Origin of the sequence: Pseudomonas rhizoryzae, from assembly GCF_005250615.1 — a bacterium.
GTDB classification, from domain to species: Bacteria; Pseudomonadota; Gammaproteobacteria; order Pseudomonadales; family Pseudomonadaceae; genus Chryseomonas; species Chryseomonas rhizoryzae.
Map to the genome: position 1 here is coordinate 1 of NZ_SULM01000020.1, position 50103 is coordinate 50103.

Here is a 50103-nt window from a genome sequence, read left to right on the forward strand (position 1 = left end):
GTGGAGCGTGGCCAGGTTCTGGCCAAGCCGGGCACCATCAAGCCGCACACCAAGTTCGAGTGCGAAGTGTACGTGCTGTCCAAGGAAGAAGGTGGTCGTCACACCCCGTTCTTCAAGGGCTACCGTCCGCAGTTCTACTTCCGGACCACTGACGTGACCGGTAACTGCGAACTGCCGGAAGGCGTCGAGATGGTGATGCCGGGCGACAACATCAAAATGGTTGTCACCCTGATCGCTCCGATCGCCATGGAAGACGGTCTGCGTTTCGCCATCCGTGAAGGCGGTCGTACCGTCGGCGCCGGCGTGGTTGCCAAGATCATCGAGTAATCGATTGATCTGAAACGGAAAAAAGGCCCTTCGGGGCCTTTTTTCTTGCCTCGTGAAATTGACAGATGGCAAAAGAGCCGTTCTTGACAGTCGTGAGCGACATCCTTAGAATTGCGCCTCCTTTAATCGGGCACCTTTTTGCCCGAGGGGAAAGCTTGGAGTCTGAGGTCAAATGCAAAATCAACAAATCCGTATTCGGTTGAAGGCTTTTGATCATCGCCTGATCGATCAATCCACCCAGGAAATCGTGGAAACCGCGAAACGTACTGGTGCTCAGGTGCGTGGTCCGATTCCTCTGCCTACCCGCAAGGAACGTTACACTGTGCTGATTTCTCCGCACGTCAACAAGGACGCTCGTGACCAGTACGAAATTCGTACCCACAAGCGTGTGCTCGACATCGTTCAGCCCACCGACAAGACCGTCGATGCGCTGATGAAGCTCGATCTCGCCGCTGGCGTTGAAGTGCAAATCAGCCTCGGCTGAAACCTTTCGGTTTCAGTCGTGTAACGCTCTGAAATGGGCGGCCATAGCGGGTGAAAGCCCCGTACACTCAAGAGGTTCTCAACATGACGATTGGTGTAGTCGGTCGTAAATGCGGCATGACCCGCGTTTTCACCGAAGAAGGCGTTTCCGTTCCGGTTACGGTCATCGAGATCGAGCCGAATCGCGTAACCCAATTCAAAAGCGAAGAAACCGATGGCTATCGCGCCATTCAGGTAACCGTGGGTGAGCGTCGTGCCTCCCGCGTGACCAAGGCGCAAGCCGGTCACTTCGCCAAGGCCAGCGTAGCTGCTGGTCGTAGCGTCCTCGAATTCCGCCTGGAAGACGGTGAGTACAAGGCCGGTGACGAAGTCACTGTGGCCCTGTTCGAAGCCGGCCAGATGGTTGATGTCACTGGCCAGTCCAAAGGTAAGGGCTACGCCGGTACCATCAAGCGCTGGAACTTCCGTGGTCAGGACAACACCCACGGCAACTCCGTTTCCCACCGTGCACCTGGTTCCATCGGCCAGTGCCAGACTCCTGGTCGAGTGTTCAAGGGCAAGAAAATGTCCGGTCACCTGGGTGCGGAGCGTGTAACCGTTCAGTCGCTGGAAGTCGTGCGTGTAGACGCCGAGCGCAACCTGCTGCTGGTCAAGGGTGCCGTCCCCGGCGCGCCGGGTGGTGACGTGATCGTGCGTCCCGCTGTCAAGGCCCGTGGTTGAGAGGAGAGAGAACATGCAACTCAATGTGAATGGCTCTCAAGCTATCGAAGTCTCCGAGCACACCTTCGGCGGTGAATTCAACGAGACCCTGGTTCACCAGGCAGTCGTTGCCTACATGGCTGGCGGTCGTCAGGGCACCCGTGCCCAGAAGACCCGTTCCGAAGTCAGTGGTGGCGGCAAGAAGCCCTGGCGTCAGAAGGGCAGCGGTCGTGCCCGTGCCGGTACCATCCGCAGCCCCATCTGGCGTTCCGGTGGCGTGGCTTTCGCAGCCAAGCCCCAGGATCACAGCCAGAAGCTGAACAAGAAGATGTACCGCGCTGCACTGCGCTCCATCCTCGCCGAGCTGGTCCGTCTGGACCGTCTGGTCGTGGTTGACGACTTCGCCGTCGACGCGCCCAAGACCAAGACCCTGGTCAGCAAGCTGGACGGCCTGGGCCTGAGCGACGTGCTGATCGTGACCGACGCTGTCGACCAGAATCTGTATCTGGCCGCCCGCAACCTGCCTTTCGTCGACGTGCGTGATGTCCAGGGTTCCGACCCGGTCAGCCTGATCGCCTACGACAAGGTGCTGGTCACTGTGTCCGCCGTGAAGAAATTCGAGGAGCTGCTGGCATGAACCAGGAACGCGTATTCAAAGTGCTGCTTGGCCCGCACATCTCCGAGAAGGCCACCATGCTGGCGGACAGCCAGAAGCAGTTCGTATTCAAGGTTGCCACCGATGCAACCAAGCTGGAAATCAAGAAGGCCGTCGAGCAACTGTTCGAGGTCAAGGTTCGCAGCGTCAGCACCCTGAACGTCCAGGGCAAGACCAAGCGCACCGCTCGTGGTCTGGGCAAGCGTAACGACTGGAAAAAAGCGTACATCGCTCTCCAGCCGGGCCAGGATCTCGACTTTTCCAGCAGCGCCGAGTAATCAGGGGGCATCATGGCAATCGTAAAATGCAAGCCGACCTCCGCTGGCCGCCGCTTTGTGGTCAAGGTGGTCAACGCTGATCTGCACAAGGGCGCGCCTTACGCTCCGTTGCTGGAGAAGAAGAGCAAGTCCGGCGGCCGTAACAACAACGGTCGTATCACCACTCGCCACATCGGCGGTGGTCACAAGCAGCACTATCGTCTGGTCGATTTTCGTCGCAACAAGGATGGCATCCCTGCCGTCGTCGAGCGTATCGAATACGATCCGAACCGTACTGCACACATCGCTCTGCTGAAGTACGCCGATGGCGAGCGTCGCTACATCATCGCCCCCAAGGGCGTTGCTGCTGGTGATCAGCTCATGTCCGGCGCTGGCGCTCCCATCAAGGCCGGCAACAACCTGCCGCTGCGCAACGTCCCGGTCGGTAGCACCGTTCACGGTATCGAGCTGAAGCCTGGCAAAGGCGCTCAGATCGCTCGCTCCGCGGGTACCTCCGCTCAGCTGGTCGCCCGCGAAGGCGCCTACGTCACCGTGCGTCTGCGCAGCGGTGAAATGCGTAAGGTGCTGTCCGAGTGCCGTGCCACTCTGGGCGAAGTGTCCAACGGTGAGCACAGCCTGCGTTCGCTGGGTAAGGCCGGTGCCACCCGCTGGCGTGGCGTGCGTCCGACCGTTCGTGGTGTTGCCATGAACCCGGTCGATCACCCGCACGGTGGTGGTGAGGGTCGTACTTCCGGTGGCCGTCATCCGGTTTCGCCGTGGGGCGTCAAGACCAAGGGTCTCAAGACGCGCTCCAACAAGCGTACCGACAAGATGATTGTCCGTCGCGGCAAGTAATCAGTAGAGGATTCGACTGTGCCCCGTTCTCTGAAGAAAGGTCCTTTTATCGATCTTCACCTGTTGAAGAAGATCGAAGTCGCGGTGGAAAAAAACGAGCGCAAGCCGATCAAGACCTGGTCGCGTCGTTCGATGATCCTGCCGCAAATGGTCGGCCTGACCATCGCTGTGCACAACGGTCGTCAACATGTCCCCGTTCTGGTGAACGAAGACATGGTCGGCCACAAACTCGGCGAGTTCGCTGCTACCCGCACCTATCGCGGTCATGCGGCTGACAAGAAAGCCAAGCGTTAAGGGGTAAGGAAGATGGAAGTAGCCGCTAAGCTGTCGGGCGCTCGTATCTCCGCCCAGAAAGCCCGCTTGGTCGCCGACCAGATTCGCGGGAAGAAGGTGGGCGAAGCGCTCAACCTGTTGACTTTCAGCAGCAAGAAAGCCGCTGAAATCATGAAGAAAGTGCTGGAGTCGGCCGTGGCCAACGCCGAGCACAATGAAGGCGCCGACGTGGATGACCTGAAGGTTTCCACCGTCTTCGTAAACGAAGGTCGTTCGCTCAAGCGCATCATGCCGCGTGCCAAAGGTCGTGCTGATCGCATCGTGAAGCGGTCTTGCCATATCACGGTCAAGGTTGCGGACAAGTAACGGAGTCGATCAGATGGGTCAGAAAGTACATCCCAATGGCATTCGCCTGGGTATCGTCAAGGAGCACACTTCGGTCTGGTACGCGGATAAGCGCACTTATGCGGACTATCTGCTGGCCGACCTGAAGGTTCGTGAGTACCTCCAGGACAAACTAAAAAGCGCGTCCGTAAGCCGTATCGATATTCATCGTCCGGCTCAAACCGCACGCATCACCATCCACACCGCTCGTCCCGGTATCGTGATCGGCAAGAAAGGTGAGGATGTCGAGAAGCTGCGTCAGGACCTGACCGCAAGAATGGGTGTGCCCGTGCACATCAACATCGAAGAGATCCGCAAGCCGGAGCTCGACGGTGCCCTGGTTGCGCAGAGCGTTGCGCAGCAGCTTGAGCGTCGTGTGATGTTCCGTCGCGCCATGAAGCGCGCCGTGCAGAATGCGATCCGCATTGGTGCCAAAGGCATCAAGATTCAGGTGAGCGGTCGTTTGGGCGGTGCTGAAATCGCCCGTACCGAGTGGTATCGGGAAGGTCGTGTGCCCCTGCACACCCTGCGTGCCGATATCGACTACGCCACTGCGGAAGCTCACACCACCTACGGTGTGATCGGTGTGAAGGTCTGGATCTTCAAAGGCGAGGTCATTGGTGGCCGCCAGGAAGAACTGAAGCCCGTCGCCCCGGCTCCGCGCAAAAAAGCTGCTGCTAAGTAAGGAGTACGCAACATGCTGCAACCCAAGCGTACAAAATTCCGCAAGCAGATGACCGGCCACAACCGTGGTCTGGCTCATCGCGGTAGCAAGGTCAGCTTCGGCGAGTACGCGCTGAAGGCTGTCGGCCGTGGCCGTCTGACCGCTCGCCAGATCGAATCCGCACGTCGTGCGCTGACCCGTCACGTGAAGCGTGGCGGCAAGATCTGGATCCGCGTCTTCCCTGACAAGCCTGTCACCAAGAAGCCTCTCGAAGTGCGGATGGGTAAAGGTAAGGGTAGTGTCGAGTACTGGGTAGCCCAGATCCAGCCGGGCAAGGTCCTGTACGAGATCGAGGGTGTTTCCGAGGATCTGGCTCGTCAGGCATTCGCCCTGGCCGCTGCCAAGCTTCCGCTCGAAACCTCCTTTGTTAAGCGGACGGTGATGTGATGAAAGCGAAAGATTTGCGTGAGAAATCCGTAGAGGAGCTGAACGAGCAGCTTCTCAACCTGCTGCGTGACCAGTTCAATCTGCGTATGCAGAAGGCAACTGGCCAGTTGGGTCAGTCTCACATGCTCTCGCAAGTGAAGCGCGACATCGCTCGCGTCAAGACTGTGCTGAACCAGCAAGCAGGTAAGTGATCATGGCTGAAGCTGAAAAAACTGTCCGTACGCTGACCGGCCGAGTGGTCAGCGACAAGATGGACAAAACCGTGACCGTACTGATCGAGCGTCGCGTCAAGCACCCGATCTACGGTAAATACGTGAAGCGTTCCACCAAGCTGCACGCTCACGACGAAACCAATCAGTGCCGCATTGGTGACCTGGTCACCATTCGCGAAACCCGCCCGCTGGCCAAGACCAAGGCGTGGACCCTGGTTGACGTCGTCGAGCGCGCCGTTCAGGTATAAGGGTAGAGAGCCATGATCCAGACTCAATCCATGCTTGACGTCGCCGACAACAGCGGCGCTCGTCGCGTGATGTGCATCAAGGTGCTTGGCGGTTCCCACCGCCGCTACGCCGGTATCGGCGACATCATCAAGGTCACCGTCAAGGAAGCAATTCCGCGCGGCAAGGTGAAGAAAGGTCAGGTGATGACTGCTGTCGTCGTGCGTACCAAGCACGGCGTCCGTCGCACCGACGGTTCCATCATCCGCTTCGACGGTAACGCCGCGGTTCTGCTGAACAACAAGCAAGAGCCGATTGGCACCCGTATCTTTGGGCCGGTGACCCGTGAACTTCGCTCCGAGAAGTTCATGAAGATCGTCTCCCTTGCCCCCGAAGTGCTGTAAGGAGTAGCCGACATGCAAAAGATTCGTCGTGACGACGAGGTAATCGTCATTGCCGGCAAGGACAAGGGCAAGCGTGGCAAGGTGCTGAAGGTGCTCGCCGATGACCGTCTGGTCGTTGGTGGGGTCAACCTGATCAAGCGCCACACCAAGCCCAACCCCATGCTGGGCGTTCAGGGTGGCATCGTAGAGAAAGAAGCCCCTCTGCATGTCTCCAACGTTGCCATTTTCAACTCCGAGACCAACAAGGCTGACCGCGTTGGTTTCAAAGTCGAAGACGGCAAGAAGATTCGTATCTTCAAGTCGACCCAAAAAGCGGTCCAGGCCTGAAGCTGCTAGGTAGATCACCATGGCTCGATTGAAAGAGATTTATCGGAAGGAAATCGCGCCCAAGCTGAAAGAGCAGCTTCAGCTGGGTAACGTGATGGAAGTTCCGCGCATCACCAAGATCACCTTGAACATGGGTCTGGGCGAAGCGGTCGGTGACAAGAAGATCATCGACAACGCTGTAGCTGACCTGGAAAAGATCGCTGGTCAAAAGCCGGTCGTGACTTATGCCCGCAATTCCATTGCTGGCTTCAAGATTCGCGAAGGCTGGCCGATCGGCGTCAAGGTGACCCTGCGTAGCGATCGCATGTACGAATTCCTGGATCGTCTGCTGTCCATCTCCCTGCCGCGCGTACGTGACTTCCGCGGCCTGAATGCCAAGTCCTTCGATGGTCGTGGCAACTACAGCATGGGCGTGAAAGAGCAGATCATCTTCCCGGAAATCGATTACGACAAGATCGATGCGCTGCGTGGTATGGACATCACACTGACCACCACCGCTCGTACCGACGAGGAAGGCCGTGCGCTGCTGCGTGCGTTCAACTTCCCGTTCCGTAACTGATTGAGGTCTTCAGATGGCTAAGCAAAGCATGATTAACCGCGAGCTGAAGCGTCAGCAGACGGTTGCCAAGTACGCCAAGAAGCGCGCCGAGCTGAAGGCGACCATCGGTAACGTCAATGCCTCCCCCGAGGAGCGTTGGAATGCCCAGGTCGCCCTGCAGAAGCAGCCCCGTGACGCCAGCGCCAGCCGCCTGCGTAACCGCTGCCGCCTGACCGGTCGTCCGCACGGCGTCTACCGCAAGTTCGGTCTGTCCCGCATCAAGCTGCGTGAAGCAGCCATGCGCGGTGACGTGCCCGGCCTGGTGAAGGCCAGCTGGTAACAGCTAGCGCCTTTCATCGCGGTAATTGAATCAAGCCCCTTTTGGGGCTTGATTCGTTTCTGGCCGATCTCTAGAATGCTCGGCTCGCCCGAATCGGCCTATTGCCGAGGGGTGATTTTGAGAGCCGGAAGGCTCGTTTCTGTATTAGGAGCTAATAGCCCATGAGTATGCAGGACCCGTTAGCAGACATGCTAACTCGTATCCGTAATGCCCAGATGGCTGAAAAGACCGTCGTGAGCATGCCTTCTTCCAAGCTGAAGGCAGCCGTTGCCAAAGTCCTCAAGGATGAAGGTTACATTGCGGATTTTCAGGTCAGCGCGGAAGCCAAGCCGTTGCTGTCCATCGAGCTGAAGTATTTCGAAGGCAAGCCTGTCATCGAAGAACTCAAGCGTAGCAGCCGTCCCGGTCTGCGCCAGTACAAAGCCGTTGATCAGCTGCCGAAAGTGCGTGGCGGTCTGGGCGTGTCGATCGTTTCCACCAACAAAGGTGTGATGACTGATCGCGCAGCCCGTGCTGCTGGTGTTGGCGGCGAAGTGCTCTGCACAGTCTTCTAAGGGGAATCAGCATGTCTCGCGTTGCTAAAAACCCCGTAAGACTGCCTGCGGGCGTCGAAGTGAATCTGGCCGGTCAGGCTCTTTCGATCAAGGGTGCCAAGGGCGCTCTGGAGCTGAAGGTCCATCCGTCCGTAGAAGTTACCCAAGAGTCCGGTGAGCTGCGTTTCGCTGCTCGCAATGGCGATCAGCAGACCCGTGCGATGGCCGGCACCACCCGTGCCCTGGTCAACAACATGGTGATCGGCGTTAGCCAGGGCTTCGAGCGCAAGCTGCAACTGGTCGGTGTGGGCTACAAGGCCCAGGCCAAAGGTCAGGTGCTGAACCTCGCTCTGGGCTTCTCTCACCCTGTGGACTACGAACTGCCGCAAGGCATCACCGCAGAAACCCCCAACCAGACCGACATCCTGATCAAGGGTATCGACAAGCAGCTGGTAGGTCAGGTTGCGGCTGAGATTCGTGGTTTCCGTCCGCCGGAGCCTTACAAGGGCAAAGGTGTACGGTACGCCGACGAAGTCGTCCACCGTAAAGAAGCCAAGAAAAAGTAGGGCATAGCAAATGACCGTCAAGAAAGAAACCCGACTGCGTCGCGCTCGCAAGGCTCGCCTGAAGATGCGCGAACTGGAAGCGGTCCGTCTGTGCGTGTACCGCTCTTCCCAGCACATCTATGCCCAGGTCATCGCGGCCGACGGCAGCAAGGTCCTGGCCAGCGCTTCTACGCTGGACAAAGAACTGCGCGAGAGCGCTACCAGCAACGTCGAGGCGGCCAAGAAAGTTGGTCTGCTGGTCGCCGAGCGTGCCAAGGCCGCTGGTGTTACCCAGGTAGCCTTTGATCGTTCTGGCTTCAAGTACCATGGTCGCGTCAAGGCGCTGGCCGACGCTGCTCGTGAAGGCGGGCTGGAGTTCTAAGTCATGGCAAATAACGATCAAAAGCGCGACGAAGGCTACATCGAGAAGCTGGTTCAAGTTAACCGCGTAGCCAAAACCGTGAAAGGCGGCCGTATCTTCGCCTTCACCGCTCTGACCGTGGTTGGCGATGGCAAAGGCCGCGTTGGCTTCGGCCGTGGCAAGGCCCGCGAAGTGCCTGCTGCCATCCAGAAAGCGATGGAAGCTGCTCGCCGCAACATGATCCAGGTGGATCTGAACGGCACCACCCTGCAGTACCCGGTCAAGGCCGCCCATGGCGCCTCCAAGGTGTACATGCAGCCCGCTTCCGAAGGTACCGGCATCATCGCCGGCGGTGCCATGCGCGCCGTGCTGGAGGTGGCAGGTGTCCAGAACGTCCTGGCCAAGTGCTACGGCTCCACCAACCCGGTAAACGTAGTGTACGCGACCTTCGAAGGTCTCAAGCACATGCAGGCGCCGGAAGCTGTTGCTGCCAAGCGTGGCAAGAGCGTCGAGGAGATTCTCTGATCATGGCTAATGCAACCGTCAAGGTCACGCTGATCAAGAGCGTCCACGGCCGTCTGGCCAATCACAAGGCTTGCGTCAAGGGTCTCGGCCTGCGTCGCATCGGTCACACCGTCGAAGTTCAGGACACCCCTGAAAATCGCGGCATGATCAACAAGGCCTACTACCTTCTGCGTGTGGAGGGTTAAGTCATGAAATTGAACGATCTGCGTTCCGCTCCCGGCGCTCGCCGTGAAAAGCTGCGTCCCGGTCGTGGTATCGGTAGCGGCCTGGGTAAGACCGGTGGTCGCGGCCACAAGGGTCTGACCTCCCGCTCCGGCGGTAAGGTCGCTCCCGGCTTCGAGGGCGGTCAGCAGCCGCTGCACCGTCGTCTGCCCAAGTTCGGCTTCGTTTCGCTGAAGGCCCTGGACCGTGCCGAGGTTCGTACCTCCGAGCTGGCCAAGGTCGATGTCGACGTGGTCGATCTGCAGGCGCTGAAAGACGCCAACGTGATCAGCCGTGACATCAAGCGTGTCAAGGTCGTGCTGTCCGGCGACGTCACTCGTGCCGTCACCCTGAAGGGCATTGGTGCCACCAAGGGCGCACGTGCAGCCATCGAAGCAGCTGGCGGCAAGATCGAGGAATAAATGGCTAAGCAAGGTGCTCTCTCTGCGCTCAGCAAGAGCGGTGGTATGTCCGAGCTGTGGACCCGCCTCCGATTCCTGTTTCTGGCGATCATCGTCTACAGGATCGGTGCGCACATCCCTGTTCCGGGTATCAATCCCGATCAGCTGGCCGCACTGTTCAGGCAGAACGAGGGGACCATTCTTAGCCTCTTCAACATGTTCTCCGGCGGTGCGCTGGAGCGGATGAGCATCTTTGCCCTGGGGATCATGCCGTACATCTCGGCATCGATCATCATGCAGCTGCTTACCGCGATCAGCCCACAGCTGGAGCAATTGAAGAAAGAGGGTGAGTCTGGTCGTCGCAAGATCAGCCAGTACACCCGTTACGGCACGCTGGTTCTGGCGCTCGTTCAGGCCACCGGGATGTCGGTAGGGCTCGCCAGTCAGGGCGTGGCGTTCAGTGTGGGTTTCAGCTTCTACTTCGTCGCTGTCACCACCTTTGTCGCCGGTGCTCTGTTCATGATGTGGCTCGGTGAGCAGATCACCGAGCGCGGTATCGGCAACGGCATCTCGATGCTGATCTTCGCTGGTATCGTCGCGGGCTTGCCTCGCGCCATCGGTCAGTCCTTCGAATCGGCACGTCAAGGCGACATCAATATCTTCGCGCTGATCATCGTTGGTGTGGTGGCTGTGGCCATCATCGCCTTCGTGGTGTTCATCGAGCGCGGGCAGCGTCGTATTGCCGTGCACTACGCCAAGCGTCAGCAGGGCCGCAAGGTCTTCGCTGCGCAGAACAGCCACCTGCCGCTCAAGGTGAACATGGCTGGGGTCATCCCAGCGATCTTCGCCAGTAGCATCCTGCTGTTCCCGGCGTCGCTCGGTTCGTGGTTCGGTCAGTCCCAGGGGCTTGGTTGGTTGCAGGACGTGGCTCAGGCCATCGCGCCCGGCCAACCGCTGAATATCTTGCTGTTTAGTGCAGGGATCATCTTCTTCTGCTTCTTCTATACAGCGCTGATGTTCAACCCCAAGGACGTAGCCGAGAACCTGAAGAAATCCGGGGCGTTCATTCCGGGCATTCGTCCAGGTGAGCAGTCCGCGCGCTACATCGACGGCGTGCTGACCCGGCTGACCATGTTTGGTGCCCTGTACATGACGGCGGTGTGCTTGTTGCCCCAGTTTCTGGTGGTCGCGGCGAACGTGCCGTTCTATCTCGGTGGGACCTCGTTGCTGATCGTGGTGGTTGTGGTCATGGACTTCATGTCCCAGGTCCAGTCCCATCTCGTATCTCATCAATACGAGTCCCTGATGAAGAAAGCCAACCTGAAGGGCTATGGCAGCGGCATGATGCGCTGATCCGTTACCCGTAAGGTTAGAGGAGTTGTCATGAAAGTTCGTGCATCGGTCAAGAAGCTGTGCCGTAACTGCAAGATCATTCGCCGCGAAGGTGTCGTGCGCGTGATCTGCAGCGCTGAACCGCGTCACAAGCAGCGCCAAGGCTGAGTGTGAATCACGCGTCTAACCCGGCAGCTAGTGTGCTGCCGGGTTGATCATTTGTTCCTACAGCGTTAATATCGCGCGCCCTTTTCTTGGCTTCCGGGGCGTCGGTAGCTGTCAATTGGAGTTTTTCTGAATGGCCCGTATTGCAGGCGTCAACATTCCAGATAACAAGCACACTGTTATCTCGCTGACCTACATCTATGGTGTCGGTCGCACCACCTCTCAGAAGATCTGCGCGGCCACCGGCATCGAGCCGACCGCCAAGATCAAAGAACTGAGCGACGAGCAGGTCGATCAGCTGCGTAACGAGGTCGCCAAAATCCTCACCGAGGGTGACCTGCGCCGCGAAATCAACATGAACATCAAGCGCCTGATGGATCTGGGTTGCTACCGCGGTCTGCGTCACCGCCGTGGTCTGCCGGTCCGTGGTCAGCGCACCAAGACCAATGCCCGTACCCGTAAGGGCCCGCGCAAGCCGATCCGCAAGTAATCGCATCCGCGAATCGACAGGAATCTAGTCATGGCAAAACCTGCTGCTCGTCCTCGTAAGAAAGTCAAAAAGACAGTGGTTGATGGCATCGCCCATATCCACGCCTCTTTCAACAACACCATCGTGACCATCACCGATCGTCAGGGCAACGCTTTGTCCTGGGCGACCTCCGGTGGCTCCGGCTTCCGTGGCTCCCGTAAGAGCACCCCGTTCGCTGCCCAGATTGCAGCCGAACGTGCCGGCCAAGCCGCTCTGGAATATGGTCTGAAGAATCTGGACGTGAACGTCAAAGGTCCCGGCCCCGGCCGTGAGTCCGCTGTTCGCGCCCTGAACGCCTGTGGTTACAAAATCGCCAGCATCACCGACGTGACGCCCATCCCGCACAACGGGTGCCGTCCGCCGAAGAAGCGTCGCGTGTAATAGGAGACAGTGAGAAATGGCTCGTTACATTGGTCCCAAGTGCAAACTGTCCCGCCGCGAAGGCACTGATCTCTTCTTGAAGAGCGGCGCTCGTGCCCTCGACTCGAAGTGCAAGCTGGAAACCGTTCCTGGTCAACACGGCCAGCGTCGCGGTCGTCTGTCCGACTACGGTCTGCAGCTGCGTGAAAAGCAGAAAGTCCGCCGTATCTATGGCGTGCTCGAGCGTCAGTTCGCTGGTTACTATCAGGAAGCTGCCCGTCGTAAGGGCGCTACCGGTGAAAACCTGCTGCAACTGCTCGAGTGCCGTCTGGACAACGTGGTGTATCGCATGGGCTTCGGCGCCACTCGCGCCGAATCGCGCCAGCTGGTCTCCCACAAGTCGATCACCGTTAACGGTCAGACCGTCAACATTCCCTCCTATCAGGTCAAGGTCGGTGACGTCGTCGCTGTCCGTGAAAAGGCCAAAAACCAGCTGCGTATCGCTCAAGCTCTCGAGCTGTGCGGCCAGCGTGGCCGTGTTGAGTGGGTCGAAGTGAGCACCGAGAAAAAGGAAGGCACCTTCAAGAGCGTGCCGGCCCGTGGTGATCTCTCCGCCGACATCAACGAAAACCTGATTGTCGAGCTCTACTCCAAGTAAGGGCTAGAAAGTAGGTGCATCCATGCAGAGTTCGGTAAATGAGTTCCTGACCCCCCGCCATATCGATGTGCAGGCGGTTAGTCAGACCCGTGCCAAGATCACCCTCGAGCCTCTCGAGCGTGGTTTCGGCCATACCTTGGGCAACGCGCTGCGGCGTATCCTGTTGTCCTCCATGCCTGGCTGCGCGGTAGTCGAAGCAGAGATCGACGGTGTTCTGCACGAATACAGCGCCATCGAAGGCGTGCAGGAAGACGTGATCGAGATCCTGCTCAACCTCAAGGGTCTGGCCATCAAGTTGCACGGTCGTGACGAAGTCACCCTGAGCCTGAGCAAGAAAGGTCAGGGGCCGGTTCTGGCCTCCGACATTCAGGTCGATCACGATGTCGAGATCGTCAACGGCGATCACGTCATCGCTCACCTGGCGGACAACGGTTCGCTGAACATGAAGCTGAAAATCGCGCGCGGTCGTGGCTATGAGCCCGCCGATGCACGTCAGAGCGAAGAAGACGAAACCCGTGCCATCGGTCGTCTGCAGCTCGACGCTTCGTTCAGCCCGGTGCGTCGTGTGGCGTACGTGGTGGAAAACGCTCGGGTCGAGCAGCGTACCAACCTGGACAAGCTCGTGCTTGACCTGGAAACCAACGGTACTCTGGATCCGGAAGAAGCCATCCGTCGTGCTGCCACCATCCTGCAACAGCAGCTGGCTGCGTTCGTCGACCTCAAGGGCGACAGCGAGCCGGTCGTGGTTGAACAGGAAGACGAGATCGATCCGATCCTGTTGCGTCCGGTAGACGATCTGGAACTGACCGTTCGTTCGGCTAACTGCCTCAAGGCGGAGAACATCTACTACATCGGTGACCTGATTCAGCGTACCGAAGTGGAGCTGCTCAAGACCCCGAACCTGGGTAAGAAGTCCCTGACCGAAATCAAGGACGTCTTGGCCTCCCGTGGTCTGTCGCTCGGTATGCGCCTGGACAACTGGCCCCCTGCAAGCCTTAAGAAGGACGACAAGGCTACTGCCTGATCGTCATTGTTCACCGAACGTTAGTTTGGGAAGGAATTTCAATCATGCGTCATCGTAAAAGTGGTCGTCATCTGAGCCGCACGAGCGCACACCGCAAGGCCATGTTCCAGAACATGGCTGTGTCGCTGTTCGAGCACGAGCTGATCAAAACTACCCTGCCGAAAGCCAAGGAACTGCGCCGCGTTGCCGAGCCGCTGATCACCTTGGCCAAGGAAGACAGCGTCGCCAACCGTCGCCTGGCTTTCGACCGTACTCGTTCGAAAGCTGCCGTTGGCAAGCTGTTCAACGACCTGGGTAAGCGCTACGCCAACCGTCCGGGTGGCTACCTGCGTATCCTGAAGTGCGGTTTCCGCGCTGGCGACAACGCCCCCATGGCGTACGTCGAGCTGATCGACCGTCCGGTCGGCGGTACCGTGGAACAGGCTGCTGAGTAAGTAGCCGCGTTCTGGAAAAAGCCGGGCTTCTGCCCGGCTTTTTCATGCCCGGCGTTTGGCCAAGGCTTGGATACCGTAGTGAAAGCGTTTCGTTTATTTTCTATTAGGTCGCTAGGATCAATAAATTAGTCCTAAAGTATTGCCTTGGCGATACTTCTCCCAGGCGCGATTAGCCAACGCTATCCAGAGGGAGACAGCCTGTGACCGATACCAAGATCCTTACCACCGCCAGCGGCATTCCGGTGGCCGATAACCAGAATTCCCGTACTGCCGGCCCCCGTGGCCCGCTGATGCTCGACGATTTCCATCTGGTCGAGAAGCTGGCGCACTTCAACCGTGAAGTCATTCCCGAGCGCCGCGTTCATGCCAAGGGCTCCGCTGCCTATGGCACCTTTACTGTGACCCAGGACATCACGCACCTGACCAGTGCCAAGCTGTTCGCCAGCGTGGGTAAGCGGACCGAAACCATCCTGCGTTTTTCCACCGTGGGTGGTGAGCGGGGATCGGCGGATACCGAGCGCGATCCCCGGGGGTTCGCCTTGAAGTTCTATACCGAAGAAGGCAACTGGGACATCGTCGGCAACAACACCCCGGTGTTCTTCATCCGCGATCCGCTCAAGTTCCCCGACTTCATCCATACCCAGAAGCGCGATCCCTGGAGCAACCTGAAGAGTCCGCAGATGATGTGGGATTTCTGGTCGCTGTCGCCGGAGTCGCTGCACCAGGTCACCATCCTGTTCTCGGATCGCGGCATTCCGGATGGCTATCGCTTCATGCATGGCTTCGGTAGCCACACCTTCAGCCTGATCAATGCCCAGGGTGAGCGGCACTTCGTGAAGTTCCACTTCAAGAGCCAGCAGGGTATCAAGAACCTGGCGCCGGCCGAGGCGGCCCGTCTGGCCGGTACCGATCCGGATTACAGCCAGCGCGACCTGTTCCAGGCCATCGAGCGCGGCGAATTCCCACGCTGGACGATGTGCATCCAGGTGATGAGCGAGCAGGAAGCGGCCGGCCGCGCCGAGAACCCCTTCGACGTGACCAAGGTGTGGTCGCAGAAGGATTATCCGCTGCAGGAAGTCGGCGTACTGGAGCTCAACCGCAATCCGCAGAACTACTTCGCCGAAGTGGAGCAGGCCTCCTTTGCGCCGAGCAACGTGGTGCCGGGCGTAGGCCTGTCGCCGGATCGCATGTTGCAAGGCCGGGTGTTCGCCTATGCCGATGCCCAGCGCTATCGGGTCGGGACCAACTACCAGCAACTGCCGGTCAACGCGCCGCGCTGCCCCTATGCCAACAACCAGCGTGACGGCGCCATGCGTTTCGATGGCAATGGCGGCTCCCTGCCCAACTACGAGCCGAACAGCTATGGCCATACGCCCAAGCAGGCGCCGCAATACCGCAAGCCGGCGCTGAACTTCGCCGGTCCGGCCGATCGCTACGACCACCGCGTCGATGAGGACTACTTCAGCCAGGCCGGTGCCCTGTTCCGCCTGATGAACTCTGACCAGCAGGCCTTGCTGATCGGCAATATCGTCGGCGCCCTGGGTTCGGTGACCCGTGACGTCCAGCTGCGCCAGATCGGTCATTTCCTCAAGGCCGATCCCGCCTACGGCCTGGGTGTGGCCAAGGGCTTGGGGATAGATCCCAGCGAAGTAGCCTGATACAGGCTTGGAAAAGGCCCGGCCGATGCCGGGCTTTTTTTCGTCCGTTAAAAAAATCGTGGAAAGGCTGTCTCGGACGCCTCGGGCGACGTCGCAATGCTAAGGTTCGCATCAAGCGCGAAAACTCGAGGCTAGCTCTGCCGTCATGACTCTGTTCGGAGTGTCTTTGCGCCAATTGTGGGCGCATGAAAAAGCCAGCTATGGCGTGCGCGTCTTTGTCGCCCTGAGTGGCGCCATGGCCGTCTGCTGGTCGCTGGGCGATCTGCGTGCGCTGTCGCCGGTATTCCTGGGCATCATCGCCAGTGCTTTGGCGGAGACCGACGACAGCTGGCTGGGCCGGCTCAAGTCGCTGGTGGTGACGCTGCTGTGTTTTGCCGTAGCGGCCTTCTCGGTGGAGTTGCTGTTTCCCTATCCCTGGATCTTCGTGGTGGGATTGGGACTCGCCACCTTCAGCCTGACCATGCTCGGCGCCATCGGCGAGCGCTATGCCTCGGTCGCGCAAGCCACGGTGATCCTGTCGATCTACGCCATGATCGGGGTGGATCAGCGGCTGGGTACCCAGATGCCGCTGTGGTACGAGCCGGCACACCTCTTGGCTGGTGCGCTGTGGTATGGCTTTCTATCGGTACTATGGTGCGCGTTGTTCGCCCATCAGCCCGTTCGCCAGAATCTGTTCGCGCTCTATGGCGAGCTGGGCATCTTCCTGAAGCTCAAGGCCGAGATGCTCGAGCCGGTACGGGGTGTCGACCTGCATCAGCGGCGCGTGCTGCTGGCGCAGCAGAATGGCAAGGTGGTGCAGGCGCTGAACCAGGCCAAGGCGACCATTCTCAATCGCTTCGGCCGTTCGGGGCGGCCCGGTGCGCGCTCGGGCCGCTATTTCCGGCTGTATTTCATGGCCCAGGACATCCACGAGCGTGCCAGCTCGTCGCACTATCCCTACAGCGCGCTCACCGAGGCCTTCTTCCATAGCGACATCCTGTTTCGCTGCCAGCGTCTGCTCAAGTTGCAGGCCAGTGCCTGCTTCAACCTGGGCGAGGCGATCAGGCTCGGTCAGCCCTTCGAGTATGGGCAGCAAAGCCAGCAAGGCCTGACCGATCTGCAGGCCTCTCTGGAATATCTCAAGCAGCAACAGAATCCACGCTGGCGCAGTCTGCTGCGCTCGCTGGATCTGCTCGGCCACAACCTTTCGACCCTGGAGCGGCAGTTTTCCGAAGCGGGCACCAGCGATTCGGGGGCGACGGATCTCGATACCAGTCTGCTCGATCCTTCCGCGCGCTCGCTGCGGGAAGTCTTCCGGCGCATCCGTCTGCAGCTCACGCCGACCTCGCTGCTGTTCCGTCATGGCCTGCGCATGGCCCTGGCGCTGATGATCGGCTATGGCGTGTTGCACCTGATCCATCCGGTGAACGGCTATTGGATCCTGCTCACCACGGTGTTCGTGTGCCGGCCACAGTACGGGGCGACCCGAGTACGGCTGGTGCAGCGGATCGTCGGCACGGTGATCGGGCTGCTGCTGGGCAGTGCCCTGCTGGAGTTGTTCACCCAGCCGGAGATCCAGCTGCTGCTGGCGCTGGTCGGTGGGCTGGTGTTCTTCATCACCCGTACGGATCGCTACACCATCGCCACTGCGGCCATCACCCTGATGGTGCTGTTCTGCTTCAACCAGGTGGGTAACGGTTTCATGCTGATCTGGCCACGCCTGCTGGACACCCTCATGGGTTGTCTGATCGCGGTACTGGCGGTGTTCTTCATCCTGCCGGACTGGCAGGGGCGACGGCTGCATCAGGTGATGGCCAATACGCTGCGCACCAATGCCCTATACCTGCGCCGTCTGCACGAGCAGTACCGCACCGGCAAGCGCGACGACCTCGACTATCGCGTGGCGCGCCGTAATGCCCATAACGCCGATGCGACGCTGTCCGCCGCCTTGGCCAACATGCTGCGGGATCCCGGGCATTTCCGCCGTAATCTGGAAGCCGGTTTTCGCTATCTGGCGCTATCCAACACGCTGCTGGGTTATCTGTCGGCCCTGGGTGCGCATCGGCGTCAGCTGGAGGCGACCGAGCACGATGCCCTGGTGGAGCGCGCCGTGACCCGGATCGCCGAGGGCATGGAGGCTATCGCCACCGCAGTGGCGGAGCGGCGCAGCCTGCCGCCGACGGCCGAGGAAGAAAGTACCCTGGCCGATGAGCTGGAAGCCGCGGCAGACGGCAATGACGATGGCTATCGGCTGGTCTGCACCCAACTGGCCTTGATCTGCCGCTTGCTACCCAATCTCAAGAGCGCCGCCAACCATACCTTGCGCGAACAAACCCGTGAACAGCCCGCCGCGAGTACGGTCGATGCTTGAGCAAGGCTGGCGCGACGCGCTATGTTGGCCGATGTGCGTCGAATCCCTCGACGTCTGTTTCTGCTGGTTTGAAGGCTGTTCCGACTCATGCGTATGCGTCTTCTAGTAGTGGGCGGGGAAAGCGCCCTGGGCAAGGCGCTGCTGAGCGCGGGTGCCGAAGCGGGCATCGACTTCATCGCTCCCGATATGCCAACGGAAGGCTGGTATGCCGCTGGCTTGACCGAGGCGCTTGACCGCGTGCGTCCGGGCGCGGTGATCAATCTCGCCTATTACCACGACTGGTTGCAGGCGGCGGATTTCGATCCGGCCGCGATGCAACGTCAGGCGCTGGCGGTGCAACGGCTGGCCGGCCTCTGCCAGCACTACCAGATTCCACTGATCCAACCGTCCAGTTATCGGCTTTTCGATGGCTCGCGCGTAGCCGGCTATAGTGAAAAAGACCTTCCGCGGCCTCCAGGCGCGCGCGGCGAGGCGCTCTGGCGGGTCGAGCAATTGGTGCGGGCACTCTGCCCGATGCACATCCTGCTGCGCCTGGGCTGGGTGCTGGATGAGTCGGTAGACGGCCGCCTGGGGCGCCTGCTGCGGCAGATGAATGACGAGCAGGTCGTTGCGCAGTCGGGCGATCGGCGTGGCAATCCGACCACCGTGAGCGATGTCGCCCGGGTGCTGTTGGCCATCGTCAAGCAGCTCGATTGCGGAGCGCCGCTGTGGGGGACCTATCACTACGGGGCCCAGGAAGCGGTCTCGGAGTTGGGCCTGGCCGAGACCCTCGCCACGCTCTGGCAGGAGTTCGACCGGCCGGTGCATTGCGAATGGCAGGACGTGCCGCATCAAGAGCGCGCGGATGCCGTGGAGGAGCCACAACATGGGGTGTTGATCAGCCGCAAGCTGCTCAACACCTTCGGGATCAAGGCGCGACGCTGGCAGCAGGAGTTGCCGGCGCTATTGCAGGGCTTTCGGCAGGACGAGGTAGGTTTCGATGAGTAATGCGCCCATTCTGATCACTGGCGGTGCCGGTTTCATCGGCTCGCACCTGGCAGATGCGCTGCTGGCCCGCGGCCAGCACGTGCGGATATTGGACGATCTGAGTACCGGCAAGCGCGAGAATCTGCGCCTGGACGATGAGCGACTCGAGCTGCGAGTGGGCGACGTGGCCGATGCCGCGACGCTGGAAGCCGCAGTAGCGGGCTGCGCGGCGGTGGTACATCTGGCGGCGGTAGCCTCGGTGCAGGCCTCGGTGGAGGACCCGGTGGGCACCCACAGAGCCAACTTCATTGGCACCCTGAATCTGTGCGAAGCCATGCGCAAGGCCGGGATCAAGCGGGTGGTCTATGCCTCCAGCGCAGCGGTCTACGGCGCCAACGGCCAGGGCCAGGCCATCGACGAGGAGCTGCCCAAGGCGCCGCTGACGCCCTATGCGGCGGACAAGCTGGCTGGGGAGTACTACTTCGATTTCTATCGTCGCGAGCACGGTCTGGAGCCCGCGATCTTTCGCTTCTTCAACATCTACGGACCGCGGCAGGATCCGTCTTCGCCCTATTCGGGGGTGATCAGCATCTTCACCGAGCGCGCCCGGCGGAAGACGCCGATCACGGTGTTCGGCGACGGCGAACAGACCCGTGATTTCGTCTACGTGGCCGATCTGGTGGACATCCTGGTGCAGGCGCTGGAAGCCTCCGCGGTGACAGCCGGGGCGGTGAATGTGGGGCGGGGTGAGACCATCAGCCTGAACGGTCTGCTGACCGAGATTGGCCAGGTGCTCGGTGGCCTGCCAGAGGTGACCCATGGCGCGGCGCGCGCGGGGGACATCCGTCATTCGAAGGCGGATAACAGCCGCCTGCGCGAGCGCTTCGATTTCAGTCGGCCCACGGCCATGGGGGCGGGGCTAGCGGCGTTGTTGCGCGACTAGCAACTGGGGCCAGGGGCGCACCCTGGCCCGTTGGGCTTCGACGGTGGAGCTGTCTCAGCGCCAACCTACGAAGTGGGCCTAGAAGCGATAACCCAGGCCGACCATGTACACCCAGGGATCCACGTCCAGATCGACCTTGGCACGGGCGCCGAGGGCGGTGTTATCGACGTGGGCGGTGGTCGAGATGTCGAGGTAGCGGATCTGGGCGTTGAGCATCACCCGATCGGTGAGCATGACATCGGCGCCGACCTGGGCGGCCCAGCCCCAGGAATTGTCGGCGCGGAAATTGTCGAAGCCGGCCGCGCTGGCCTCGCTGCCGACGTGCTCGTCATAGATCCAGGTGTAGTTGAGACCGGCGCCGACATAGGGTTGGAATCTCGCCTTGGCGTCCAGCGGGTAGTAGACCAGGCTCAGGGTGGGAGGCAGGTGCTTGAGGCTGCCCAGCTTGCCGTTGGCGGCGTCCAGCCCGGTGCCCTTGATGTTGACCTGGTGCTCGAAGGGGGTGGCGGCCAGCAGCTCGATGCCCAGGTGGTCGGTGAGCATGTAGGCGACGTTGAGGCCCAGTTGGGTGTCGCTGTCCATGGTCGCCTTGCCGCCGAGGTTGGCGCCGCTCAGGGCGCCCCGGTCGATCTTGACGTCGGAGCTACGCTCGTGGGGATCCACGGTGATGGCGCCGGCGCGCAGGATGATATCGCCCGCCTGGTGGGCCTGGGCGAGGGGGGTGACCAGGGCGAGGGCGAGCAGGCTGAGACGGAAGAGAGGACGCATGGCAGGGCTCCGAAGACGCTGAGAAAAGCTCGGAGCAGCCTAGCGAAGGCGGGGCGGTGGACTCTTGATCTCGCTCAAGGGAGATGACGTCCCCCTCAGGAGCCGTCCCCTTTCATGACGTAGGGAAGGATGCGCTGCGCCTGCATCCAATAGCCGGCGACGGCCACCTCGCTGCGCTGGGTGCCTACGCCCAGGCGGCCCTCCACCCAGTAGGGCAGGTGCAGCTTGGACAGCCAGAGGTCGTGACTGCCCTTGACGTAGACGATCTGGTTGCCCGGCGGGGGCGGGACATGGATGCAGGCGCCGTAGTAGGGCACCAGCAGGAATTCGGTGACTTCGCCCTCTTCGGTGACCATCAGCGGCACCACGTAGCCGGGCAGGCGGACGTCCTGGCCGTCCAGCGCGGCTACCGTGGGGGCGTCCGGCCAGGGCTGGCTGGCGGCCGGGCCGTCTTCGCCGAGGCCGTGGTCGATGCTGCCTGGATTGAAGCGCGGCGCATCGGCCGGCACCAGTTCGCGCCAGGCGAGTTGGCGGGGTTCGGCCTGCGCCCAGGACAGCCAGCACAGCAACAACAGGAGCGCCAGGCGCATGGTGGAGCCTCGTTCTACAGTCGCACGGACAACCCGTCCGTGAGGGCCTGGCGACAACCACGCCAAGCCGGGATGCAGCCGAGCACCAGGGCCGCGAGCAGGATGCCGCCGAGCAGTTGCCAATCGTAGAGCGAAGGCCAGTCCAGCGGCAATGCCAGGCCGTATTCCGCCAGCAGCCAGGGCCGGCCCAGGGCGATGGCGCCGTAGAGCAAAGCCAGGCCGCCCAGGCAGCCAGCCAGGGTCAGGCCGAGCGCTTCGGCCAGTAGCAGAGCGAACAGATGACGTGGCTGGGCGCCCACCGAGCGCAGGATGGCCATCTCCCGGCGCCGCTCGTTGAGGCTGGCGAGCAGGGCGGTAAGCATGCCCACCAGGCCGGTGAGCACCACGCAGAGCGACATCACCAGCAGCGCCTGTTCCGCCGTGCCGAGCAGGCCCCAGAGTTCCTGCAGGGCCACGCCGGGCAGGATGGCCATCAGGGGTTCGCCGCTGTAGTTGTTGATCGCGCGCTGGAGGGCGAAGGTGGCCACTCGGCTCTTGAGGCCGACCAGGGCGGCGGTGAGATCCTTGGGCGTGAGATCGCGCTGGCGCACCTCGGCGTCGCTCAGCGAGGGACCGGGCATGCCGCCGCGCCAGTCCAGGTGTAGGGCGGTCATGCCGGTGAGGGGGATATGCAGGGTGCGGTCGACCGGGGTGCCGGTGGGGGCCAGGATGCCGACCACGGTGAAGGGGTGGTCGCTGTGCTCGGTCAGGGCGATGGTGGCGACGCCATGGGCCAGCACGAGCTTGTCGCCCAGCCGATAGTGCAGCGCCTTGGCCACCTCGGCGCCCAGCACCACCTCGAAGACATCCGCGAAAGGCCGGCCCTGGGCCAGGCGCAGGGGCTGGTTGCGGCCATAGTGATAGTGGGCGAAGTAGTTGCCGTCGGTGCCCAGTACCCGGTAGCCGCGGTGGGAGTCGCCCAGGGACAGCGGGATGGTCCAGGCGACGCGCGGGTCGGCGGCGAGTTTCTCGTAGCTTTCCCAGCGGATGTTGTTGGTGGCGTTGCCGATGCGGAACACCGAATAGAGCAGCAGGTTGACCGCGCCGGAACGTGCGCCCACCACCAGGTCGGTGCCGGCGATGGTGCTGGCGAAGCTGGCCTTGGCCTCGGTGCGCAGGCGTTCGACGCCCAGCAGCAAGGCTACCGAGACGGCGATGGTGAAGACGGTGAGCAGGGCGGTGGCGCGGCGATTGCGCAAGCTGGCCCAGGCCAGTGTGAGGAGGGGCATCCTAGGTCTCCGGCCGGGCGGCGTTGAGCTGGGCCAGGGTCAGGTGGCGATCGAAGCGACCGGCCAGGCTGCGGTCGTGGCTGACGAACAGCAGGCCGGCCCCGGCGGCGGCACATTCGGCGAACAACAGGTCCAGGAAGGCGTCGCGGTGATCGGTGTCCAGCGCCGAGGTGGGCTCGTCGGCGATCACCAGTTCCGGCTGGCCGATCAGGGCGCGGGCGGCGGCGACGCGCTGCTGCTGGCCGATGGACAGTTCGCGGGCCGGCCGCTTGGGCAGACTGGGATCATTCAGGCCCAGGGTGTGCAGCAGGGTGAGCGCGGCGCTTTGGGGATCGCCGTGGCGCGCGCGGGCGCGTTCGCGGCGTAGGGCCGAGAACTGGCAGGGCAGCAGGACGTTGTCCAACACCGAGAGAAAGGGCAGCAGATTGAACTGCTGGAAGAGAAAGCCGCTGTGGTCGACGCGAAAGCGGTCGCGCCGGGCGGTGGCGAGTTGACCGAGATTCTGGCCGAGCAGTCGCACCTGGCCGCGGCTGGGGCGTTGCACCCCGCCGAGCAGGGCGAGCAGGGTGGTCTTGCCGCTGCCCGAAGGGCCTTCGAGGAACAGCGTCTCGCCCGGCGCCAGGCTGAAATGCCGGATGTCCAAGCACTCTGCCTGACCGGGCCAGGCGAAGCCGAGATCCTGGATCTCGACCAGGGAGGCGGTAGTCACGAGCGCCTTACCATTTCAGCTGCGGTTGCTTGGCCGTCAGTTCGGCACCTTTTTGGCCGCTGGCGAGGATGGCCTGGACTTCGACGCTGTGGCTGTTGGGGAAGCGGGCGAACCAGCCGGAGAGATCCAGGCTGTCGAGGGCGGCAGGCTTGCTGCAGGTAAAGCTCATGCTGGCGTCCACGTCCAGATGGCCGCTGGCCTTGGTGCCCTTGGCGAACAGCGGGCTCTCGGCGCTGGCCTTGGCCAGTTGGCAACCCGCAGCGGCTGGCAGCTTCACCAACGCCTGGGGTTGTGCCAGGGTCTGCTGGAGGGCGGCGACGGCGTCCTTTTCCGCCTGGCTGTGCGGCGCATGTTCGAAGCCCAGCAGGTCGACGGCCGGACTGCTCCACTGCAGCTCCAGGCCGGTGTCGGTCTGGGCCAGGTCGAGATGGGACTCGCCATGCACGTGGGCACCGAGGGCGCCATGTTCGTGCTCGTCGTGGTCATCCTGGGTGCCGTGGGCGAACACCGGTTGCACGATGAGGGTGGCCAGACAGAGAGACAGCAGAGGCAGGCGCATGGGTGGCTTCCAAAAAATGGTGAGGCGCTATGTTATGTTGTTGCTTTTCTGGGCTGCAACCTTGGTTTGGCGCCGGTCGATGGCTGTGGGAGCATGGGACTCTGCAAGACGAGGAGAACACCATGGTACGCATCCGCGGAACCATCGGCAGCCAGCCCGTGGATCTCACGGTCGAGCTGGAAGAGGCCGACTGGCAGCGCCTGGCCGCTGCGCTCCGGCCGACGGAAGCAGCAACGGTCGCCGCGGCTCCAACGAGTGCGCCCAAGTCGGGCGGCGATATGCTGTGGGATCAGGTGGTGAAGCTGCTCAGCTCTGCCGGGCGGCTCAGCGGGCCGGACATCCTCGTGGCCCTGGAGAAGCTGACCGGCAATCTGGGCGTGGCCAAGCAACTGCTGGTACGGCTGAGGCATAGCCCCCAGGTGCGCATGGAGCGGGTGGGGGAGGCGCAGTTCTATATCTGGCAGGGCTGAGGCTGTGGCTGAGACTGTGGCGGGGAAGTGGAAAACGCTGCGCGGTTTTCCACGCTACGGTTGATCCACAGGGTGGCCGGCGCGCGGACTGTGGATAAGGCTGCGTCTGGAACGACGCAGCCGTCATCACTGAGCGCTTAGTACAGGGCCTGATAGAGGCGGCGGCGATAGGTGGCGACCAAGGGGTGGTCGTTACCCAGTAGGTCGAAGACTTGCACCAGGGTCTTGCGCGGTAGGTCGTCGCCATAGCCGCGATTGCGGCGGAACAATTCCAAGAGACCATCCAGTGCCGGCTCGTATTGCTGGCGGGCGAGTTGCTGCACGGCCAGTTGGTAGGCGGCTTCGTCGTCGCCGGCATCGCGGGCCAGGCGGCTCTTGAGGTCGGCGACCTCGGGCAGGCTTTCGGCCTGGCGCAGGAAGGTCAACTGAGCACGCGCGCCGGCCAGGGCCTGTTTGTGTTCGTCGCCCTTGACCGCCTCCAGCACCGCCTGGGCGTCATCCAGTTCATTGCGCTCGGCCAGACAGCGGGCATAGAGGATCAGCGCCAGGGCGTTGCTGTTGTCCTGCTCCAGCAGGGCCTTGAGCAGCGCCTCGGCCTCGGCGAAACGACCCTCGGCGAACAGCGCCTGGGCGGCCTCCAGCGGATCTTCTTCGGCCGGCGGCAGGGCCTGGACATGGGGTTCGAGCAGGGCGCGAATGGCCGATTCAGGCTGGGCGCCGGCGAAGCCATCCACCGGCTGGCCGTCCTTGAACAGCACCACGGTGGGCAGGCTGCGGATGCCGAATCTCATCACCAGCTCTTGCTCGATGTCGCAATTGACCTTGGCGAGGTGCAGGGCGCCGCCGTAGGACTCGGTGATCTTGGCCAGCAGCGGCATCAGCACCTTGCAGGGCGCGCACCACTCGGCCCAGAAGTCCACCAGCACCGGGGTCGTGAAGGAGGCATCGATGACCTGTTGCTGGAAGTTATCGAGGGTGGCGTCGAAAATGTAGGGGACCTGGCTCATGGCGGACTCGGCAAACGAAAGATGCACTATAGGTGGGGGCGCCGGCCTTGGAAACAAGGTGACCCGGTTCAGCCCTGATAGAGCGCCACGCGGCGGAATTCGTCCGGCTCGGCGAGATCCGGCAGGGTGCAGGCCTGCAGTTCGGTGAGACGGGTGAAACCGGGGTGGTCGAGGTCGCGGACGCGCGAGTCGGCCAGCAGTACCCGCTCGGCACGCTGCTGCAAAAGCGCCAGCAAGGGGAGGTTGGCGCGGTCGTAGAGGACGTCGGCGGCGAGGATCAGCTCGAAGGGCTCGGTACTGGCGTTGAGGTCTTCTAGCGTCTCGACGTGCAGGTCGTTGGCGGCGGCATTGGCGCGGCAGGCCGCCAGGGCTAGGGGATCGAGGTCGCAGCAGACCACCCGCGCGGCACCTGCCTGCGCGGCGGCCAGACCGGCGATGCCCGAGCCGCTGCCGAAATCCAGTACCTGGCGTCCGGCGACTGCCTGGGGATGGGCCGCGATCCACTGGGCCAGGGCCAGGCCGCTGGCCCAGCAGAAGCACCAGTAGGGTGGCGCCTCTAGCAGTCGCTGGGTTTCCGAGGGGGAAAAGGCCCGGGTCATGTTGGTGGGGTCGATCAGCCATAGCGACAGGTCGCTGCTAGGCAGCGCCTGCAGCCTGAGGCGGGCGTCGCCGAGCAGTGCCGCCAGGGCAGCGGTAAGGCTGGCGGGCGGCGTCACGGGGTCTGGTTCAGCACCAGCTCGCCCAGGTTCTGGCTGGTCGGTCCGTCCAGGTTCACCGGCGGCAGGTAGCTGGCCAGTTGACCTGCCTGGATCAGGCGGGCGTGGAATTCCACCTTGAGGTCCGGGCGAGTGGGGAAGAGACCGGGATTGAAGGGCAGGCGAAAGGCCAGGGGCGCGCCCTTGCCGATCACCGTCTCGCTGGCCAGCAGCCGCTGTGGCAGGCCCTTGGCGTTGACTGCCAGCAGGGCGATCTCCACCTGGGCGCCAGCCGGGACCAGCCCTTGGCTATTGCGCAGCACGCCGGAGACTTCGCGCATATTGGCCGGCGTTGGCGCCTCGGCTACCGGGTTCGGAACCACGGCTGGGGCCGTCGGTTGTGCCGGCGGGGTGTCGGATGGGCTGGAGCAGGCCGCGAGCAGGGCGGTGAGCAGCAGCGGCAGGAGCAGGCGTGGGGGCATGGCAGGATTCCGTAGGTCGCGGCCGGCGCGGGCCGCACGGGAGGCTGGGGTGTCCGGGTGGGAGGCCAGCGGATATAGCGCGCTCTTATAGCCCAGCGGCCCCTGGCTGTCGATTCGTCCGGCACCCGGAGGTTCCCGCTCCGGGGTGATGGGTTACCATGACGGTTTTCCCTGCCAGCGATCGTCCTTCCCATGCATTGTCCCTTCTGCGGCGCCCACGACACCAAGGTCACGGATTCCCGGCTGGTTGCGGCCGGCGAGCAGGTGCGCCGGCGACGTGAATGTCTGGCCTGCCAGGAACGCTTCACCACCTTCGAGACCGCCGAGCTGGTGCTGCCGCGGCTGATCAAGCAGGACGGCACCCGTCAGCCCTTCGACGAGGACAAGTTGCGCGCCGGCATGCAGCGCGCCCTGGAGAAGCGACCGGTGAGCGTGGAGCGGCTGGAAGAGGCCATCGCCCTGATCAAGCACAAGTTGCGCGCCACCGGCGAGCGGGAGATCCGTTCGCGGGTGGTGGGCGAGTTGGTGATGGACGAGCTGCGCAAGCTGGATCAGGTGGCCTATATCCGTTTCGCCTCGGTCTATCGGCAATTCCAGGATCTGGCCGAATTCCGCGACGAGATCGAGCGGCTGGCCCAGGATCCGGGCAAGCAACCGGTATGAGCGGCCCGACTGCGGTAAACGACGAACAGTGGATGGCCCGCGCCCTGGCGCTGGCCGCGCTCGGCCGCTACAGCACGGCGCCCAATCCGCGGGTGGGTTGCGTCATCGTTCGTGATGGGCTGGTGGTGGGCGAGGGCTGGCATCGCCAGGCTGGCGGGCCCCATGCCGAGGTGCATGCCCTGCGCCAGGCGGGGGAGGCCGCGCGCGGCGCCACCGCCTATGTCACCCTGGAACCCTGCAGCCACCATGGCCGCACCCCGCCTTGTGCCGATGCCCTGGTAGCCGCCGGGGTGGCCGAAGTGGTGGCGGCCATGACCGATCCCAATCCGCTGGTGGCTGGGCGGGGCCTAGCGCGGCTTACCGCCGCCGGCATCGTCACCCGCGCCGGCGTGCTGGAACACGAGGCGCGAGCGCTCAATGCCGGCTTCATCCAGCGCATGCTGACCGGCCGACCCTTCGTGCGGGTCAAGCTGGCGCTGAGTCTGGATGGCCGTACCGCCATGGCCAATGGCGAAAGTCAGTGGATCACCGGACCGGCGGCGCGGCAGAGCGTGCAGCGGCTGCGCGCCGAAGCCGGGGTGGTGATCACCGGGGCCGACACCGTGCTGGCCGACGGTGCCCGGCTCACCGTGCGTCAAGCCGAGCTGGGCTTGAGCGGTGAGGCGTTGGAACTGGCCACCTTGCGTACGCCGCAGCGGCTGCTGGTGGACGGCCGTGGCCGGGTGCCGCTGCACGCGCCTTTTTTCCAGGCCGGCGCCGCGCGGGTCGCAGGCATAGCCGCAGACGACCCCGGCTATGCCGCGGCGGGTCACGACTACCTGGCACTGGCTGGGGCCAACTGTCAGGTCGATCTGGCGGCCTTGCTCAGCCGGCTGGGCAGCGAGCAGGTCAACGATGTCCTGGTTGAGGCCGGTCCGCGCCTCGCCGGTGCCTTCGCCCAGGCCGGACTGGTCGACGAATATCACCTGTTCCTGGCGCCCAAGTTTCTTGGTTCCAGCGCCCGGCCGTTATTGGACTGGTCGCTGGAGCACCTGGCCCAGGCACCGCAGCTGGAGATCCTCAGTGCCACGCCCGTAGGCGCGGATCTGCACCTCATCGCGCGGCCAGTACGCGACGCCTGAGGCCCCTGGCCTCCCGGCCGTGAACTGTGTTACAAAACCTGCGCTGCTCCTTGCGGGTGGCAAGTTCTCAGGGCGGGGTGCAATTCCCCACCGGCGGTAATGCCCGATCAGTCGGGACGAGCCCGCGAGCGCTCCTTCGTCCTCCGTGGCGGAGGAGGTCAGCAGACCCGGTTGGATTCCGGGGCCGACGGTCATAGTCCGGATGAGAGAGAACGGGATAGCCTCGCCTGGCTCGGGTGCAAGCCCCTGTCCGTCTGATTTTCCCTTCTGTCCGTACGCCCTGTTTTTTCACCGAAACAGGAGTTCGTCGATGTCTAGCTGCACTGCCTTTTCGGCTCCGCCTCCAGGAGGCCTGAGCTGATGTTCACCGGAATCATCGAAGCCCTCGGCGAGATCCGCGCCCTCACGCCCAAGGGTGGCGACGTGCGTCTCTACGTCGCCACCGGCAAGCTGGACCTTGTCGACGTCAAGCTCGGCGACAGCATCGCCGTCAATGGGGTCTGCCTCACCGCCGTGGAGCTGCCCGGCGACGGCTTCTGGGCCGACGTCAGTCGCGAAACCCTGAGCCTCACCAGCCTGGGCGCCCTCAAGCCCGGCAGCAAGGTCAACCTGGAAAAGGCGCTGATGCCCACCAGCCGGCTCGGTGGCCATCTGGTCAGCGGCCACGTGGATGGTTTGGGCGAAGTGGTCTCGCGCGCCGATAACGCCCGCGCCGTGCAGTTCCGCCTGCGCGCGCCGGCCGAGCTGGCCCGCTACATCGCCCTCAAGGGATCGATCACCGTGGATGGCGTCAGCCTGACGGTGAACGCGGTGGATGGCGCCGAATTCGAGCTGACCATCGTGCCCCATACCCTGAGCGAGACCATCATGGCCGACTACCGCCCCGGACGCCGGGTAAACCTGGAGGTGGACCTGCTGGCCCGCTACCTGGAGCGCCTGCTGCTGGGCGACAAGGCCGCCGAATCCGCCAAGGGCGGCGTCACCGAACATTTCCTCGCCGAACACGGCTATCTGCAGCGCTAAGGACAACACCGTGGCACTTTCCAGCATCGAAGACATCATCCAGGACATCCGCGCGGGCAAGATGGTCATCCTCATGGACGACGAGGACCGCGAGAACGAAGGCGACATCATCATCGCCTCCGAATGCGTCACCGCCGAGCACATCAACTTCATGGCCCGCCATGCCCGTGGCCTGATCTGCATGCCCATGAGCAAGGCGCTCTGCGAGCGTCTCAACCTGCCGATGATGGCCAGCCGCAACGCCTCCGGCTTCGGCACCAAGTTCACCGTTTCCATCGAGGCCGCCGAGGGCATCAGCACCGGCATCTCCGCCGCCGACCGCGCCCGTACCGTGCAGGCCGCCATCGCCAAGGACGCCAAGCCCGGCGACGTGGTCAGCCCCGGCCACATGTTCCCGCTGATGGCCCAGCCCGGTGGCGTGCTGGCCCGCGCCGGTCATACCGAGGCCGCCTGCGACCTGGCGCGCATGGCCGGCTTCGCCGAGAGCGGGGTGATCTGCGAGGTGATGAACGACGACGGCACCATGGCCCGTCGCGACGAACTCGAAGCCTTCGCCGAGCAGCACGGCCTCAAGGTTGGCACCATTGCCGACCTGATCCATTACCGCCTGCTCCATGAGCACACCGTCAAGCGTATCGACGAGCAGCCGCTGGAAACCGAACTCGGCTCCTTCAAGCTGGTGACCTATCGCGACGAGGTGGAAGGCGACGTCCACCTGGCGCTGATCCGTGGCGACCTGGCCAGCCAGGAGCTGCCGCTGGTACGGGTGCACAACATGGATCCGCTGCGCGACCTGCTGCAGGTGCACCAGCCGGGCCGCTGGAGTCTGCGCAGCGCCATGGAGCGCGTCGCCCGCGAAGGCGCCGGCGTGGTGCTGCTGCTTGGCCATTCGCTGGAAGGCGACGACCTGCTGGCGCACCTGCGCGAGCCGCTGCCGGCACCCAAGGCGCTGTCCACCTACAGCACCGTCGGTGCCGGTTCGCAGATCCTGCGCGACCTGGGCATTCGTCAGATGCGCCTGCTCAGCTCGCCGATGAAGTTCAACGCCATATCCGGCTTCGACCTGGAAGTAGTAGACTATCTGCCTCCTGAAGAATGACCCTTCCGCCTGGCGCGCCTGCCCAGGTGGTGTGGCGCGCTTCACCTGGATTTCCACGGACGGCCTGGCGATTGCCGGCCGTCCGGCTCTTTGACAACTGGACCCGCACATGAACATCAAGACCTTTGAAGGCACCTTCATCGCTCCCCAAGGCCGCTTCGCCCTGGTGGTCGGCCGCTTCAACAGCTTCGTCGTCGAGAGCCTGCTGCAGGGCGCCATCGACGCCCTGGTGCGTCACGGCATCAAGCCGGACGACCTGACCATCATCCGCGTCCCCGGCGCCTTCGAGATCCCGCTGGCCGTGCAGAAGATCGCCCAGCGCGACGAATTCGACGCCATCATCGCCCTCGGCGCGGTGATCCGTGGCGGTACCCCCCACTTCGAATACGTGGCCGGCGAGTGCACCAAGGGCCTGGCCCAGGTCTCCATGGAATTCGGCGTCCCGGTGTCCTTCGGCGTCCTGACCGTCGATTCCATCGAGCAGGCCATCGAGCGCTCCGGCACCAAGGCCGGCAACAAAGGCGCCGAAGCCGCGCTGTCCGCCCTGGAAATGGTCAGCCTGCTGGCGCAGTTGGAGGCCAAGTGAGCGGCGATCTGAACCAGCCCGCGGCCGGCAAGCCCGCGGGCAAGAAAGCCCCCACCGGCAAACTGGCGGCGCGTCGCGAAGCGCGCAGCCTGCTGGTCCAGGCCCTGTACCAGTGGCACATGGCGGGCCAGGCGATCAACGAGATCGAGGCGCAGTTTCGCGTCGATAATGATTTCGCCAAGGTCGACGGCGCCTACTTCCATGAAATCATCCATGGCGTACCGGCCAACAAGAGCGAGATCGACGGTCTGATCCTGCCCTGCCTGGATCGCGCCATGGACGAGGTCGACCCGGTCGAGCTGGCCGTGCTGCGGCTGTCCTGCTACGAGTTGCTCAAGCGCATCGACGTGCCCTATCGCGTGGTGATCAACGAGGGCATCGAGCTGGCGAAGATCTTCGGCGCCACCGACGGCCACAAGTTCGTCAATGGCGTGCTGGACAAGCTGGCGCCCACACTGCGTAGCGCCGAGTTGCGCGGCAAGCGCTGAGTCGCCTGCGCCGGCATGGGTGAATTCGAACTCATCCGCCGTTATTTCGCCGCGGCGCCCTGCGCCCGTGGCGGTCCCGGCGTGGCCCTGGGCATTGGTGACGACTGCGCCCTGCTGGCGCTCGCGCCCGGCGAACAACTGGCGGTCTCCACCGATACCCTGACCGCCGGGGTGCACTTTCCCGATCCCTGCCCGAATGCCTTCGGCCTCGGCCAGCGCGCCCTGGCGGTGAGCGCCAGCGACCTGGCCGCCATGGGCGCCGCCCCCCTGGGCTTCACCCTGGCGCTGACCCTGCCGAGCGTCGAGCCGGCTTGGCTGGAAGACCTGGCCAGGGGACTCGGCGCCATGGCCGAGCGGTGCGACCTGCGCCTAGTGGGCGGTGATACCACCCGCGGGCCGCTCTCTCTTACCCTCACGGTCTTTGGCCGGGTGCCGGTCGGTCAGGCCCTGCTGCGCAGCGGCGCCCGGCCGGGTGATCTGCTGTGCCTGGGTGGTGCGCCTGGCGAGGCGGGCGGGGCCTTGCCCTTCGTGCTGGGCCAGCGTGCTCCGACCGGATCTTCCAGTGAGCATCTGCTGGCGCGCTACTGGGCGCCACAGCCGCAATTCGGTCTCGGACTCTGGTTGCGTGGCCGGGCGACGGCGGCCCAGGATGTCTCCGATGGCCTGGTGGCCGACTGTGGCCACATCGCCACGGCGTCCGGGGTCCGGCTGGTGCTGGAGACGGCGCGCCTGCCGATCAGCTCCGCGCTGGCCGAACTCTTTCCCGCCGACGAGGTGCTGCGTCTGGCGTTGGGCGCTGGTGACGACTATCTACTGGTGTTCACCCTACCGCCGGAGCAGGCGCCGGCCCTGGCCGCCGCCTGGCCCGAGGCGCAGGTGATCGGTCGGGTCGAGGCAGGCTCGGGTGTGCAGGTCCGCGATGCCCAAGGCCAGCTCCTAACGGCGGTGCAGGCCGGTTTCCAACATTTCTAGCGCCCTGGCGCGGAGTCCTTTCCTTGAGCGAACAGCAAGCCCCCGCCCAGCCGGCCCCCCCTTCGGTCTGGCGCGATCCCTGGCACTTCCTGGCCTTCGGCCTGGGCTCCGGCACCCTGCCCAAGGCGCCCGGCACCTGGGGTTCGCTGATCGCCTTACCCTTCGTGCCGCTGTGGCAACTGCTCACTGGCTGGAGCTATCCGCTGCTGCTGGTGATCCTGACGCTGTTCGGCTGCTGGCTGTGCGGCAAGGTCGCCCGGGAGCTAGGCGTGCATGACCACGAAGGCATCGTCTGGGACGAGATGGTCGGCATCTGGATCACCTTCTGGCTGGTGCCACCGGGGTTGATCTGGCTGCTGGTGGGTTTCGTCGCCTTCCGCGTGCTAGACATCTGCAAGCCCTGGCCAATCCGCTGGCTGGATGTCAATGTCCGCGGCGGCGTCGGCATCATGGTCGACGATGTGCTGGCCGGCGTGATCGCCTGGCTGGTGGTTCAGGGATTACATCTCGGTTGGGGTCATCTCGTCGGCTGACGAGACACAGGCCCAAGGAGCAGGGCTTGAAAAGATTGGGGGCGTGCGGCCTCATGCTGGCCGTCGGCACCCTTGCCTGGGCGCAGCCCCAGGTCAGGGTGGTGGGCTTGTTCAATGGGGCGGCGGTGGTCAACGTCAACGGCCAGCGCAAGCTGCTCAAGGTCGGGCAACGGCTGGATGACGTCGAGGTGGTCAGCGCGGACGCCCAGCAAGCGGTACTGCGCATCGACGGTCGGACCCAGACCTTCACCCTCGACCGCGAATACAGCGACGGCTACAGCACCCCGCAGCGCCGGGAATTCAGCATCCCCCGCAGCAACAACGGCCATTACCAGGTCACCGCCTCGATCAATGGTCGACCGGTCGCGCTGCTGGTGGACACCGGCGCCACCAGCGTCGCCCTGAGCGGCGCCCAGGCCGATCAACTGGGGATCAGATACCGCGACGGCACCCCGGGCTGGGTGGAGACCGCCAGTGGCCATGCCCGCGCCTGGCGCACCACCCTCACCCAGGTCCGCCTGGGCGACGTCGAGGTGGTGGGCGTGGAGGCCATGGTGCTGGAGGGCAACTATCCGAGCCAGGGCCTGCTGGGCATGAGCTTCCTCAACCGGGTCGGTTGGCGCGAGGCTCAGGGTGTCCTCTACGTCCAGGCGCGCTGAGAGCCTGTTCATAATCTGCTGCGCGTCGGCCAAACCGCGTTGAAAATGGCCTGGGTCGCCAGCCCGGTCAGAATGCTCATTTACCACTCGTAAACTCGTTCGCGAGCCCGGTCCGCTTCCTCAGCCCTTTTCGTGGGGCCGCCTAGGCCTTGTTTGGCTCTAGCTCGCGAGATTTTAAACAGGCTCTAATAGATCGCGACGTGTCATCGTCATAACCCCTGGCGATGACGCCGGGGGCGGGGAAAAGGTTACAATGTACGTCTTTCCCCGCCAGGAGCCCGCAGGTGTCCGTCGTCTTTGTCGCCGCCTCCCAACTGCCCACCCCCTTCGGCCTGTTCACCATGCACGGTTTCCTCGACGAGACCGATGGCAAGGAACACGTCGCCCTGACCTTCGGTGACGTGGCCGATGGCGAACCGGTCCTAGGACGGCTGCATTCCGAGTGTCTGACCGGCGACGCCCTGTTCAGCCTGAGATGCGACTGTGGCTTCCAGCTGGAAGCGGCGCTGCGTGCCATCGCCGAAGCCGGGCGTGGCGTGTTGCTGTATCTGCGTCAGGAAGGGCGCGGCATCGGCCTGCTCAACAAGATCCGCGCCTATGAACTGCAGGATGCCGGTGCCGATACCGTGGAAGCCAACGAGCGCCTGGGTTTCGGTGCCGACCAGCGCACCTACGCCCTGTGCAAGCCGATGCTCGACCACCTCGGCGTGACCGCGCTGCGGCTGATGACCAACAATCCGCGCAAGGTCAAGGCGCTCGAGGCCCTGGGCATCCCGGTGGCCGAGCGGGTGCCGCTGCAGGAAGGTCTCAATCCACATAACCGCCGCTATCTACTGACCAAGGCCGGCAAGCTCGGCCACATGCTCGGCAATCTGCATCAGAACGAAGAGACCGCCGAGTCCTGATCAACCGGCCGTGCGCGCCGGCTCCAGGCGCTGTGCGGCCTCTTGCAGTTCCAGTACCTGCTGATCCACGTTGCGGCTGGCGCCGAGGGTGGCCTGGGCCAGCTCGGCGCTACGCCTGGCCTGGTCCAGACTGGCCTCGGTGCGGACCTGCAACTGGTTGCCACTGGCGTCCAGTGCTGCCAGGGTGTGGCTGATGTGGGTCAGGTGCTCCTGCAGGGCACCGACATCGCGGTCGATGGCGCCGAGCGCTTGCTGGGCCTGGTCCGAGCGACTGCGCGAGGTCTGGGCGTCTTCCTTGCAGCGTTGCATGGCGGCCACCGCTTGCTCCGACAGCGCGCGGATCTGGTCGAGAATGCTGGCGATCTCTCGGGTCGAGTCCGCTGAGTGATTGGCCAGGCGCCGCACCTCGTCGGCCACCACGGCGAAACCACGTCCCTGATCGCCAGCGCGAGCCGCTTCGATGGCGGCGTTGAGCGCCAGCAGGTTGGTCTGCTCGGCGATGCCGCGAATGGTATCGGTGACATGGCGTACCGCGTGGGTCTGCTCGTTCAGCGCGCCTATGGTGCCGGCGGAGGCGCCTATGGTGCCATCGAGGGTCTCCAGATCCCGCGCGACCTGGCTCACCAGCAGGTTGCCGTGGTCGCTGCCACTGCGGGCGCGAACCGACAGGCCACTGCTGTCGCGCACATGGATGGCCATCTCCTGGCTGCCCTGGAGCATCGCCTGCATGGCCTGGGCGTTGGCCTCGGCCGCCTGGCGCTGTTGTTCGGCTTCCTGGCTGGCGTGCTGGGCGCCGCGCTGGAGGCCTTCGGCATCCGTGCTCAGGGCGCGGGTGACCTGCTTGACGGTCTGCAGCGAGGTATCGAGGCGATCGACGAAGCTGTTGATCCAGACGGCCAACTCACCGGTCTCGTCGGCGCGAAAGCCCTGGCGATCCAGCCGCTGGTCGAGACTGGCGCCGCACTCGGCGATGTCGAGAAAGAAATCGCCCAGGCGTTGCAGACGTCGGGTGCAGGGTCCGACCACCAGGCCGGCGTACAGGGCCAATGCCAGGGCGGCGCTGCCCAGGCCGAAGGCCTCTTGCCAGGCCGGTTGCCAGAGGCTCAGGGCCGCCTGCAGACCCCAGGCACCACCGGCCAGCAGCAAGGCGCCGAGCAGCAGGTGCTGAGTCAGGCTGCCGCCGCGATAGGCTTCTTCCAGATCCGCTTCGCAGAGCAGCCCCCAGGTATCCGGCGAGCCGGGTAACTGCAGGGTGAGGCCGGCACCGATCACCGGGATGTGGCGGTAGTCGGAATAGCCCGGATAGGCGACGAACAGATTGCGCCCCTTGCGAATGGTCTCGCGCACCCCGGGGTGCAGTTCCTTGGTCGCCGGCGCGGTGAATTTCAGCTCGAATTCGGTGTGCTCGCGTACCCGTACCGTACCGAAGGGGGTAGCGACGCCCTGCTTGAGGTTGTCGCCGGCGGTGAAGGTGGTGTCCTCGAAGCGTGAGCGCGACAGCGCGGTGCCGGGCGCTATGCTGGGATCGGCGACCGCCTTGACCATGAACAGGTAGTTGTCGCCGGAATCCGGAAAGACATGCCCGGCCTCGCGCTGGATGAGATCGCTGAGGACGTCGTTGGGCAGGCGCAGGCAGAGGCAACCCAGCGGCTTGCCGGCCTGGCGCAGCGGCTGGTGGAACATCAGGGTGACGGCGTCGTGGAAGGCCGAGGTGGTCGGGCCCAGGGCGAGGGTGACCGGATCGCGATAGGGGCCTTGCAGGAAGGGGGCTTGCAGACCACGGGTCAGGGCGGCGGCCTCGTGGCGGCTACCCTGGCGCTGGCGCGCCGTGGACGCGAGGATCAGGCCCTGGGTATCTACCACGAAAAGCTCTGAGGCATCGGCGAGATGGAGCAGCGCTTCGTCCAGGCTGCGCGGGTCCAGCTGGGGCCAGCCGATTTCCAGCACCCTGGCGATGCGTTCCAGCTGCTGCCAGTGCCGCTGGGTCCAGGTCAATAACAGGTCACGACGGGTACTGGCCAGACCTGCGAAGGTCTTTTCCAGGCGCGCCTGGCGGCCGCCGTTGCGCAAGCAGGCCCAACTGCGGGCCACTTTGCCATTGCGACCCAGCCAGGGCAGCCAGCGGCGCTCTCGACCGCTCAGATCCATATCGCTCATCACACCTATCCTTGCTGCCAAGATGATTCAGGTCATCGGCCAGCATGGGTCGGGCTTTAATCCCGTGCTAGAGCGGTTTGACGAGGCGTCGGCACCGCCGGATCAGCGGTGCGCCAGGTCAGCCGGAGGCGCCACCGGCCAGGCGCGGCGAGGCTGCGGCTTGGGCGGCTTCCAGGGTCGCCAGGCGTCCGCGCACCGCGCGTTCGATCCCGGCCACATCCAGGCCGCACTCGGCGAGCATCTCGGTGGGCTTGGCGTGTTCGATGTAGCTGTCCGGCAGACCCAGGTTGAGCACCGGCAGGACCAGGGCGTTAGCCTGCAGGAATTCGTTGACCGCACTGCCGGCGCCGCCCATGACGCTGTTCTCCTCGACGGTGACCAGCAGGTCGTGATCGGCGGCGAACTGGCGGATCAGCGTCTCGTCCAGGGGTTTGACGAATCTCATGTCGGCGACGCTGGCGTCCAGGCGCTCGGCGACCTGTAGGGCTTCGGCCAATTGCACGCCGAAGACCAGGAAGCCGACCTTGGTGCCGCTCTTCAGGCCGCTGCGGCGGCGTACCACGCCCTGGCCGATGGGCAGGGGCTCCAGGCCCGCATCGAGAGCGGCATTGGGGCCGTTGCCACGCGGGTAGCGCACCGCGGCCGGACCCCGGTGGCGATAGCCGGTGGTCAGCAGGCGGCGCAGCTCGTTCTCGTCGCTGGGCGCCATGATCACCATGCCGGGGATGCAGCGCAGATAAGCCAGATCGAAGCTGCCGGCGTGGGTCGGGCCGTCTTCACCCACCAGACCGGCGCGATCGATGGCGAAGAGCACGTCGAGGTTCTGCACCGCCACGTCATGGATCAACTGGTCGTAGGCACGCTGCAGGAAGGTGGAATAGATGGCCACCACCGGTTTCATGCCGTCGCAGGCTAGGCCCGCGGCCAGGGTCACCGCGTGCTGCTCGGCGATGGCCACGTCGAAGTAGCGCTCGGGATAGCGCTCGGCGAAGCGGATCAGGTCGGAGCCTTCCTTCATCGCCGGGGTGATGCCCACCAACTTGGGATCGGCAGCGGCCATGTCGCACAGCCAGTCGCCGAAGATGTTGGAGTACTTGGGTGCACCGGGGCGCTTTGGCTTGGCGTCCAACGGTTCCAGCTTGGTGATGGCGTGGTAGCCGATGGGGTCGGCTTCGGCGATGGACAGGCCCTTGCCCTTGCGAGTGATCACATGGAGGAATTGCGGACCCTTGGCGTCGCGCAGGTTGCTCAGGGTGGTGACCAGGGTTGGCAGGTCGTGGCCGTCGATGGGGCCAATGTAGTTCCAGCCCAGTTCCTCGAAGAGGGTGCCGGGTACCAGCATGCCCTTGGCGGCTTCTTCGGTGCGGCGGGCGATTTCCCAGGCACCGGGCAGCTTGGAGAGCGCCTTCTTGCCGTTCTCGCGCAGGTGCTGGTAGGTGCGGCTGGAAAGCAGCCGCGCCAGGTAGTTGGACAGGCCACCGACATTGCGCGAGATGGACATGTCGTTGTCGTTGAGCACCACCAGCATGTTGGCGCCGGTGTCCGAGGCGTGATTGAGCGCCTCGAAGGCCATGCCGGCGGTCAGGGCGCCGTCGCCGATCACCGCGACCGACTTGCGCTCGATGCCCTGCAACTGGGCGGCGATGGCCATGCCCAGGGCGGCGCCGATGGAGGTGCTGGAGTGGCCGACGCCAAAGGTGTCGTACTCGCTCTCGCTGCGCCGCGGGAAGGCGGCCAGGCCGTCCTTCTGGCGCAGGCTGGCCATGCCCTCGCGGCGCCCGGTGAGGATCTTGTGCGGATAGGCCTGGTGGCCGACGTCCCATACCAGTCGGTCTTCCGGGGTGTTGAAGACGTAGTGCAGGGCCACGGTCAGCTCGATGACGCCCAGGCCGGCGCCGAAATGACCGCCGGTCTGGCCTACGGTCCACAGGAGAAAGGCGCGCAGTTCGTCGGCGACGGCTTCCAGCTCGGCGTCACCGAGCTGGCGCAGCTGGACCGGCGAGTCGATGCGGTCGAGCAGGGGCGTCGCGGGACGCTGGCGGGGAATCTCGTGAAACGTCTTGGGCATCTGGCTGATCACTTTGCGCAGAGAATTCGGCAGTTTACCCGATGCCCGCGTGGCATCCCAACAGCGGGCAGGGCGTCTTGTCATGCCCCTGTGACAACGGACTAGGCGGCAAATGCGGCCCGGGTCACGAGTTTTTCCGCGTGCTGTCGTTCAACTGCGCCGCTCGACGATGTAGCGGGCCAAGGCCCGCAGGGGCGCCGCGCGCTCGCCGAGGTGGTGGATGGCGGCCAGGGCCATGTCGCGTAGCTCCAGCGCATAGGCCTTGGCGGGCTCAAGGCCGAGTAGCGCCGGGTAGGTGGGTTTGTCGCGGGCGAGGTCGGCGCCCTGGCGCTTGCCCAGGGTAGCGGTATCGCTCTCGATGTCGAGCACGTCGTCCCACACCTGGAAGGCCAGGCCGATGGCCTGGGCGTAGCGGGCCAGGGCGTCCTGATCGGCCAGGCTGGCAGCTTCGCTGGCAAGGGCGCCGAGCTGCACGCTGGCGGCGATCAGGGCGCCGGTCTTGTGCAGGTGCATGGTTTCCAGCGCCGGCTGGTCGATGCGGCGGCCGACCGATTCCAGATCGATGGCCTGGCCGCCGACCATGCCCGCCGGACCGCTGGCACGGGCCAGCACCGCGACCATCTCCAGCCGCACCGCGGCGTCCTGGGGCGCCGCCAGCAGGGTCTCGAAGGCCAGCGTCTGCAGGCCATCACCGGCGAGGATGGCGCAGGCTTCATCGTAGGCCTTGTGGGTGGTGGGGCGGCCGCGGCGCAGGTCGTCGTCGTCCATGGCTGGCAGGTCGTCATGGACCAGGGAATAGGCGTGGATCAGCTCCACCGCGCAGGCGGCCTGATCGGCACGGGCCGGATCGCCGCCCAGGGCTTCGCAGGCGGCGTAGACCAGCAATGGGCGTACCCGCTTGCCGCCGCCCATGACGCTGTAGGCCATGGCCGCATAGAGCCGGGCGAGTTCGGCGCGCGGGGCGGTGAAGAGCGGGGCGAGGGCGGTGTCGACGCGGGTCTGGCAGCGTTGCTGGTAGGCCTCGATCATGCGTCGTCCCCGGCCGGGGCGAAGGGCGCGGCGCTGAGTTCGCCATCCTTTTCCAGCAGGATCTGTACCTTCTGCTCGGCCTGGGCCAGGGCGCCCTGGCATTCGCGGGTCAGGCGGATGCCCTGTTCGAAGGCGCCGAGGGAGTCCTCCAGGGACAGCTCGCCGCTTTCCAGGCGTTCCACCAGGGTCTGCAATTCGGCCAGGGATTGTTCGAAGTCGGGAGCTTTCTTGCGGGCCATAGTGATTCTCGGCAGACGCGATCGGGTCGCGGGAAGGTAGCAACAGGTCAGCCATTGTGCCACAGCCATCGGCACCGCTTGACGCCGTGCCCGGCCAGGCCCTAGGGTAGCGGTCATGAAAACGCGCAGCCCCCAACGCCCCAGCATTATTACCGCCATTACCTGATGGCGGGACCGCGTTAGCTGCGCACCCAAACCCGCCCAAGAGGCGGGTTTGTACTTTCTGACTCCTGGGCCCGATGCGAAGACCAGGAGAGCTCCATGTCTACCGTTGCGCTGTGTGCCCGAATCCAGAGAGCAGATGCCCTCATCAATAGTCGCGATTTCGCGGCGCTGGCCGACTTCTATACCGAGGATGCCCTATTGGTGCTCAAGCCAGGGCTCCAAGTGAGTGGCCGTATGGCTATCATCGGTGCCTTCGAGCGCATCGCCGCGCATTTCGGCGATGACTTGCAGGTGCGGCAATCCTCTTTTCAGGTTCTGGCCACGGGTGACACGGCATTAGTCCTCGCGCGTTTGGCGCTGGGATCGGAAGACCAGCCCGTGGCGCGGCGTCAGGCTACCTATGTCTTTCGACGGGAAGCTGATGACCAATGGCGTTGTGCGGTAGATAACTCCTATGGGACTGGGCTGTTGGACGCCCAGCTGGAGGTCGCGCCATGACCTCTCAGGAACCCGCCACCGATCTCTTGCAGCGCTATGCCCGCAAGATCCTCGAAGCTCCTGTCTACGACGTAGCCATCGAAACGCCCCTGCAACCGGCGCGGGCGCTGTCCGAGCGACTGGGCTGCCAGGTGCTGCTCAAGCGCGAAGACCTGCAGCCGGTGTTCTCCTTCAAGATCCGTGGCGCCTACACCAAGCTGGCCAGCCTTTCGACCGAGGAAAAGGCTCGCGGGGTGATCGCCGCCAGCGCCGGCAACCATGCCCAGGGCCTGGCCCTGGCTGCCCGTGAGCTGGGTGTGCGGGCGATCATCGTGATGCCGCGGACCACGCCCGAGCTCAAGGTCATCGGCGTGCAATCGCGTGGCGGCGAGGTGGTGCTGCACGGCGACGCCTTTCCCGAGGCCCTGGCCGAGGCGCTGCGCCTGGCCGACGAGCAGGGCTACACCTTCGTCCCGCCCTACGACGACCCGGACGTCATCGCCGGCCAGGGCACCGTGGCCATGGAGATCCTGCGCCAGCACCCCGGTCGTCTGGACGCCATCTTCGTCCCGGTCGGTGGTGGCGGTCTGATCGCCGGTATCGCGGCCTACGTGAAATACCTGCGCCCGGAGATCAAGGTCATCGGCGTCGAGCCGGACGATTCCAATTGCCTGCAACAGGCCATGGCCGCGGATGAGCGGGTGGTGCTGCCGCGGGTAGGGCTATTCGCCGATGGCGTGGCCGTGGCCCAGATCGGCCATCACACCTTCGAGATCTGCCGGCGCTATGTCGACGAGGTGATCACCGTCAGCAGCGACGAGATCTGCGCGGCGATCAAGGACATCTACGACGACACCCGCTCCATCACCGAACCGGCCGGTGCCCTGGGCGTGGCCGGGATCAAGAAATATGCGGAGCGTGTGGGCTCCAGCGGCCAGGTGCTGGTGGCCATCGATTCGGGTGCCAACGTCAACTTTGACCGGCTGCGCCACGTGGCCGAGCGCGCCGAATTGGGCGAGCAGCGCGAAGCCATCATCGCCGTGACCATCCCCGAGCGACCCGGTAGCTTCCGCGCCTTCTGCGAAGCCCTGGGCCGGCGGCAGATCACCGAGTTCAACTACCGCTATCACACCGGTGAGAAGGCCCACATCTTCGTCGGCGTCCAGACCCATCCCCAGCGCGATCCGCGCGAGGCTTTGCTGCAGGGGCTGCGCGACCAGGGTTTCCCGGTGCTGGACCTGACCGACAACGAACTGGCCAAGCTGCACATCCGCCACACCGTGGGTGGCCATGCAGCGCGGGTGGATCAGGAGCAGGTGTTCCGCTTCGAATTCCCCGAGCGGCCCGGAGCGCTGTTCGACTTTCTCGAACGGCTGGGCGGGCGTTGGAACATCAGCATGTTCCATTACCGCAATCACGGCGCGGCGGATGGCCGGGTGTTCGCGGCGCTGGAGGCCAATGACGCCGAGCGCGAAGAGCTGCTGGCGACGCTGGATGCCATCGGCTATCGCTATTGGGACGAGACGGAGAATCCGGCGTATCGGTTGTTCATCGCCTGACGAGGTCGAGTCGGTCTGGCTAACCGTGCTCGGCGGCGGTAGGAAGTTTCCACTCACGCTCGAGCCGCTTTCGTCGCTAATCCCCCTGCGGACGCTGACCTGGGCGAGCCGCTCTAGCTAAAGGTGCTGCGGCCGTCGCTACCAGGTATGGAGCCTTCGCGACTGGGGCGGAGTGCAGTCGACACTTGTAGGAGGATCGCGCAAAAAACAGGATGTAGTCGTGAAACTGGAAAAACGCAGTATCGAGTTCGTGCCCCACGCCGAGCGTTATGGCACCCCCAAGCGCCTGTTCACCATCTGGTTCAGCTCCAACTTTCAAATCACGGCGCTGATGGTGGGAACCTTGGGTATCTCCGCGGGCCTGGGCTTTGGCTGGACCCTGTTGGGCCTGCTGGTCGGCAATCTGATCGGCACCATTTTCATGGCGGCGCACTCGGCTCAGGGGCCGCATCTGGGCGTGCCGCAAATGATCCAGAGTCGGGCGCAGTTCGGCGTCTGTGGCGCGGCGCTGCCGCTGCTGGTCATGGTGGTTGCGGCAGTGCTGTTCCTGGCCGCCAGCGGCGTGCTCATGCGTGACGCGCTCAAGGCGCTGATACCCATGAGCGACGATCACGCCATCATCCTGGTGGGGGTGCTGACCTTCGTCATAGGCTTCGTCGGCTATGAACTGATTCACCGACTCGGGGCCTGGATGAGTCTGTTGTCCACCCTGGTGTTCTCGGCTGCCTTGCTGCTGATCCTGCTGCGGCACCACGAGTTGGCGGGCGCCGTCAGCGCCAGTGCCGGGTTTTCCTGGCTGGCTTTCAATCTGGTCGTGGCTCAGTCGGCGTCCTGGACCCTGGGGTATGGCCCCTATGTCGCCGACTACTCACGCTACCTTCCCGCCACCGTCAGTACCCGCAACACCTTCCTGATGACCTACTGCGGCTGTGCCCTGGGCTCTTTCGCGATGATGGCGCTGGGCGCGCTGCTGGCGGTACAGATCCCCTCGGCGCTCGGGCAGGACCCCGCCACCGTGATCGCCGGGCTGTTCGGTCCCTGGGCGCCGTTGATCCTGGGCGTGATCGTACTGGGCGTCATTCAATACAACGTGCTCTGTCTGTACAGCGCCTATATGTCGTCCGTGACGATCTTCGGTGCCTTTGGCGCGCTCCATCAGGTGACGCCCTGGGCCAAGGCCGGCGTGATGGCGGTATTGACCCTCGCGGCGACCCTGATCGCCATCGTGACGCAGTATCGCTTCGACGTGTTCTTCGCGGACATCCTGATCGGCCAGTTGTATCTGCTGATTCCCTGGAGTGCGATCAATCTGGTCGACTATTACTTCATCTGCCACGGCCACTACGAGGTGAACGAGCTGTATGACGCCAAGGGCCGCTACGGTCGCTTCAACCGGCGCACTCTTAGCGTCTATGCCGTGTCGATCATCGGCACCGTGCCCTTCATGAAGCTGTCCTTCTACACCGGTTTCGTCGCCAACTGGTTGAACGCCGACATCAGCTGGATGGTGGGATTGGCGCTGGCGGGCCTGCTGTATTACCTGGTCAACAGTCCCGCCCCTAGCCCCGCAGCCACCGTCGGCCACTCGACAGCGAGTGATCGGCGGTCGTCTTGATTCAGTACCTGAAGTAGCGGGCGTGCCGGGCACGCTCCGCCTCAATCCGCGTCATAGCGCGCACTGAAGGCCCGCACGAAGGCATTGCGCAGGATATTGAAGAACGCCTGCAGCGGGCTGATGCTCTGATTCTTCACGCTGCCGGAGAGATCCACCCGGGTGGCGAATTGGTCGCGCCGCTGGTTCTTGAGCAGCGTCTGGGCGGTGCCGACCACCGCCTCCCAGGCGCTTTCCAGGGCGTTCTTGTTGCGGCTCTCGACGTCCTGCCGCCAGTCGAAGATGTCGACGTTCTGCATCAGCGGCTTCACGTAGCCACTGAGTTGTCCGTCCACCGCCTTGGCTTCCACCACCACGTCACCGGTGCCGGCGCGGAAATCGAATTTGCCGTAGGCGCGGGCGAAGTCATTGAGCTTGGGCAGATCGATGTCGGTCACTCGCAGGCGGAAATCGAAGTCGGTGAAGTTCTTGAAAGGATCGAAGTGGGCGCTGGCCTCCAGCGGCGCGCTGCCGAGGATGGCGGCCTTGCCCTCGAAGTGGGCGATGCGTTCGCCCTGGGCATCGGCGGCGTTGGTCAGGTTGTAGAGGCTGGCGTTGACGGCGGTGGCCGCCAGATTCACCGGGGGCGTGGAGGTGAAGTTGCGGAAGGTCACTCGACCGTCCACCACCCGCACCTCGTCGAGGGTGATGGAGATGAGCTTGTCCACCTGGGCTTGCCAGTCGGTGCCCTCACCGGTCTGCGACTGCTCCTTGCGCGCACCGCCGTCGACGAAGTTGAGTTCGGGGTGCTCGAAGCGGATGCGACCGACGATGGCGTGATCCCGCCACAGCGAACGCCAACTCACCGCGATATCGATGCCCGGCGCCTTGAGGAAGGGCACCGGCACCTTGCCGTTGACCTTGACGATCTCCAGTCCCTCTAGGCGATAGGCGCCGCGCCACCAGGCCAGGTCCACATCGGCGATCTGGCCACGATAGTCGCCCATGTCCGCTAGTTTCTCGTTGAGGTAGTGGCGGATCAGCAGGGGCGCGGCCAGGTGCAGGCAGAGCAGCGCGACCAACAAGCCGAGCAACAGATAGGCAGGGAGGCGCAGTCGCTGAGACATGACAGGCGGACCGTGGGCATTTCCTTTCTCGACCGCGGGAAGTCGAGCGAGGTTCGTCGGCGCCTGGCCTTACGTTGGGCCGCGTTTCGCCGCATAGTAGCGGGGTATGCGGCTTTTATGACGTCAATCAGTTCATGGCCATCGATCTGCAGGCGCTCTATCCCAAGCTCATCCAGCTGATGCCCGATGCGCTCTTCGTCGTCGATCCGACCGATCACATCGTGTTCGTGAGCGATGCCTGCGAGGCTCTGCTGGGCTATCGTCCCGACGAAATGATAGGGACATTGATCACCCACTACATGCATCCCGACGATCTGGCGGCCACGCGGGCGTCCATCGAGCGGGTCATGAATGGCCAGCCGCATCGAGATTTCCGCAACAGATACGTGCACAAGGATGGCCACGCCGTGTACATCCTCTGGTCGGCCTTCTGGTCCGCCGAAGTGGGCGCGCGTATCGGCGTGGCGCGTGACGTGACGGCGCTGGCCGAGGCCGAAGCGCAATTGCGGTTCCTCGCCCATCACGATCCCCTGACGCGGGTGAGCAATCGGGCCCTGTTCAATGAGCGGCTGGACGCGGCGTTGCGCAACGCCCGGCGGTATCAGCACCCGTTCGCGCTGGTCTTCTTGGACGTGAACGACTTCAAGGGGATCAACGACCGCCATGGGCACGCGGCGGGTGATCGGGTGCTCTGCGAGATCGCGCGGCGGCTGCGGGGGAGCCTTCGCGAGACGGATACGGTGGCGCGCCTGGGCGGCGACGAATTCGTCTTGCTGCTGACCGGGCTCCAGTCGCCGGATGACCTGGACCCCAAACTCGCCCAGTTGCGGGCGCTGCTGGCCCAGCCGTTGGAGGGGGCGGAGTGGTCGTTCGCCATGCCGTCCTGCAGCTTCGGCGTGGCCTGCTATCCCCGCGATGGCCTGAACGCCGCGGCCTTGCTCAAGCATGCCGATGGGGCGATGTATCACATGAAGCACGCGCCTGGCGTGCAACGCGATCCACCGGAAGCGGCGTGCCATGAGAGGCTGCCCGGTTAGATCGTGGAGGGGCTGTCCGCCACCGCCGTGTCCTCACTCAACACCTCGGCAGCCAAGCTAAGCGTGGTTGCCGCCGCCCTCAGCTGGGCAGGTACTCCGCACTCCAGCTCTCGCTGATCGCGCCTGTTTTCAGCAAGCGGCCGATCTGTTCGGCGGGGCAGGCGTTTTTTTATGGCTAGCTCGATGGAGTGGCGGTTGGCACCAGCCGGAGTCAAACGGCGCTTCCGCCCTGGTCACTCTTGGGTGCCGCGCCACTGTTGCACGGCGTCTGACGGAAAGCTTTGACTTTCGAGACGGTCGGTCTAAATACTGGGGCCATGACCGTCCTCAGCTCACCCCCTCGCCGTGGCCGCCCTCCCAAGGTGGCGCGCACTCATCCCGATACCCGCGAAGCCTTGCTTCGCGTCGGCATGGCGATCTTCACCGAACAGGGCTTTGCGGCGACGGGTATCGACGCCGTGCTCAAGCAGGTCCAGGTTCCCAAAGGCTCGTTCTATCACTACTTCGCGAGCAAGGAAGCCTTTGGTCAGGAGGTCCTGCAGGGCTACGCCACCTATTTCGCCAAGAAGCTCGATCTGTGGTTTCTGGCGAGTGACGTCCCTCCGCTCGAGCGGCTGTGGAATTTCGTCCAGGACGCCAAGGCGGGCATGACGAAGCATGGCTTCCGCCGCGGTTGTCTGGTGGGCAACCTCGGTCAGGAGATCCTGGTGCTCCCGGAGAGTTTTCGCACCCAACTGGAGGCCATCCTGCTGGATTGGCAGGCGCGCCTGACGCTGTGCCTGAGGGCGGCCGTGCAGGACGGGACGCTACCTGCGGACACCGACTGTGACACCCAGGCGGCCTTTTTCTGGATCGGCTGGGAGGGGGCGGTGCTCCGCGCGCGACTGGCGCAAAACGTCGCGCCGCTGGACATCTTCACCGCCGGCTACCTGGCCGGAATCACACGATGATTTCTTTTGGTTCATTTTTAGACGATCGGTCTAAATAGGAGGCTCCATGTTCAAAGCCCTGCTCATCGAGAAGCACGACGAGGCGCCTCGCGTCGGCATCACCGAACTGGCCGAAACGCAGTTGCCGGAAGGCGACGTGACGGTTCGCGTCCTCTACAGCACCCTCAACTACAAGGATGCACTGGCCATCACGGGGCGCGGCCCGGTCGTTCGTCAGTTCCCCATGGTCCCCGGGATCGATTTCGCCGGCGTGGTCGAGGCGAGCTCGCATCCCCAGTACCAACCCGGCGACCGGGTCTTGCTCAATGGCTGGGGCGTGGGCGAGAACCACTGGGGTGGCCTGGCGGAGCAGGCGAGGGTGAAGGGCGAATGGCTGATTCCCCTCCCGCCTGCGCTGTCGGAGTTCCAGGCAATGGCCGTGGGGACGGCCGGCTACACCGCGATGCTGTGCTTGATGGCCTTGGAGCGTCACGGACTCACCCCGCAAAGCGGCAAGGTGCTGGTCACCGGGGCCACGGGCGGGGTGGGGAGCTTCGCCATTTCCCTGCTGGCCCGCCGCGGTTACTCGGTGATCGCCGTCACCGGCAAGCAACAGGAAGAGGAATACCTCAAGCGCCTGGGCGCCGAGTCCGTGATGGATCGGGCAGAACTCAGCGCGCCGGGTCGACCGCTCGGCAAGGAGCGCTGGGCGGCGGCCATCGATTCCGTCGGTAGCCATACCCTGGCCAACGTCTGCGCGGGAACCGCCGCCGAGGGTGCGGTCGCCGCCTGTGGCCTGGCGCAGGGAATGGACCTGCCCATGACGGTCGCGCCCTTCATCTTGCGCGGAGTGAGCCTGCTCGGCGTCAACAGCGTGACCCAACCCTATGAGCGGCGGGTGGAAGCCTGGCGGCGACTGGGTGAAGAACTCGACAGCGACCTGTTGCTCGCGATCAGTCGAGAGATCTCCCTGCAGGACGCCGTGTCCGTCTCTGAGGATCTGTTGAACGGGAAGGTCCGTGGACGAGTGGTGGTCAACGTTAATGGTTAAGCGAGTAAGGGGTTTCCAGGAGCGAGTGGTTTTTTGCCGAGGTCAGTCGCTGGGATGAATCGTGGCAATACGTTGACGAGGCACCGGCCGTCTTGAGAGGCGCGAGCCGGATGGTGCTTACGAGGGGCGCCTTCTGGCTTTGGCGATCAGCAATCTTGGTCGGGCGCCACGCTTGCCAGCTCAACATCCCGAGCAAGCTTATTAGCGCTCATTGAGCCCTTGTTCCTTTAATAGCTCGCCAATAATGGGGACGGGAGTCATAAGGTGCTGACGCATCATCTCGCTCGCGCGTACGGCGTCGCGGGCGAGGATAACCTCGACCAGAGCGCTGTGTTCCTGGCGCTTCAAAGCCAACGCCTCATCGGAAAACACCGTCTGCGTCAGCCAGAGATGGCGATAACGCTCGGCCTGGTCGAACAGATAGCTACGTGCTTGTAGCAACTGTTTGGACCCGCAGCCTGTGGCAATCGCCGTATGGAAAGCCTTGTGCCGTTCGTCCCACAGGTTGAGTCGCTGCTCGGGCGTTTTCACATCGACCACTTTGGCAAGTGTATGGGCACTGGCTAGCACGGCCGCTTCCCAGGCGTCGTCACCACGGGCGATAGCCAGTGTAACGATCATCGCCTCCAGGTGAGCTCGGGCGTCGTAGATGTCGTTCAGCTCAGCTACCGACATGGAGGCGACGCGATAGCCCTTCTGGCTAATCGCCACCACCAGTCGCTCGGCAACCAGCTGCGACAAAGCTTCCCGTAACGGTCCGACGCCGAGCTCGTAGCGCTCCTTGAGCGTACTCATCAGCAGCTTTTCACCTGGCTTGAAGAGGCCTCGAATGATGTCTTGCTTCAACCAAGCGTAGCCACTGAGGGAAGAGTTCTGTCGAGGGTTGAGCGCTTCCAAATGTCTGCTCCTGAAGGTCCATCGACGGATGATAGCAAAGCCTCATGTTCATCCTTAATGATCGATGGAAATAGTAAATTTATACAAAAACAAAAAATGTAGACATTTTTTCATTGTGGCGATAATTTGGCCTTGCCGACGGGAAAAGGGCCCTGACCCAACGGCATCCCCCTTCTCTTTGCTATCAGGACAAGACCATGAACGCCTTCACTCCGATCGAAGACCTTGTGATGCCGATGCCACTGGAAACCCGCGGCTACACCCTCGCCGCCTCGGCACAGTCGCCCCGGCTGCTGGAGTTGACCTTCGCCAAGGAAACCGTGACTGCCTTCGTAGAGGCAGTCGCGCAGTGGCCAGTACAGGCCCTGGAATACAAGTCCTTCCTACGCTTTCGCGTAGGCGAGATCCTGGATGACCTCTGCGCCGGTACCCTGCGTCCAGTACTGCTGAATACGCTGCTCAGTCGGTACAGCGGCGGCATGCTGATCAAGCCGCTGGGCCTGGATGACGTCGCCCAAGCAGATGACATGGTCAAGTTCGCGACCGCCTGCGCCCATCTGGTAGGCCGCTCCAACTACGACGCCATGAGCGGCCAGTTCTATGCCCGCTTCGCCGTGGTGAACACAGACAATTCCGACAGCTACCTGCGGCAACCGCACCGGGTGATGGAGCTGCACAACGACGGCACCTTCGTCGATCAGATCACTGACTATGTGCTGATGATGAAAATCGATGAGCGCAACATGGAGGGTGGCAACTCGCTGCTGCTGCACCTGGATGATTGGGAGCAGTGCGAGGAATTCTTTCAGCATCCCATGGCGCGTCGCGTCATGCGCTGGACCGCCCCGCCGAGCAAGAAGGTGACCGAAGATGTCTTTCACTCGGTATTCGACACCGATGCAGAGGGTCGGCCTACCCTGCGCTACATCGATCAGTTCGTCCAACCGGCCAATTTCGAGGAAGGCATCTGGCTGAATGCGCTGTCGGAATCCCTGGAAGGTAGCGAGCGCAAGCTGTCCATACCAGTACCGGTCGGCAGCCTGCTGCTGATCAACAATCTCTTCTGGCTGCACGGTCGGGATCGCTTTACCCCGCACGAGGGCCT

Annotated in this window: 64 protein-coding genes, 1 pseudogene and 1 riboswitch; of the genes and pseudogenes, 51 read left to right on the forward strand and 14 right to left on the reverse strand. The window is 63.7% G+C overall.

Features of this window, described 5'->3' with window-relative positions; genetic code table 11:
* From FAZ11_RS23015 to FAZ11_RS23175, 33 genes are all read left to right on the forward strand, one after another.
* A partial coding sequence (locus tag FAZ11_RS23015) for an EF-Tu C-terminal domain-related protein (protein ID WP_023980248.1) occupies positions 1–327 on the forward strand: 327 nt, incomplete at its 5' end.
* Between the two features lie 172 nt (positions 328–499).
* Complete coding sequence (gene rpsJ, locus FAZ11_RS23020; RefSeq protein WP_003243886.1) at positions 500–811, forward strand: 30S ribosomal protein S10; 312 nt, start codon at positions 500–502, stop codon at positions 809–811.
* Between the two features lie 83 nt (positions 812–894).
* Positions 895–1530: a 50S ribosomal protein L3 gene (rplC, locus tag FAZ11_RS23025; protein WP_058760898.1), complete on the forward strand. Its 636-nt coding sequence runs from the start codon at positions 895–897 to the stop codon at positions 1528–1530.
* A 13-nt stretch (positions 1531–1543) separates the two neighbouring features.
* Positions 1544–2146 carry a 50S ribosomal protein L4 gene (gene rplD / locus FAZ11_RS23030; RefSeq protein ID WP_007161250.1) on the forward strand — a complete coding sequence of 201 codons (603 nt, stop codon included), beginning with the start codon at positions 1544–1546 and terminating at the stop codon, positions 2144–2146.
* Entirely contained in the window at positions 2143–2442 is a 300-nt protein-coding gene (gene rplW / locus FAZ11_RS23035; protein WP_007161249.1) for a 50S ribosomal protein L23, read from the forward strand. The genes rplD and rplW overlap by 4 nt, the downstream gene beginning before the upstream one ends.
* Positions 2443–2454: 12 nt before the next feature.
* A complete protein-coding gene (gene rplB / locus FAZ11_RS23040) occupies positions 2455–3276 on the forward strand; it encodes a 50S ribosomal protein L2 (RefSeq protein WP_058760897.1) in 822 nt (273 codons plus the stop codon).
* Between the two features lie 18 nt (positions 3277–3294).
* Positions 3295–3570, forward strand: a complete 276-nt coding sequence (gene rpsS, locus FAZ11_RS23045; RefSeq protein WP_007161247.1) for a 30S ribosomal protein S19 — start codon at positions 3295–3297, stop codon at positions 3568–3570.
* Between the two features lie 12 nt (positions 3571–3582).
* Entirely contained in the window at positions 3583–3915 is a 333-nt protein-coding gene (rplV, locus tag FAZ11_RS23050) for a 50S ribosomal protein L22 (protein WP_007161246.1), read from the forward strand.
* A gap of 13 nt (positions 3916–3928) precedes the next feature.
* A complete protein-coding gene (gene rpsC, locus FAZ11_RS23055) occupies positions 3929–4618 on the forward strand; it encodes a 30S ribosomal protein S3 (protein WP_007161245.1) in 690 nt (229 codons plus the stop codon).
* 12 nt (positions 4619–4630) lie between these two features.
* The gene (rplP, locus tag FAZ11_RS23060) at positions 4631–5044 is read left to right on the forward strand and encodes a 50S ribosomal protein L16 (protein WP_017640282.1); all 414 of its coding nucleotides are present in this window, start codon (positions 4631–4633) and stop codon (positions 5042–5044) included.
* Complete coding sequence (gene rpmC, locus FAZ11_RS23065; protein ID WP_007161243.1) at positions 5044–5235, forward strand: 50S ribosomal protein L29; 192 nt, start codon at positions 5044–5046, stop codon at positions 5233–5235. The genes rplP and rpmC overlap by 1 nt, the downstream gene beginning before the upstream one ends.
* 2 nt (positions 5236–5237) lie before the next feature.
* Positions 5238–5504 carry a 30S ribosomal protein S17 gene (rpsQ, locus tag FAZ11_RS23070; RefSeq protein ID WP_007161242.1) on the forward strand — a complete coding sequence of 89 codons (267 nt, stop codon included), beginning with the start codon at positions 5238–5240 and terminating at the stop codon, positions 5502–5504.
* A 12-nt stretch (positions 5505–5516) separates the two neighbouring features.
* Positions 5517–5885, forward strand: coding sequence for a 50S ribosomal protein L14 (rplN, locus tag FAZ11_RS23075; RefSeq protein WP_007161241.1), 369 nt, complete (start codon positions 5517–5519; stop codon positions 5883–5885).
* Positions 5886–5897: 12 nt separating this feature from the next.
* Positions 5898–6212, forward strand: a complete 315-nt coding sequence (gene rplX, locus FAZ11_RS23080; RefSeq protein ID WP_017640283.1) for a 50S ribosomal protein L24 — start codon at positions 5898–5900, stop codon at positions 6210–6212.
* 19 nt (positions 6213–6231) lie between these two features.
* Positions 6232–6771 (forward strand): 50S ribosomal protein L5, encoded by a 540-nt coding sequence (rplE, locus tag FAZ11_RS23085; protein ID WP_007161239.1) that lies wholly within the window; start codon positions 6232–6234, stop codon positions 6769–6771.
* A gap of 13 nt (positions 6772–6784) precedes the next feature.
* Complete coding sequence (rpsN, locus tag FAZ11_RS23090; protein WP_058760896.1) at positions 6785–7090, forward strand: 30S ribosomal protein S14; 306 nt, start codon at positions 6785–6787, stop codon at positions 7088–7090.
* A 161-nt stretch (positions 7091–7251) separates the two neighbouring features.
* Positions 7252–7644: a 30S ribosomal protein S8 gene (gene rpsH, locus FAZ11_RS23095; protein WP_058760895.1), complete on the forward strand. Its 393-nt coding sequence runs from the start codon at positions 7252–7254 to the stop codon at positions 7642–7644.
* 11 nt (positions 7645–7655) lie between these two features.
* Positions 7656–8189, forward strand: coding sequence for a 50S ribosomal protein L6 (gene rplF / locus FAZ11_RS23100; protein WP_058760894.1), 534 nt, complete (start codon positions 7656–7658; stop codon positions 8187–8189).
* Between the two features lie 10 nt (positions 8190–8199).
* A complete protein-coding gene (gene rplR, locus FAZ11_RS23105; RefSeq protein WP_058760893.1) occupies positions 8200–8550 on the forward strand; it encodes a 50S ribosomal protein L18 in 351 nt (116 codons plus the stop codon).
* Between the two features lie 3 nt (positions 8551–8553).
* A complete protein-coding gene (rpsE, locus tag FAZ11_RS23110) occupies positions 8554–9054 on the forward strand; it encodes a 30S ribosomal protein S5 (protein ID WP_058760892.1) in 501 nt (166 codons plus the stop codon).
* A 2-nt stretch (positions 9055–9056) separates the two neighbouring features.
* On the forward strand, positions 9057–9239 hold the full coding sequence (gene rpmD, locus FAZ11_RS23115; RefSeq protein WP_007161233.1) for a 50S ribosomal protein L30: 183 nt from the start codon (positions 9057–9059) through the stop codon (positions 9237–9239).
* Between the two features lie 3 nt (positions 9240–9242).
* Positions 9243–9677, forward strand: coding sequence for a 50S ribosomal protein L15 (rplO, locus tag FAZ11_RS23120; protein ID WP_007161232.1), 435 nt, complete (start codon positions 9243–9245; stop codon positions 9675–9677).
* Positions 9678–11009, forward strand: a complete 1332-nt coding sequence (gene secY / locus FAZ11_RS23125) for a preprotein translocase subunit SecY (protein WP_058760891.1) — start codon at positions 9678–9680, stop codon at positions 11007–11009.
* A 30-nt stretch (positions 11010–11039) separates the two neighbouring features.
* The gene (rpmJ, locus tag FAZ11_RS23130) at positions 11040–11156 is read left to right on the forward strand and encodes a 50S ribosomal protein L36 (RefSeq protein WP_002555468.1); all 117 of its coding nucleotides are present in this window, start codon (positions 11040–11042) and stop codon (positions 11154–11156) included.
* A 130-nt stretch (positions 11157–11286) separates the two neighbouring features.
* Positions 11287–11643, forward strand: a complete 357-nt coding sequence (gene rpsM, locus FAZ11_RS23135; RefSeq protein ID WP_007161230.1) for a 30S ribosomal protein S13 — start codon at positions 11287–11289, stop codon at positions 11641–11643.
* 30 nt (positions 11644–11673) lie between these two features.
* Positions 11674–12063, forward strand: coding sequence for a 30S ribosomal protein S11 (rpsK, locus tag FAZ11_RS23140; RefSeq protein ID WP_003281811.1), 390 nt, complete (start codon positions 11674–11676; stop codon positions 12061–12063).
* Positions 12064–12079: 16 nt separating this feature from the next.
* Entirely contained in the window at positions 12080–12700 is a 621-nt protein-coding gene (gene rpsD, locus FAZ11_RS23145) for a 30S ribosomal protein S4 (protein ID WP_017640289.1), read from the forward strand.
* A gap of 22 nt (positions 12701–12722) precedes the next feature.
* Positions 12723–13724 (forward strand): DNA-directed RNA polymerase subunit alpha, encoded by a 1002-nt coding sequence (locus tag FAZ11_RS23150; RefSeq protein ID WP_058760890.1) that lies wholly within the window; start codon positions 12723–12725, stop codon positions 13722–13724.
* A gap of 44 nt (positions 13725–13768) precedes the next feature.
* Complete coding sequence (gene rplQ / locus FAZ11_RS23155; protein WP_007161227.1) at positions 13769–14158, forward strand: 50S ribosomal protein L17; 390 nt, start codon at positions 13769–13771, stop codon at positions 14156–14158.
* Positions 14159–14358: 200 nt separating this feature from the next.
* Positions 14359–15816: a catalase gene (locus tag FAZ11_RS23160; RefSeq protein WP_058772833.1), complete on the forward strand. Its 1458-nt coding sequence runs from the start codon at positions 14359–14361 to the stop codon at positions 15814–15816.
* Between the two features lie 145 nt (positions 15817–15961).
* Positions 15962–18166 (forward strand): YccS family putative transporter, encoded by a 2205-nt coding sequence (yccS, locus tag FAZ11_RS23165; protein WP_193557179.1) that lies wholly within the window; start codon positions 15962–15964, stop codon positions 18164–18166.
* A gap of 87 nt (positions 18167–18253) precedes the next feature.
* Positions 18254–19153: a sugar nucleotide-binding protein gene (locus tag FAZ11_RS23170; protein ID WP_193557178.1), complete on the forward strand. Its 900-nt coding sequence runs from the start codon at positions 18254–18256 to the stop codon at positions 19151–19153.
* Positions 19146–20075 carry an NAD-dependent epimerase/dehydratase family protein gene (locus tag FAZ11_RS23175; RefSeq protein WP_058772834.1) on the forward strand — a complete coding sequence of 310 codons (930 nt, stop codon included), beginning with the start codon at positions 19146–19148 and terminating at the stop codon, positions 20073–20075. The genes FAZ11_RS23170 and FAZ11_RS23175 overlap by 8 nt, the downstream gene beginning before the upstream one ends.
* A 78-nt stretch (positions 20076–20153) precedes the next feature.
* Here the strand turns inward: FAZ11_RS23175 and FAZ11_RS23180 are convergent, their stop codons facing one another.
* The 5 genes from FAZ11_RS23180 to FAZ11_RS23200 all read right to left on the reverse strand — a co-directional run bounded on the left by FAZ11_RS23180 (position 20154) and on the right by FAZ11_RS23200 (position 23969).
* Positions 20154–20843, reverse strand: a complete 690-nt coding sequence (locus FAZ11_RS23180; RefSeq protein WP_058772835.1) for an OmpW/AlkL family protein — start codon at positions 20841–20843, stop codon at positions 20154–20156.
* 95 nt (positions 20844–20938) lie between these two features.
* Positions 20939–21433 (reverse strand): DUF3299 domain-containing protein, encoded by a 495-nt coding sequence (locus tag FAZ11_RS23185; protein WP_058760885.1) that lies wholly within the window; start codon positions 21431–21433, stop codon positions 20939–20941.
* A 14-nt stretch (positions 21434–21447) separates the two neighbouring features.
* Positions 21448–22701 carry an ABC transporter permease gene (locus tag FAZ11_RS23190; protein WP_058772836.1) on the reverse strand — a complete coding sequence of 418 codons (1254 nt, stop codon included), beginning with the start codon at positions 22699–22701 and terminating at the stop codon, positions 21448–21450.
* A 1-nt stretch (position 22702) separates the two neighbouring features.
* Complete coding sequence (locus tag FAZ11_RS23195) at positions 22703–23410, reverse strand: ABC transporter ATP-binding protein (protein WP_058766823.1); 708 nt, start codon at positions 23408–23410, stop codon at positions 22703–22705.
* A 7-nt stretch (positions 23411–23417) separates the two neighbouring features.
* Entirely contained in the window at positions 23418–23969 is a 552-nt protein-coding gene (locus tag FAZ11_RS23200) for a ZrgA family zinc uptake protein (RefSeq protein WP_058760882.1), read from the reverse strand.
* Between the two features lie 122 nt (positions 23970–24091).
* Between FAZ11_RS23200 and FAZ11_RS23205 the strand changes: the two genes are divergently transcribed.
* Positions 24092–24439, forward strand: a complete 348-nt coding sequence (locus FAZ11_RS23205; protein WP_058760881.1) for a hypothetical protein — start codon at positions 24092–24094, stop codon at positions 24437–24439.
* Between the two features lie 137 nt (positions 24440–24576).
* Here the strand turns inward: FAZ11_RS23205 and trxA are convergent, their stop codons facing one another.
* The 3 genes from trxA to FAZ11_RS23220 form a co-directional block, all read right to left on the reverse strand.
* Positions 24577–25446 carry a thioredoxin gene (trxA, locus tag FAZ11_RS23210; protein WP_058772837.1) on the reverse strand — a complete coding sequence of 290 codons (870 nt, stop codon included), beginning with the start codon at positions 25444–25446 and terminating at the stop codon, positions 24577–24579.
* A 68-nt stretch (positions 25447–25514) separates the two neighbouring features.
* On the reverse strand, positions 25515–26162 hold the full coding sequence (locus tag FAZ11_RS23215) for a class I SAM-dependent methyltransferase (RefSeq protein ID WP_058772838.1): 648 nt from the start codon (positions 26160–26162) through the stop codon (positions 25515–25517).
* Entirely contained in the window at positions 26159–26623 is a 465-nt protein-coding gene (locus FAZ11_RS23220; RefSeq protein WP_058772839.1) for a YbaY family lipoprotein, read from the reverse strand. The genes FAZ11_RS23215 and FAZ11_RS23220 overlap by 4 nt, the downstream gene beginning before the upstream one ends.
* Positions 26624–26815: 192 nt before the next feature.
* Here FAZ11_RS23220 and nrdR point away from each other — a divergent pair, with 192 nt between their 5' ends.
* The 10 genes from nrdR (at position 26816) to ribA (ending at position 34672) form a co-directional block, all read left to right on the forward strand.
* Positions 26816–27286 carry a transcriptional regulator NrdR gene (nrdR, locus tag FAZ11_RS23225; RefSeq protein WP_058760877.1) on the forward strand — a complete coding sequence of 157 codons (471 nt, stop codon included), beginning with the start codon at positions 26816–26818 and terminating at the stop codon, positions 27284–27286.
* On the forward strand, positions 27283–28407 hold the full coding sequence (ribD, locus tag FAZ11_RS23230; RefSeq protein ID WP_058772840.1) for a bifunctional diaminohydroxyphosphoribosylaminopyrimidine deaminase/5-amino-6-(5-phosphoribosylamino)uracil reductase RibD: 1125 nt from the start codon (positions 27283–27285) through the stop codon (positions 28405–28407). The genes nrdR and ribD overlap by 4 nt, the downstream gene beginning before the upstream one ends.
* A 59-nt stretch (positions 28408–28466) precedes the next feature.
* Positions 28467–28625: riboswitch (FMN riboswitch) on the forward strand.
* A gap of 142 nt (positions 28626–28767) precedes the next feature.
* Positions 28768–29430, forward strand: a complete 663-nt coding sequence (locus FAZ11_RS23235; protein ID WP_058772841.1) for a riboflavin synthase — start codon at positions 28768–28770, stop codon at positions 29428–29430.
* Positions 29431–29440: 10 nt separating this feature from the next.
* Positions 29441–30529: a bifunctional 3,4-dihydroxy-2-butanone-4-phosphate synthase/GTP cyclohydrolase II gene (gene ribBA, locus FAZ11_RS23240; protein ID WP_058766831.1), complete on the forward strand. Its 1089-nt coding sequence runs from the start codon at positions 29441–29443 to the stop codon at positions 30527–30529.
* Between the two features lie 109 nt (positions 30530–30638).
* Positions 30639–31115, forward strand: coding sequence for a 6,7-dimethyl-8-ribityllumazine synthase (ribH, locus tag FAZ11_RS23245; RefSeq protein WP_007161209.1), 477 nt, complete (start codon positions 30639–30641; stop codon positions 31113–31115).
* An 8-nt stretch (positions 31116–31123) separates the two neighbouring features.
* Complete coding sequence (gene nusB, locus FAZ11_RS23250; protein ID WP_237141976.1) at positions 31124–31603, forward strand: transcription antitermination factor NusB; 480 nt, start codon at positions 31124–31126, stop codon at positions 31601–31603.
* Between the two features lie 15 nt (positions 31604–31618).
* Positions 31619–32575 (forward strand): thiamine-phosphate kinase, encoded by a 957-nt coding sequence (gene thiL, locus FAZ11_RS23255; RefSeq protein ID WP_058772843.1) that lies wholly within the window; start codon positions 31619–31621, stop codon positions 32573–32575.
* A 23-nt stretch (positions 32576–32598) separates the two neighbouring features.
* Positions 32599–33108: a phosphatidylglycerophosphatase A family protein gene (locus tag FAZ11_RS23260; RefSeq protein ID WP_058772844.1), complete on the forward strand. Its 510-nt coding sequence runs from the start codon at positions 32599–32601 to the stop codon at positions 33106–33108.
* A 53-nt stretch (positions 33109–33161) separates the two neighbouring features.
* Positions 33162–33767, forward strand: a complete 606-nt coding sequence (locus FAZ11_RS23265) for a retropepsin-like aspartic protease family protein (protein ID WP_240043643.1) — start codon at positions 33162–33164, stop codon at positions 33765–33767.
* Positions 33768–34051: 284 nt separating this feature from the next.
* Positions 34052–34672, forward strand: a complete 621-nt coding sequence (gene ribA, locus FAZ11_RS23270) for a GTP cyclohydrolase II (RefSeq protein WP_058760869.1) — start codon at positions 34052–34054, stop codon at positions 34670–34672.
* On the opposite strand, the pseudogene FAZ11_RS25650 reads toward ribA, so the two are convergent.
* From FAZ11_RS25650 to FAZ11_RS23290, 4 genes and pseudogenes are all read right to left on the reverse strand, one after another.
* A pseudogene (locus FAZ11_RS25650) lies at positions 34673–35185 on the reverse strand (methyl-accepting chemotaxis protein); the annotation flags it as partial.
* 1762 nt (positions 35186–36947) lie between these two features.
* Positions 36948–38897, reverse strand: coding sequence for a 1-deoxy-D-xylulose-5-phosphate synthase (gene dxs, locus FAZ11_RS23280; RefSeq protein WP_058772845.1), 1950 nt, complete (start codon positions 38895–38897; stop codon positions 36948–36950).
* Between the two features lie 150 nt (positions 38898–39047).
* Entirely contained in the window at positions 39048–39926 is an 879-nt protein-coding gene (locus FAZ11_RS23285) for a polyprenyl synthetase family protein (protein WP_058772846.1), read from the reverse strand.
* Positions 39923–40165, reverse strand: coding sequence for an exodeoxyribonuclease VII small subunit (locus tag FAZ11_RS23290; RefSeq protein ID WP_017639518.1), 243 nt, complete (start codon positions 40163–40165; stop codon positions 39923–39925). Before FAZ11_RS23290 ends, FAZ11_RS23285 begins: the two co-directional genes overlap by 4 nt.
* Positions 40166–40426: 261 nt before the next feature.
* Between FAZ11_RS23290 and FAZ11_RS23295 the strand changes: the two genes are divergently transcribed.
* The 3 genes from FAZ11_RS23295 to FAZ11_RS23305 all read left to right on the forward strand — a co-directional run bounded on the left by FAZ11_RS23295 (position 40427) and on the right by FAZ11_RS23305 (position 43981).
* Positions 40427–40828 (forward strand): YybH family protein, encoded by a 402-nt coding sequence (locus FAZ11_RS23295; RefSeq protein ID WP_058772847.1) that lies wholly within the window; start codon positions 40427–40429, stop codon positions 40826–40828.
* Positions 40825–42366 (forward strand): threonine ammonia-lyase, biosynthetic, encoded by a 1542-nt coding sequence (gene ilvA / locus FAZ11_RS23300; protein WP_058772848.1) that lies wholly within the window; start codon positions 40825–40827, stop codon positions 42364–42366. Before FAZ11_RS23295 ends, ilvA begins: the two co-directional genes overlap by 4 nt.
* A 220-nt stretch (positions 42367–42586) precedes the next feature.
* A complete protein-coding gene (locus FAZ11_RS23305) occupies positions 42587–43981 on the forward strand; it encodes a purine-cytosine permease family protein (protein ID WP_058772849.1) in 1395 nt (464 codons plus the stop codon).
* A gap of 41 nt (positions 43982–44022) precedes the next feature.
* On the opposite strand, the gene FAZ11_RS23310 is transcribed toward FAZ11_RS23305, so the two are convergent.
* Entirely contained in the window at positions 44023–45084 is a 1062-nt protein-coding gene (locus tag FAZ11_RS23310) for an AsmA family protein (protein ID WP_058772850.1), read from the reverse strand.
* Between the two features lie 134 nt (positions 45085–45218).
* Here FAZ11_RS23310 and FAZ11_RS23315 point away from each other — a divergent pair, with 134 nt between their 5' ends.
* The 3 genes from FAZ11_RS23315 to acuI all read left to right on the forward strand — a co-directional run bounded on the left by FAZ11_RS23315 (position 45219) and on the right by acuI (position 48101).
* Positions 45219–46121 (forward strand): sensor domain-containing diguanylate cyclase, encoded by a 903-nt coding sequence (locus FAZ11_RS23315; protein WP_081318515.1) that lies wholly within the window; start codon positions 45219–45221, stop codon positions 46119–46121.
* A gap of 317 nt (positions 46122–46438) precedes the next feature.
* A complete protein-coding gene (gene acuR / locus FAZ11_RS23320; RefSeq protein ID WP_193557177.1) occupies positions 46439–47071 on the forward strand; it encodes an acrylate utilization transcriptional regulator AcuR in 633 nt (210 codons plus the stop codon).
* 46 nt (positions 47072–47117) lie between these two features.
* On the forward strand, positions 47118–48101 hold the full coding sequence (gene acuI / locus FAZ11_RS23325; RefSeq protein ID WP_058760861.1) for an acrylyl-CoA reductase (NADPH): 984 nt from the start codon (positions 47118–47120) through the stop codon (positions 48099–48101).
* A gap of 201 nt (positions 48102–48302) precedes the next feature.
* Here the strand turns inward: acuI and csiR are convergent, their stop codons facing one another.
* Positions 48303–48998, reverse strand: coding sequence for a DNA-binding transcriptional regulator CsiR (csiR, locus tag FAZ11_RS23330; RefSeq protein ID WP_058760860.1), 696 nt, complete (start codon positions 48996–48998; stop codon positions 48303–48305).
* A 197-nt stretch (positions 48999–49195) separates the two neighbouring features.
* Between csiR and glaH the strand changes: the two genes are divergently transcribed.
* Positions 49196–50103: glutarate dioxygenase GlaH (glaH, locus tag FAZ11_RS23335; protein ID WP_137283170.1), on the forward strand; the 908-nt coding region annotated here is incomplete at its 3' end.

Excerpts from the sequence above, each read along its gene's own strand:
- rpsJ (WP_003243886.1), top strand. The coding sequence starts at position 500 with ATGCAAAATCAACAAATCCGTATTCGGTTGAAGGCTTTTGATCATCGC.
- rplC (WP_058760898.1), top strand. The coding sequence starts at position 895 with ATGACGATTGGTGTAGTCGGTCGTAAATGCGGCATGACCCGCGTTTTC.
- rplD (WP_007161250.1), top strand. The coding sequence starts at position 1,544 with ATGCAACTCAATGTGAATGGCTCTCAAGCTATCGAAGTCTCCGAGCAC.
- rplW (WP_007161249.1), top strand. The coding sequence starts at position 2,143 with ATGAACCAGGAACGCGTATTCAAAGTGCTGCTTGGCCCGCACATCTCC.
- rplB (WP_058760897.1), top strand. The coding sequence starts at position 2,455 with ATGGCAATCGTAAAATGCAAGCCGACCTCCGCTGGCCGCCGCTTTGTG.
- rplV (WP_007161246.1), top strand. The coding sequence starts at position 3,583 with ATGGAAGTAGCCGCTAAGCTGTCGGGCGCTCGTATCTCCGCCCAGAAA.
- rpsC (WP_007161245.1), top strand. The coding sequence starts at position 3,929 with ATGGGTCAGAAAGTACATCCCAATGGCATTCGCCTGGGTATCGTCAAG.
- rplP (WP_017640282.1), top strand. The coding sequence starts at position 4,631 with ATGCTGCAACCCAAGCGTACAAAATTCCGCAAGCAGATGACCGGCCAC.
- rpmC (WP_007161243.1), top strand. The coding sequence starts at position 5,044 with ATGAAAGCGAAAGATTTGCGTGAGAAATCCGTAGAGGAGCTGAACGAG.
- rpsQ (WP_007161242.1), top strand. The coding sequence starts at position 5,238 with ATGGCTGAAGCTGAAAAAACTGTCCGTACGCTGACCGGCCGAGTGGTC.
- rplN (WP_007161241.1), top strand. The coding sequence starts at position 5,517 with ATGATCCAGACTCAATCCATGCTTGACGTCGCCGACAACAGCGGCGCT.
- rplX (WP_017640283.1), top strand. The coding sequence starts at position 5,898 with ATGCAAAAGATTCGTCGTGACGACGAGGTAATCGTCATTGCCGGCAAG.
- rplE (WP_007161239.1), top strand. The coding sequence starts at position 6,232 with ATGGCTCGATTGAAAGAGATTTATCGGAAGGAAATCGCGCCCAAGCTG.
- rpsN (WP_058760896.1), top strand. The coding sequence starts at position 6,785 with ATGGCTAAGCAAAGCATGATTAACCGCGAGCTGAAGCGTCAGCAGACG.
- rpsH (WP_058760895.1), top strand. The coding sequence starts at position 7,252 with ATGAGTATGCAGGACCCGTTAGCAGACATGCTAACTCGTATCCGTAAT.
- rplF (WP_058760894.1), top strand. The coding sequence starts at position 7,656 with ATGTCTCGCGTTGCTAAAAACCCCGTAAGACTGCCTGCGGGCGTCGAA.
- rplR (WP_058760893.1), top strand. The coding sequence starts at position 8,200 with ATGACCGTCAAGAAAGAAACCCGACTGCGTCGCGCTCGCAAGGCTCGC.
- rpsE (WP_058760892.1), top strand. The coding sequence starts at position 8,554 with ATGGCAAATAACGATCAAAAGCGCGACGAAGGCTACATCGAGAAGCTG.
- rpmD (WP_007161233.1), top strand. The coding sequence starts at position 9,057 with ATGGCTAATGCAACCGTCAAGGTCACGCTGATCAAGAGCGTCCACGGC.
- rplO (WP_007161232.1), top strand. The coding sequence starts at position 9,243 with ATGAAATTGAACGATCTGCGTTCCGCTCCCGGCGCTCGCCGTGAAAAG.
- secY (WP_058760891.1), top strand. The coding sequence starts at position 9,678 with ATGGCTAAGCAAGGTGCTCTCTCTGCGCTCAGCAAGAGCGGTGGTATG.
- rpmJ (WP_002555468.1), top strand. The coding sequence starts at position 11,040 with ATGAAAGTTCGTGCATCGGTCAAGAAGCTGTGCCGTAACTGCAAGATC.
- rpsM (WP_007161230.1), top strand. The coding sequence starts at position 11,287 with ATGGCCCGTATTGCAGGCGTCAACATTCCAGATAACAAGCACACTGTT.
- rpsK (WP_003281811.1), top strand. The coding sequence starts at position 11,674 with ATGGCAAAACCTGCTGCTCGTCCTCGTAAGAAAGTCAAAAAGACAGTG.
- rpsD (WP_017640289.1), top strand. The coding sequence starts at position 12,080 with ATGGCTCGTTACATTGGTCCCAAGTGCAAACTGTCCCGCCGCGAAGGC.
- FAZ11_RS23150 (WP_058760890.1), top strand. The coding sequence starts at position 12,723 with ATGCAGAGTTCGGTAAATGAGTTCCTGACCCCCCGCCATATCGATGTG.
- rplQ (WP_007161227.1), top strand. The coding sequence starts at position 13,769 with ATGCGTCATCGTAAAAGTGGTCGTCATCTGAGCCGCACGAGCGCACAC.
- yccS (WP_193557179.1), top strand. The coding sequence starts at position 15,962 with ATGACTCTGTTCGGAGTGTCTTTGCGCCAATTGTGGGCGCATGAAAAA.
- FAZ11_RS23170 (WP_193557178.1), top strand. The coding sequence starts at position 18,254 with ATGCGTATGCGTCTTCTAGTAGTGGGCGGGGAAAGCGCCCTGGGCAAG.
- FAZ11_RS23175 (WP_058772834.1), top strand. The coding sequence starts at position 19,146 with ATGAGTAATGCGCCCATTCTGATCACTGGCGGTGCCGGTTTCATCGGC.
- FAZ11_RS23180 (WP_058772835.1), bottom strand. The coding sequence starts at position 20,843 with ATGCGTCCTCTCTTCCGTCTCAGCCTGCTCGCCCTCGCCCTGGTCACC.
- FAZ11_RS23185 (WP_058760885.1), bottom strand. The coding sequence starts at position 21,433 with ATGCGCCTGGCGCTCCTGTTGTTGCTGTGCTGGCTGTCCTGGGCGCAG.
- FAZ11_RS23190 (WP_058772836.1), bottom strand. The coding sequence starts at position 22,701 with ATGCCCCTCCTCACACTGGCCTGGGCCAGCTTGCGCAATCGCCGCGCC.
- FAZ11_RS23200 (WP_058760882.1), bottom strand. The coding sequence starts at position 23,969 with ATGCGCCTGCCTCTGCTGTCTCTCTGTCTGGCCACCCTCATCGTGCAA.
- FAZ11_RS23205 (WP_058760881.1), top strand. The coding sequence starts at position 24,092 with ATGGTACGCATCCGCGGAACCATCGGCAGCCAGCCCGTGGATCTCACG.
- trxA (WP_058772837.1), bottom strand. The coding sequence starts at position 25,446 with ATGAGCCAGGTCCCCTACATTTTCGACGCCACCCTCGATAACTTCCAG.
- FAZ11_RS23220 (WP_058772839.1), bottom strand. The coding sequence starts at position 26,623 with ATGCCCCCACGCCTGCTCCTGCCGCTGCTGCTCACCGCCCTGCTCGCG.
- nrdR (WP_058760877.1), top strand. The coding sequence starts at position 26,816 with ATGCATTGTCCCTTCTGCGGCGCCCACGACACCAAGGTCACGGATTCC.
- ribD (WP_058772840.1), top strand. The coding sequence starts at position 27,283 with ATGAGCGGCCCGACTGCGGTAAACGACGAACAGTGGATGGCCCGCGCC.
- FAZ11_RS23235 (WP_058772841.1), top strand. The coding sequence starts at position 28,768 with ATGTTCACCGGAATCATCGAAGCCCTCGGCGAGATCCGCGCCCTCACG.
- ribH (WP_007161209.1), top strand. The coding sequence starts at position 30,639 with ATGAACATCAAGACCTTTGAAGGCACCTTCATCGCTCCCCAAGGCCGC.
- thiL (WP_058772843.1), top strand. The coding sequence starts at position 31,619 with ATGGGTGAATTCGAACTCATCCGCCGTTATTTCGCCGCGGCGCCCTGC.
- FAZ11_RS23265 (WP_240043643.1), top strand. The coding sequence starts at position 33,162 with ATGCTGGCCGTCGGCACCCTTGCCTGGGCGCAGCCCCAGGTCAGGGTG.
- dxs (WP_058772845.1), bottom strand. The coding sequence starts at position 38,897 with ATGCCCAAGACGTTTCACGAGATTCCCCGCCAGCGTCCCGCGACGCCC.
- FAZ11_RS23285 (WP_058772846.1), bottom strand. The coding sequence starts at position 39,926 with ATGATCGAGGCCTACCAGCAACGCTGCCAGACCCGCGTCGACACCGCC.
- FAZ11_RS23290 (WP_017639518.1), bottom strand. The coding sequence starts at position 40,165 with ATGGCCCGCAAGAAAGCTCCCGACTTCGAACAATCCCTGGCCGAATTG.
- FAZ11_RS23295 (WP_058772847.1), top strand. The coding sequence starts at position 40,427 with ATGTCTACCGTTGCGCTGTGTGCCCGAATCCAGAGAGCAGATGCCCTC.
- ilvA (WP_058772848.1), top strand. The coding sequence starts at position 40,825 with ATGACCTCTCAGGAACCCGCCACCGATCTCTTGCAGCGCTATGCCCGC.
- FAZ11_RS23310 (WP_058772850.1), bottom strand. The coding sequence starts at position 45,084 with ATGTCTCAGCGACTGCGCCTCCCTGCCTATCTGTTGCTCGGCTTGTTG.
- FAZ11_RS23315 (WP_081318515.1), top strand. The coding sequence starts at position 45,219 with ATGGCCATCGATCTGCAGGCGCTCTATCCCAAGCTCATCCAGCTGATG.
- acuR (WP_193557177.1), top strand. The coding sequence starts at position 46,439 with ATGACCGTCCTCAGCTCACCCCCTCGCCGTGGCCGCCCTCCCAAGGTG.
- acuI (WP_058760861.1), top strand. The coding sequence starts at position 47,118 with ATGTTCAAAGCCCTGCTCATCGAGAAGCACGACGAGGCGCCTCGCGTC.